Genomic DNA, 56,549 nt, shown 5'->3' on the forward strand with positions numbered 1-56,549 from the left:
CCGGTAGCAGTGTTCGGCCAGGTCAACGCCTGCTCCGTGCACCACCAGTACTCCTCCAGCGACTCACCCTTCCACGCGAAGACCGGGACACCGGCGGGGGCGTCCGGAGTGCCGGTCGGACCGACCGCGATGGCCGCGGCCGCGTGGTCCTGGGTCGAGTAGATGTTGCAGGAGGCCCAGCGGACCTCGGCGCCGAGGGCGACCAGGGTCTCGATCAGCACCGCCGTCTGCACGGTCATGTGCAGCGAACCGGTGATACGGGCACCGGCCAGCGGCTGCGCGGCGGCGTGCTCCCTGCGGATCGACATCAGACCGGGCATCTCGTGCTCGGCCAGCGTGATCTCCTTGCGGCCGAACGCCGCGAGGGAGAGGTCGGCGACCTTGAAGTCCTGTCGATTGGTGACCGTCGTCATAACGGGCTGCTCCTCAGATGGTTCGAGGGGGTGGATGGGCGGCTCTGCGGCCTAGGGCACACGAATGCCCGAGCGGCTCGCAGCGCAGTCCGTCGGAGGCCCTCTCTCCCTCGGCCGGTCCGTCGTACGGACCGATCGACCGCCATCAGCAGCGACGTCTGGCACTGCCGTCGAATCTACACCGAACGGCCCAGCCGCTCCCAGCCCACCGGGTCCGGAAGCGGCCTCGAAGGCGAGTACGGCGCGTTCAGTGGCTGGTTTCCGTCGGATCGGCCGGGGTGTCGGGGCCTTCGTCGGGAGCCGGGGCGGGTGTGGCCGCTGTGGGCGCTGTGGGCGCTGTGGTCACGGCGGTTGATCCGGCGGGGTCCGTGGTGGAGTCCTTGGCCGGGTTGGTGCCGGAGCGGGCCGCGGCCTCGTTGTAGATGTCCGGTTCCAGGTAGATGACCCGGGCGATCGGGACCGCCTCGCGGATGCGGGACTCTGCGGCGTTGATGGCGTTGGCGACCTCGGTGGCCGTGTCGTCGTGCTGGACCGCGATCTTGGCGGCGACCAGCAGCTCTTCCGGGCCGAGGTGGAGCGTACGCATGTGGATGATGCCGGTGACGGTGTCGCCGTCCACGACCGCGGCCTTGATCTTCTCGACCTGGTCGGTGCCGGCGGCCTCGCCGAGCAGCAGGGACTTGGTCTCGGCGGCCAGGACGATCGCGATCGCGATCAGCAGGATGCCGATGCAGAGGGTGCCGATGCCGTCCCACACGCCGTTACCGGTGCCGACGGCCAGGCCCACGCCACCGAGGGCGAGGACGAGACCGATGAGCGCGCCGAAGTCCTCCAGCAGCACCACGGGGAGTTCGGGGGCCTTCGCGCGGCGGATGAACTGGGTCCAGGACAGTGCGCCGCGGGTCTCGTTGGACTCCTTGATGGCCGTACGGAAGGAGAAGCCCTCGGCGATGATCGCGAAGATCAGGACGCCGACCGGCCAGTACCAGGCCTCGATCTCGTGCGGGTGCTTGATCTTCTCGTAGCCCTCGTACACCGCGAACATGCCACCCACCGAGAACAGCACGATGGAGACGAGGAAGGCGTAGATGTAGCGCTCGCGCCCGTACCCGAAGGGGTGCTGGGGGGTGGCTTCGCGCTTGGCCTTCTTGCCGCCGAGCAACAGCAGCCCCTGATTGCCCGAGTCGGCGAGCGAGTGGACGCTCTCCGCGAGCATCGACGACGAGCCACTGAACAGGAACGCCACGAATTTGGCCACTGCGATCGCGAGGTTGGCGCCGAGCGCCGCCACGATCGCCTTGGTTCCGCCTGACGCACTCATGGGTGCCTGGTGTCCCTTCGTTCGGTGCTGCGGCTCCGGCGGCCGCGCTACGGCCGGACATTGTTGCAGTCCGCGGTGCGGACGGTACGTCAGGCCACCACAGTGGCACGGAACAGCGTGCCCGTGCCCGACACTTCTGCCTTCTCCCCTGCCGGTACGAAGACCGATTCGCCGGGTACGAGGCCGAGGTCGCCGGTCCGGGGCGCGCCCGCCGTGCAGAGCAGGATCTGGGGCGTGGCCGCGGTCAGGTCGACGGGGTCGCCGCCCGCCGAGAGGTCGAAGCGCGAGAGCCGGAACTCGTCGACCGGGGTCTCGTACACCTCCTCGCCGGACGGGGACGCCTCGGGGCGCAGGATCCCGGGATCGGTCGCCTCGAAGCGGACGATGCGCAGGAGTTCGGGTACGTCGATGTGCTTGGGCGTCAGTCCGCAGCGCAGCACGTTGTCCGAGTTCGCCATGATTTCGACGCCGAGGCCGTCGAGGTAGGCGTGCGGGACTCCGGCGCCGAGGAACAGGGCTTCGCCGGGCTGGAGTTGTACGTAGTTCAGCAGCATGGCCGCGATGACGCCCGCGTCGCCAGGGAAGTGGTGGGCGATGCGCGCGTACGGGGCGTACGCGCCGCCGAGCCGTTCCGCCGCGGCGGCCGCGGCGGTCACCGTCTCCGTCATCTGTGCCGGGTCCGCGGTGAGGATCGCCGTGAGGACCTCGCGCAGGGCGGCCTCTTCGGGGTGGGCGCGCAGCAGATCGGCGTACGGCTTGAGGGAGTCGACGCCCAGCGCCTCCATCGCCTCGGCCGCCTCAATGGGCCGGCGGAAGCCGCACAGGCCGTCGAAGGGGGTGAGCGCGCAGATCAGTTCGGGCTTGTGGTTGGCGTCCTTGTACGTGCGGTGGGCGGCGTCGATCGGGACGGACCGGCGCTCCTCGTCCGCGTAGCCCTGCTGTGCCTGGGCCAGGTCGGGGTGGACCTGGAGGGAGAGCGGTGCGCCGGCTGCGAGCAGCTTGAGGAGGAACGGGAGCCGGGGGCCGAACTTCTCGACTGCGGGCCGGCCGAGCTCGCCCACGGGGTCGGCGGCGATCACCTCGGTGAGGGGCTGCTCGGCGGCGGGCTGCGGGGTGCCGGAAGCCGCGTCGGGTGCGGTGGCGGGGCCGGTGCGGGTTATCCGGGAGGGGGCTCCGGGGTGGGCGCCCATCCACATCTCGGCCTGGGGCTCGCCGGTGGGGGCGACACCCAGCAGGGCGGGGATGGCAGTGGTGGAGCCCCAGGCGTACGGGCGCACGGTGTTGGAGAGCCGGTCCATGGAGTGTGTCCTCGTGCTGTGGTGTTGGGTGCGCGGTGGTGTGTGGTGCGTGCGCGGTGGTGTGGTGTGTAGGTGGGGCTGTGGTGCGTGCGTGGGTGTTCAGGCGCGGGCTTCCGAGGCGAGTGCCAGGTAGACCGCGGCGAAGTCGGTGACCGCGAGGAGTTCGGCGAGGGCTTCGAGCCTGCTGCCCTCCTCCGGTTCGAGTTCGCTGATCGGCGTCTCGTGGCCCAGGGCGAGTTCGCGGGCCGCCGGCGCCGCGCTCAGACCACCCGTGGGCCGGTCCCTGAGCAGGACGACCCGGGCGCGCAGGGCCTCCGGCTCGTCGACCCGGTCGCGGAAGAACTCGTCCGGGTCCGCTCCGGCCGCGAAGGCCCCGGCCAGCAGCCCCCCGTGCGTGGGAAGCGCCTCGGGTAGTTCGGCCGCGAGGGCCGGGCGGCCCGAGAGCTCCGCCAGGACCGCGGCGAAGCGGCGTCCGACCGGGGCGGCGGCCTCGCCCTCGGTCCAGACGAGGGGAAGGCTGTCCGCGAGTTCGGCGGCCAGGGTCTTGGCCGGATTGCTGTACGTGGCAATGGCCGGTCCACAGCGTTCCGCCGTGCGGTCCAGGCGGTCGGCGACGCTCTGGAGCGTCTCCGGGGGCGCGGTGACCAGGCCGACGCGGTCGAGCAGCGCGAGCAGCGGGGTGAACAGTGCCCACAGGGTGCCGGGCCCGGCGGCCGACGTCTCGGCGTCGTACTCGCCGTGCGGGGCGGAGGCCATCGGCACGACGAGGCCGTGTACGCCGTCCACCGCCTCGCGCAGCGGGGACTGCCTGGGGGCGACGGCCACCACGCTGCAGCCTCGGCGGTACGCCTGTTCCGCGACGAGCGCCAGACCGGGCTCGGAGCCGTCCGCAGTGGCGATGAGCAGCAGGTCGAGGGAGCCGGCCCAGCCGGGCAGCGTCCAGCGCATCGCGCCCGCGGCGGGCGCGACGCCGGTCGGGTGGATGCGCGTGACGGGCGCGGAGGCCCCGGCGAGCGCCGCGATCAGGTCCGCGACGCCGGATGCGGCGGTGCCGGAGCCGGCGACCAGGACGGCGCGCGGGCGGCCCTCCGGGTTCAGCTCGGGGATCCCGGCCTCCGTCGCGTGCCGGGCGGCGGTACGGACCCTGGCCCCGGCCTCGGCGGCGCCGCGCAGCAGGCCGCGGCGGTCGGCTCGGGCCAGGGCTTCCGGGGCGTCGAGCAACGACTCGTCGAGCATGGGGACGGTCCTCCGATCACGTGCTGATCACCCGGGGTGTGGGCTTTTACGCGGGGCGGCGGGCCTCGTCGACGAGGAGGACGGGGATGCCGTCCCGTACCGGGTAGGCCAGTGCGCAGCCCTTGCCCGTGCAGACCAGTTCGGGGCTGTCGGCCGCCGACCGGTCTTCGAGGGGTGCGTGACAGGCCGGGCAGGCCAGGATCTCCAGGAGGCCGGCTTCGAGCGGCATGGGGTGGGTCCCTTCGGGCGGGCGCGAGTGCGTGTTCTTGTTCATGGATCGGGCGACGTCAGCCTACCGCTGGGGTGGCGGGGGCGCGGCCTGGCCGGGGGGCTTGTTGAGGGGATGCGGCGGTGGGGGTGTCGGTGCGGTGCGTGGGTGGGGGCGCCTGCGGGTGGGGCGCCTGCGGCGGGCCTTGTCCCCCTGCCCGCCCCTTCCCGTAACCGGGGCTCCGCCCCGGACCCCGCTCCTCAAACGCCGGAGAGGCTGGGATGGACTGGCCGGGGCGCGGAGCAGTGGGTCAGGGAGTCGCGGCGGATGCGGGGTGGGAGGGGCGGATCAGGGTCAGTGCCTCGTCGCGTACTGCCTTCATCGTCGCTTCGTCGCGGGCCTCGACGTTCAGGCGCAGCAGGGGCTCGGTGTTGGAGGCGCGGAGGTTGAACCACCAGTCCGGGGCCGTGACCGTGAGGCCGTCCAGGTCGTCGGTGGTCACGCCCTCGCGGTGCGCGAACGCTGCCCGGACGTCGGCCGTGCGGGCCGGCTGGTCGTCGACCGTGGAGTTGATCTCGCCGGAGCCGGCGTAGCGGTCGTACTGGGAGACCAGGGTGGAGAGAGGGGCCGGCCCGCCGCCCAGGGCGGCCAGGACGTGGAGGGCGGCGAGCATGCCCGTATCCGCGTTCCAGAAGTCGCGGAAGTAGTAGTGCGCCGAGTGCTCGCCGCCGAAGATCGCCCCGTGTGCGGCCATCTCCGCCTTGATGAAGGAGTGGCCGACCCTGGTGCGGACCGGGGTGCCGCCGTTCTCGCGTACGACCTCCGGGACCGAGTGCGAGGTGATCAGGTTGTGGATGACCGTGCCGCTGCCACCGTTGCGCGCCAGTTCGCGGGCGGCGACCAGGGCCGTGATCGCCGACGGGGAGACGCCCTCGCCCCGCTCGTCCACGACGAAGCAGCGGTCCGCGTCGCCGTCGAAGGCCAGGCCCAGATCGGCGCCCTCGGCGACCACCCTGGCCTGGAGGTCGACGATGTTCTTGGGGTCGAGCGGGTTGGCCTCGTGGTTCGGGAACGTGCCGTCCAGCTCGAAGTACATCGGGACGAGGTCGACGGGCAGGCCCGCGAAGACCGTGGGGACCGTGTGGCCGCCCATGCCGTTGCCCGCGTCCACGACCACCTTCAGCGGGCGGATCGCGGAGAGGTCCACCAGCGACAGGAGATACGCGGCGTAGTCGGTCAGCGTGTCCCGCTCGGTGATGGTGCCGGGGGTGGCGGTCAGCTGCGGGGCGCCGGTCGTGGACCACTCCTCGACCAAGGTGCGGATCTCGGCGAGGCCGGTGTCCTGGCCGACCGGTGCCGCGCCCGCACGGCACATCTTGATGCCGTTGTACTGAGCAGGGTTGTGCGAGGCGGTGAACATCGCGCCCGGCAGGTCCATCGCCCCCGACGCGTAGTACAGCTGGTCCGTCGAGCACAGGCCGATCATCGTGACGTCCGCGCCGCAGGCCGCCGCGCCCCTGGCGAAGGCTCCCGACAGGGCGGGGGAGGTGGGGCGCATGTCGTGGCCGATCACGATCGCGGCCGCGGCCGTCACCTCGACGAACGCCGCTCCGAACCGCTCGGCCAGGGCCTCGTCCCACTGGTCGGGCACGACTCCGCGAACGTCGTACGCCTTCACGAGCTGCGACAGGTCTGCAGTCACGGGACGGTCCTCCTGAGGGTTTCTTCGGACCGCCAAACTACCCGGCGGCCCGGTACCCCCTGCGCGCCGGGCGTACCGGCGCCCGCTCAGGACTCCGGCGAGCGCAGCACCCGGAGGTGGCCCCGGCGGGCGACCTCCGCCGGATCGGCGCTGCGGCGGCCGCCGCCGCCCCTGGGCCCGTCGCCGCGGTCCTGCGGACGCGCCGCTTCCCGTACGGCGTTGGCGAGCGCTTCGAGATCGTCACCGCTGGGGCGCACGGGCGCGGAGGGATCGGAGAGCCGGACGACCTCCCAGCCGCGTGGCGCGGTCAGCCGCTCACTGTGCTCGGCACAGAGGTCGTAACAGTGGGGCTCGGCGTAGGTGGCGAGCGGGCCGAGGACCGCAGTCGAGTCGGCATAGACGTACGTCAGTGTCGCGACGGCAGGGCGGCCGCACGCGGTGCGCGAACAGCGACGTACAGGGCTCACGATGTTGGACGCTACCGCACTCTTGAGCGGGCTGCGACGACTCTCCCTCGGCTCACCCCACCGTGTCGCCCTGTGACCGCGGGTACGGCCGGCTCCGGGGCAACTCTCCTGACCTGCGCGGCAGGAGAGGGAGACAGGTCATGAGGGTGGGGTTTCCGGTCATCGCTCGCCCCGGAAGCGTTCACGTGGCAGCCGCGGAACGGTCACGACCGGGGCCGGAAACGGGCTCCCTCGTGGCCGGAATGTTCAGGAGCGGACAGGCCGGTTTCGTCCCCGCGCAGCCGCCGTCCACTCGCCGCGCGGAGCGTTACGCTGCGTCGGTGATGGACAGTCCCGTACCGCCCCACCCGTCCGAGCCGCGCCCGCGGCGCCGAGACCGACACGGCCGAGGCATGCGCGGGCCCGTCGCCCCGCCCCAGGTGCCGCTCTCGGCCAGCCGGGCGGACAGCTTCCGTGATCTCGTGCAGGACTCCGTGGAGCGGCTGGAGCGGCGCTGGCCGCAGCTGGCCGAGGTCGACTTCGTGGTCCTCGATGTACCGAGCACCGGGGAGGACATCGTTCCGCTGGGCAACGCGTTGTCCGCCGAGAAGGGGCAGCCGGCGCAGATCGTCGTCTACCGGCGTCCCGTCGAGATCCGCACCAAGAACCGCGACGAGCGGGCTCTGCTGGTGCACGAGGTCGTGGTGGAGCAGGTCGCGGAGCTGCTCGGGCTCGCCCCGGAGTCGGTCGACCCGCGCTACGGGCAGGAGTAGCGGAACGGGCGGGAGTGGCGGAACGGGCGGGGGCTCGATTCCCGCCCGTCCCCGCCGCCCGTTCGCCTTCAGCCGCTTCAGTCGCTGCGGCCGCTCCAGTCGCTTCAGTCGTCCAGGACCGACAGGTCCTGTTCGGCCGCCGGTACCTCGACCGTTCCGCCGTCGTCCGACAGGGTCTGCACCGTGAACATCGGGATGCCGTCCTGCGGCAGCTCCAGCGTGCGGGCGGCGTGGACCGGGCCGCCCGACCGGGTCTGCACCGTCAGCGCGTACGTGCCCTTGAGGCCGGACGGGACCGGCGGGGTGACCGCGAGCGTCGTGCCCGCCGCGACCTTGTACGTCTTGCTGACCGCGGTGCCGCCCTTGCTGCCGGCGGACGCCGTGACCTTCACCGTGCCGGCCGCTCCCGGAGCGGTCAGCGAGAGCGTCGAGCCCTTCGACCGGTTGTCGGCCGCGGTCGCCTGTGCGCCCACCGGTCCCGTCGCCGGGATGTAGCCGACCTCCTGCTTGGCGCCCTTGCCCCGGACCACCCGCAGCGCGGCCACGACCGGGGTGGCCCTGTCCTTCTGGGAGGGGGTCAGCAGCAGGGATCCCGCCTCGCCCCGGGTGAGGTTCTTCAGGTCGACCCCGGCCGTCATCCGCGACTTGACGTGGAGTTCCTCGTTGCCGACCGGGGCGAACGGCCCCGTCTTGCCGAGCAGCTGCACCTTCAGGTCCGCGTCGTCCTCGCCGGGGGCGAAGGCCACCAGCCGGACCGAGGTCGCGTCCGCCGGGATGCCGGGCAGCACCAGGGTGCCCGCCGGGGCGGCGGAGGCGGTGAGCCAGTCGCTGCCGGTCTTGCTGTCCGCGGTCCGGACGACCGCGCCCACCCGCCCGGTACGGGTGGTGACGTGGACGGTCACATCGTCGGCCGCCTTACTGGTCAGCGTCGAGATCAGGACCCGGACGCCGGATCCGGCGGGGACCGTGATGCCCTCGCCGACATCGGACTTGAGCGTGCCGTCCGGACCGTACAGCTCGATGTCGGCCACCGCGGCGGTGTCGTCCGGGTTGGTGAGGTTGACGTAGTCCTCGCGGGTCTTCGCGGTGCTCGCGGCCGGGAACCAGAAGTCGGTGTCGGGTGCCGTGCAGCTGACACCGAGCACGCCTCGTCCGTCGCCGGCCTCGACGGTGGTGGTCTGCTGGGCGCTCCAGCCGGGCGCGAGCAGGCCGGTGGCGGTGCCGACCAGGGCGGGGGCGTCGGAGCCGGACACGTCGGCGGTGACCGGCTTGCCGGGCTCCTTGAGGGCCACGACGGGCTTGTCCGAATCAGCCGCCTTGTCCTTGCTCTTCTTCCCGGACTTGGACTTGTCCTTGTCGTCCTTCTTTTCGGTCGCGGGTGACTTCAGTTCGGCCGTACCGGCTTCGCCGCCACCGCCGTTCGCGGGCGGGGTGAAGGACGTGTACGCCGTCTCCGCGAGATCCGAGAGGCCGGGTGCCGGGCAGAGCAGGCTGGACCGTTCCACGGGCAGCCGGGAGGCCGCCCCGGCCGCCGTCGCGGTGTCGTCCCCGGGCACGTTGAGCGCGGCGAATCCGGTGACGGCGGCGAGGGCGACGGCCCCCGCGATGAGGGACAGGCTGGTGGACTTCACTCGGACTCGCCTCGCGATGCGTTACCGGTCGGCCACGGGTTCTGGCCCGGGGCGGGGTTCTCGTCGGGGTTCTGTTCGGGGTCGTGGCCGGGGTGGGCGGGGTCGTGGCCGGGGTGCTGGTTCTGCGGGTCGTACGCCTGCTGGTCGCCGTACTGGCCGCCGCCGTACTGGGCATTGGGGTCGTACTGCGCGTTCGGGTCGTACTGCCCGTTGGCGTCGTACTGGGCGGTGGCGTCGTACTGCGCGTTGCCGTACTGGTCGCCCGTGCCGTACTGGGCATTGGGGTCGTGCTGCGGGTTCGCCGCGTCGTAGGGGGCGTTGGTGTACTGGCCCTGGTCGTACGCGGTGTAGTCGCCCTGCTGCTGCGGATAGCCGTACTGGTCGTAGCCGGGGGCGGCGGGCTGCTGCCCGGCCCCGTACTGGCCCTCCTGGTACTGGCCCTCCTGGTACTGCGGGTAGTCGGCGCCCCGGTACTGCTGGGCGTCCCACTCCCCGTAGCCCTGCTGCGGCACCGCCGCGTACTGGCCCGTGTCGGCCTCGGCCTGATGCGGCACGAAGACCTCCTGGCCGTCTTCGGCCTGCGGTTCCGGTTCGGCGGTGGGGGGCTGGGAGGGGGCGTACCGGGCCTGCTCCCCCGTGTCCGCGTCCTCGTCGCCCTCGCCGCTGCCCTCCTCGGGCTCCTCGCCCTCCGCCTGGGCGGCGGCGCGCAGCCTGCGGGCCCGGCGGCCCTCACCCGCGACCGGCTCGGCGGGGACCGGCACGGTCTCGTCGGGCAGGTCGTCGTCGATCTCCCGGCGGCGGCCCGGAAGGGCCAGTACCAGCAGGACGACGCCGAACGCGGCCTGGGCCCAGATCCACGCGGAGTGCGTGATGGACGTCTCGTACGTGAGGTCCAGCGAACCGCCCCCGGTGGGGAGCTCGAAGCCCTGCGCCCAGCCGTCGACGGTCTTGCGGGTCAGCGGCCGCCCGTCCAGCGTGGCCTGCCAGCCGGGGTCGGCGGCGTCCGCGATCCGCAGCACCCGGCCCGCGCCGCCCGCCGGGATGTCGGTGTGCGCCTCGACCGGGCTGGAGCCGACCGGCAGCGGCTCGTCTCCCGCGGCGGACGGGACGATCATGATCCGGGCGACCTGGCGGTCGACGCGCCAGAGCGCGCTGCCGTCCAGCTGGCTGAGCCGGCTGAGGCCGGGCGTCGCGTCGAGCACCCGGCTCATCTGCTTCGGCGCGCCGTCCCGCACGAGGACGTAACGGATCGCGAAGCCGCTGAGCTGGCTGCCCTGGTCGGCGCCGGAGCCCGCGACCAGGTTGGCGACGACCTTGTCGAGGTGGCTGTTGCCGCCGCCGGCCTCGGCCAGTTCACCGTCACCGAGGCGGGCGCCCGAGCCCCGGACCAGGGTGTACGCGACCGAGGAGGGCGACGTTCCGCCGAGCACCAGGGTGCGCGGCTGGTCACGGGTGCCGCTCTCCTCCGCGACGAACGCGGGCACCTGCACCGGGTCGCGCCGCTCCAGCGGGCCGGCGGCGCCGCCGATCATCCAGCCGACGGCGGCCAGCACGGGGGCGATGCCCGCGGCGAGCGCGATCAGGACGGCGACGGGCTGGCGCCAGCCGAAGCTGAGCTCCGCGACGCGGATGCGCGCACCGTCCGCCCCGATCAGCGCGGCGGAGATGAGCGCGGCGCCGTAGACGAGGGTGGCCGGTCCCGCCCAGCCGGAGCCGTTGGCGAGTCCGGCGAAGGCGAGGCCGACCAGGGCCACAGCCCAGGAGGTCCGGACCGCGAACTGCCGCTCCCCGCGCAGCAGCGCGGCCAGTGCCGCGAGCACGATGCCGAGCAGCAGGACGCCGCCCGCCGCCTTGGGCCCGCCGGGGCTCATCCCGAGCAGGTCGAGGGCGGAGGCCGATCCCGTACCGGCCTCCAGGCCCGCTTCCTTCAGGAAGGACGAGGGGCTGGTCAGCAGGGAGAGCGACCAGGGAGCCAGGACGAGCAGCGGGGTGCCGACGGCGGCGAGGAAGCGGAGCCCGTAGGCGGTGATGTCGTTGCGGCGCAGCACCAGGACACCGAGGCCGAGAACCACGGCGAGCGGCCACACGATGGGGGTGAACGCCATCGTGAGGATGAGGAGCAGGGTGTACGCCCAGGTGGCGCGCCAGCTGCCTCGGCTGTCGCCGCTGCCGCGCATCCCGTGCGCCGAGACGGCCGCGCGGGCGATCAGGGGCAGCAGGACGAGCAGGACGGCGGTGCCGAGGCGGCCGGTCGCCAGGGCTCCGGTCGCGGCGGGCAGGAAGGCGTACGCGACGCTCGCCCAGGCCCGCAGCAGCCGTGAGGGGATCAGCGGACGGGAGACGAAGTACGCGGTGAGCCCGGCGAGCGGGACCGAGCAGACCAGCAGCAGGGTGAGCGCGAATCCGGTGGAGCCGAGGAACAGTGCGGACAGCGCGGAGATCATGCCCAGGTAGGGCGGTGCGGTCTGGGTGCCGCCGGTGCCGATGGTGTGCCAGCCGTCCGCGTACCGGCCCCACAGCTCGGAGACGTCGCCGGGTGCGGGCAGCAGGGCACCGCCGGCCAGTGCGCCGCCGCCGATCAGGCTGCGGCAGGCGACGAGGGAGACCAGGAGCAGGACGGCGAAGAGCACCGGTCCGGGCTTCCGGCCGACCCGCTTCAACTTGGCGAACTGGTCGATCTCCAGGAAGTCGGCGTCGTCGCCGCCCGGTCCGGACTCGACGGCACCGTGCCGCGAGCCGCCGGGCTCGGCCTCCGTGGAGCCGCCGAAGTTTCCGGCGACCTGTTCGACGGTGGCGCGAACGGTGGCGCCGGGGGCGGGGAAGAGGCCGCGCAGCTCGGCCGGGTCGATGACCCCCTTGCCGCGTTGGCGGCGGGCCGCGAGGATTCTGCCTGGCCGCAGCAGGGTGCCCAGGAGTCCGGCGACCTCGTCGAGCGCCTGTCCCGGCACCTTGCCGACGAGGTAGGCGAGCGTACGGAGCAGGGTGCCGAGTACGAGCCGGAGCAGCGCCCAGGGCAGCAGTTTGCCCCGGGCGTTGACGAGCATCGTGTAGACGGCGCCGGCCTTGTCGACGCGGTGCGGGCTGGCGACGGACCGCCCGGCGCAGTCGATGGGGCGCCGTTCGCGGGCGGACGCCTCGGCGTGCCGCAGGACGGCGTCGGGGGCGATCAGCACCCGGTGCCCGGCCATGTGGGCACGCCAGCACAGGTCGACGTCGTCGCGCATCAGGGGGAGCCTGCGGTCGAAGCCGCCGAGCTCCTCCCACACGTCACGGCGGATCAGCATGCCGGCGGTGGAGACGGACAGCACGGTACGGACCTGGTCGTGCTGGCCCTGGTCCTGCTCGCGCCGGTCGAGGCCGGTCCAGCGGCGCCCGCTGTTGGCGATGGAGACGCCGACTTCGAGGAGCTGCCTGCGGTCGTACCAGCCGCGGAGTTTGGGGCCGACGATCGCGGCGTGCTGGTCGTTGTCGACGACGCGGAGCATCTCGGCGAGTGCGTCGGGCTCGGGCGCGCAGTCGTCGTGGAGCAGCCAGAGCCACTGCACCGGTTCGCCGTGCGGCAGTTCGGGCAGGTCGTAGGCGTCGTCGCGCCAGGTCCTGGTGACCGGGTCCCAGCCGCTGGGGCGCTTCAGATACGGCAGGTCGTCCGGGGTGAGGACACCGGCGGTGCGGCTCGCCTCGTCGACTGCGGTGCCGAAGCTCGTACGTCGCGCGAGGTGCAGGACACGGTCGGCGCCGAGCGCCTCGGTGACCAGTCGCGCGGAGTCGTCGGCGCTGCCGGTGTCGGCGGCGACGACGCTCTGTACGGGGCGGTCCTGCCCGAGCAGCCCGGCGAGCACGTCGGGCAGCCAGCGTGCGCCGTCGTGGGAGACGAGCACGGCGGTGACGACATGCCGGGGGAACTCTGGGGCGGCGGCGGCCGCGTACGGCGCCGTCGAATGGCTGTGCACGGACATCGAGGTACGGGCCCTCCGGCCGGGTCCGGGGGAACGTACCCCCGGGGGCTGCATCGGTGTACACGCGCGCCCTGTCGGGTCGTTGGCGCGTCTCGGACGGGGCCCCACACTAACGGTACGGATAACCGGGGTGGCGCGGAGCGGTTGAACGAGGGCGGTGGGGGCGGCGGCCGGGGCGGTGCGCCGGGCATGGCAATGGCCCGCCGCCTGCGGGCAGGGTGCAGGCGGCGGGCCATGGGCGGCCGGGGCGGGTGGCGCGGCCGGGGAGCGGTCCACTCCCCGGAGTCCGGCTTCTCCGGCGCCGGCTCAGGGTCTTCGGGTCAGGCGCTCGGGCCAGGTGGTTCAGATCGCGGCCTTGGTCAGATCGCGGCCTTCTTCAGTCGTCGTCGCTCGCGCTCGGAAAGACCGCCCCAGATGCCGAATCGCTCGTCTTTGGAGAGTGCGTACTCAAGGCATTCGGACCGGACTTCACAGGCGAGGCAGACCTTCTTCGCCTCGCGGGTGGATCCGCCCTTCTCAGGAAAAAAGGACTCAGGGTCGGTCTGGGCGCACAGCGCGCGCTCCTGCCAGCCGAGTTCCTCGTCCGCGTCCTCGACCAGCAGTTGCTGGAACAGCTCGGTCATGTGCGCCCCTCGTCTGTCTCTTGCGTCCCCGTGATGCGGCCGTTATCGAATCGGCCGAACGACACGAGTGAAATTACAAGTGTGTAGCTTCGTGCCAGTCAAGCGCAGATCTGCTATTGGGCCCGGTATTCACTCTGCGGCACCAAGCCTATGCGGTAAGTGTTCAAATAACCAAAAACCTGACATATGCCATGGGCCTCCTCGCGCACCCATCCCCGATCCACCCGTCACAGACAGGAACTCCACAGAGGGTGGGCACGTTGCGATTCGATCACTGAAGCGATCAAGATCACAGTCGGGTCACGGGATCGCAACCACGTTTGCGAGTGCTTCTGTTGCGCCACATCTCCCCGATGAGCGCTGCACAAACCTTTCTCCGCTCGGAGCAACCGGATGAGGTGAAACATTAGCCTCAAATCGGGCATTGAGTTGACAGCCGGAGGTTCTCCGGCTGTCCTTGATGTCATGCCAGTGACCTCAGCGATGCACGTCACCCACGTCCGTGGGTTCCGTAGCGCTGTTCAGGCTCGCTGTTGCTGTTCCAGCTGTCTCAGCTGTTGAAGCCCTCGCGCTCCAGCCCGACACAGCTCATCCCGGACCCCCGGACCCTCACCTGCGGCCTGCACGGCCCGTAGGCCACCCGGTCCCGTCGGTCCTCGCGACACCCCTGCACCCAGACCGCACCCGCACTCGCGTGCACTCCTGCCGAGGAACCACCGCACCCATGAACAGCGACCTCCAGATCGCCGGCGACCTCCTCGAGGTCCAGCACCTCCTGCGTCCCGCCCGTGAGCACCCCGCCACGGTGGCGGAGTTCGCCGGGCTCGCCCGCTCCATCGCGGCCGACCGCTCCCGGTGGGCCCCGCTCGTCCGGTACGACGCCACCACCCGCTGGTACCACCGGCTGCTCAGCCTTCCCGGGTACGACGCCTGGCTGCTCAGCTGGGTCCCGGGCCAGGGCAGCGGGCTGCACGACCACGGCCTGTCCTCCGGCGTACTGACCGTGCTGGACGGCGAACTGACAGAACGTACGGACCGCGGGAAGCGGGCACTGGGCTCCGGCGCCCAGCGCGTCTTCGCGCCCGGCTACGTCCACGAGGTGGTCAACGACTCCCTCGAACCGGCCGTCAGCCTGCACATCTACTACCCGGGCCTGACCGACATGCCGATGCACTCCGCCCGGTGCGCCGCGGCCTCGGCCACCGCCACCGCCTGACAGCCCGCCGCTGCCGGCCCGTCGGTGGCCCACTGCCGGGCAGCGCTCCTCGCCTGACAAACTGTCCGCATGCGCATTGTGGTTCTGGCCGGCGGTATCGGTGGTGCTCGTTTTCTGCGTGGCCTCAAGGAGGCCGCGCCCGACGCGGACATCACGGTGATCGGCAACACCGGTGACGACATCCATCTGTTCGGACTCAAGGTCTGCCCCGACCTCGACACCGTGATGTACACCCTCGGCGGTGGCATCAACGAGGACCAGGGCTGGGGCCGTACCGACGAGACCTTCCACGTCAAGGAGGAACTCGCGGCCTACGGCGTGGGGCCCGAGTGGTTCGGGCTCGGCGACCGTGACTTCGCGACCCACATCGTCCGTACCCAGATGCTCGGCGCGGGCTATCCGCTGAGCGCCGTCACGGAGGCCCTCTGTGCGCGCTGGAAGCCGGGGGTCCGGCTGCTGCCGATGTCCGACGACCGGGTCGAGACGCATGTGGCGGTCGACTCCGACGGCGAGAGCCGGGCCATTCACTTCCAGGAGTACTGGGTGAAGCTGCGCGCCTCCGTCCCGGCGCAGGCGATCGTGCCCGTCGGTGCCGAGCAGGCCAAGCCGGCGCCCGGTGTCCTGGAGGCGATCGCCTCGGCCGACGTCATCCTCTTCCCGCCGTCGAACCCCGTCGTGTCCATCGGGACGATCCTCGCCGTGCCCGGTATCCGGGAGGCCATCGCCGAGGCCGGGGTGCCGGTCGTCGGCCTCTCCCCCATCGTCGGTGACGCGCCGGTGCGCGGGATGGCCGACAAGGTGCTCGCCGCGGTGGGCGTGGAGTCGACGGCCGCGGCGGTCGCGCAGCACTACGGCTCCGGGCTGCTCGACGGGTGGCTCGTCGACACCGTGGACGCGGGCGCGGTGGACGACGTGGAGTCCGCGGGCATCCGCTGCCGTTGCGTACCGCTGATGATGACCGATGTCGCCGCCACCGCCGAGATGGCCCGGCAGGCGCTGGTCCTCGCGGAAGAGGTACGGGCATGAGCACGGCCCCGGACGCCGCGCCCGCGTTCCGGGTGTGGGCGCTGCCCGGGATGCCCGAGGTGCGGGCCGGGGACGACCTCGCGAAGCTGATCGCCGCCACCGGGCCCGGTCTCGTCGACGGTGACGTACTGCTCGTCACCTCGAAGATCGTCTCCAAGGCGGAGGGCCGGATCGTCGAGGCCACCGACCGGGAGGCGGCGATCGACGCCGAGACGGTACGGGTGGTGGCCCGGCGCGGCACGCTGCGGATCGTGGAGAACCGGCAGGGCCTGGTCATGGCCGCGGCCGGGGTCGACGCCTCCAACACCCCCGCCGGAACGGTCCTGCTGCTGCCCGAGGACGCCGACGCCTCGGCGCGGGCGATCCGGGACGGGCTGCGGGACACGCTCGGCGTCGAGGTCGGCGTCGTCGTCACGGACACCTTCGGGCGCCCGTGGCGCAACGGGCTGACCGATGTCGCCATCGGGGCGGCCGGGGTGCGGGTGCTGGACGATCTGCGGGGCGGGAGCGACGCGCACGGCAATCCGCTGAGCGCGACCGTGGTCGCCACCGCCGACGAGCTGGCCTCCGCCGGTGACCTGGTCAAGGGCAAGGCGAACGGGCTGCCGGTGGCGGTGGTGCGCGGGCTCGGCCATGTCGTGGACCCGGCCGAGGACGGCGGTGCGCGGGCGATGGTGCGGGTCGCGGCCGATGACATGTTCCGGCTGGGCACGTCCGAGGCGGTACGGGAGGCGATGACCCAGCGGCGCACGGTGCGCGAGTTCACCGACGAGCCGGTGGACCCGGGTGCGGTGCGGCGGGCCGTGGCCGCGGCGGTGACGGCGCCCGCGCCGCACCACACGACGCCGTGGCGGTTCGTGCTGCTGGAGTCCCCCGAGTCGCGGACCCGGCTGCTGGACGCGATGCGGGACGCGTGGATCGCGGATCTGCGGCGTGACGGGAAGAGCGAGGAGTCGGTCGCCAAGCGGGTGCGGCGGGGCGATGTGCTGCGCCGGGCGCCGTATCTGGTGGTGCCGTGCCTGGTGATGGACGGCTCCCACACGTACGGGGACGAGCGGCGGGACATGGCCGAGCGCGAGATGTTCGTGGTCGCCGCCGGTGCCGGGATCCAGAACTTCCTGGTCGCGCTGGCGGGTGAGCAGCTGGGGTCGGCGTGGGTGTCCTCGACGATGTTCTGCCGCGATGTCGTACGGGAGGTGCTGTCGCTGCCGGCGTCGTGGGATCCGCTGGGCGCGGTGGCGGTGGGGCGGGCCGCGGGGGCGCCTCCGGCGCGGGGGGTTCGGGACGCGGAGGCGTTCGTCGCGGTGCGGTGAGGCTGTGGCCGCCCTTTTTTGGGGGGCGGTGTGTACGGGTGCGGTGCGGGGTGCGGCGGCGGGGGCTGGCTTCGGGGCTCTGCCCCGGACCCCGGGTCCTCAATCGCCGGACGGGCTTGAACTGGCCGGACGGGCCTGAACTGGCTGCGGGGCCTACAGGCGGGCGATGTCGCCTCTTGTCATTCTTGGGGCGTGGCGGGGCGGGGTGTTGCCGGAGAGCATGATCAGGCGGGTGGCCCGGTGGCGCTGGCCCTCGTAGGGGGACAGCAGGGTCAGCATCTCCTCGTCGTCGGCGTTCCGGTTGCCGGCCAGCGCGTGACCGACGATGCCGGGCAGGTGGAGGTCCCCCACCGTCACCGCGTCCGGGTCGCCGTTGGAGCGCTGCAGGGTCTCGGCGGCCGTCCAGGGCCCGATGCCCGGGATCACCTGGAGGCGGGCCATCGCCTCGGTCAGCTCCATGGCGGCGGCCTCCTCCATGCGGCGGGCCACCCGGACCGCGCGCAGGATCGTCGCCGAGCGCTTGCTGTCCACGCCCGCCCGGTGCCACTCCCAGGACGGGATCAGCGACCAGGTGCGGGCGTCCGGCATGACGTAGAGGCCGTACTCCTGCGGGCCCGGCGCGGGCTCCCCGTACTTGCGGACCAGGAGGCGCCACGCGCGGTACGCCTCGTCCGTGGTGACCTTCTGTTCCAGGACCGACGGGATCAGGGACTCCATGACCAGGCCGGTGCGCAGCAGCCGCAGGCCCGGCCGCCGGTGATGGGTCACCGCGAGCAGCCGGTGGCGCGGGGTGAAGGCCTCCGGTTCGTCGGACGCGCCCAGCAGCGTCGGCAGCTGGTCGAGGAGCCAGGCCGCGCCGGGCCCCCAGGCGGCCGCCTCGATCCGTCCTTCGCGGGCGACGACGTGGAGGGTGCCGGGGCCCGCGGGGGTGCGGCTGGCGCGGCGGACGGAGCCGTCGGCGGACATCCGGAAGGTGGGGTCGGCGGGGCCCCGGCGCAGCGGGCCGAGGACGAGCCGCAGGTCGAACCGGCCCGGCGGGGTCCAGTCGCGGGTCAGCGCCGCCGGTTCGGGCGTCGTCACCTGGCGCGGGACGGCCGCGTGGGGGGCGCTGCGGGGAGCGAATCGTCCTGCCACGGGTGAGGTCCTCGGTAGTCGGGGGTGCCTGTCGAGGGTACGGCTGATTCCGGCCAATCGGGGTGTGCTGGGAGAGCGGCTCGCCCCGGTCATTCGTCCGAGGAGAAGCGGACCGACGCGGCGGGCAGATGTGCCCCGCACCAGATCCGGACGCCGTCACGCAGTTCGTTGTCGGCGCCGACCTTGGCCCCGTCGCCGACGACCGCGCCGGCCAGCACCGTACGGCTGCCGATCCTGGCGCCCGCGCCGACCAGGGAGTCGGTGATCACCGCGCCGGGTTCGACGATCGCGCCCGCCAGCACGGCGGAGCCCTCGATCCTGGCGCCCGCGCCGATGACCGCGTCGGCGCCGATGACCGTGCCGCCGGTGAGTTTGGCGTCGGGAGCGACGGTTGCGGTCGGCAGCACGAGCCGGTCGCCGCACCGGCCGGGGACGGCCGGGGAGGGTGCGCGGCCGAGCACCAGGTCGGCGGAGCCGCGTATGAAGGCCTGCGGGGTACCCAGATCCAGCCAGTACGTGGAGTCGACCATGCCCTGGAGATGTGCGCCGGAAGCGAGCAGTCCGGGGAAGGTCTCGCGCTCCACGGAGACCGGGCGGCCGGCCGGGATGGTGTCGATGACCGACCGGCGGAAGATGTACGCGCCCGCGTTCACCTGGTCGGTGACGATCTCCTCGGGGGTCTGCGGCTTCTCCAGGAACGCGGTGACCCTGCCCGTGCCGTCGGTCGGTACGAGGCCGAAGGCGCGCGGGTCCTCGACCCGGGTGAGGTGGAGCGAGACGTCCGCCCCGGAGTCGGCGTGCGAGGTGACCAGTGCCCGGATGTCGAGGCCGGTGAGGATGTCGCCGTTGAAGATGAGGACCGGTTCGTCCGGCCCTGAGGTGAGCCGTGCGGCGACGTTGCGGATGGCGCCGCCGGTGCCGAGCGGTTCGCGTTCGGTGACGTACTCGATGTGGAGGCCGAGCTCGGAACCGTCGCCGAAGTGCGGCTCGAAGACCTCCGCCAGGTACGACGTCGCGAGGACGATGTGCTCGACCCCGGCGGCCCGTGCACGCGCCAGCTGGTGCGTGAGGAAGGGGACGCCCGCTGCCGGAACCATGGGTTTCGGGGTGTGCACCGTGAGCGGGCGCAGCCGGGTTCCCTTGCCACCGACCAGGAGAATCGCTTCTTTTGCCTCTGTCACAGCACTGTCTCTGCTTCCTGCTGGGGCCGGGCCGGGTGAGAAGCCGGTGTCCGATCCCCACCCGGGCCCAGCGGGGATCGGACACCGGCTTCTTCGGCTGGCCAGTGTATGCAGACCGGACGGGGTGTCCTCGGCCAGCAGCCCGCAGCAGGCCCCGGGCGCGGTCGGTGCCCTCGGCTCCTTCCGGGTCAGCGGCCCTGGAGCCGGGCCGAGCTGGTCCGGGTCGTGCCGAGCTTCTTGTAGAGACGCGCTCCGGGGCATTCGGTTGCGAAACCGTCCCGGTGACCTGAGATGACGTTGAGTGTGACCTTCTTTCCCTTCTTGTACTTGTTGCTTCCGCCCGAGACCAGCGTCACCTTGCCCTTCGGGTTGGCCTTGAAGAGGCCGAGCTTCCAGGCGGTGAGCTTGGCGACGGCGTTGACCGAAGCGGCGGGCGGGTTGGTGCCGCTGAAGCTCCCGAGCACCACGATGCCCATGGTGTTGGTGTTGAAGCCGAGGGTGTGCGCGCCCATGACGGCCTTCGTCACGCCGCCGGCCCGGCCCTCGTAGATGTTTCCGCACTTGTCGACGGCGAAGTTGTAGCCGATGTCCCGCCAGCCGTTGCTCTTGACGTGGTAGCGGTAGATGCCGCGCAGCACCGCGGGCGCCTGGGAGCAGCTGTAGTTGTTGCCGGTGGCGCTGTGGTGGACGAAGGCCGCCTTGACGGTCTTGGTGTAGGCGAAGGCCTTCTCGCGGATCTTCTCGTCGGCGCCCCAGCCCTTGCGGGTGATGATGCGCGGGCGGGGTCCGATGTACGGCTTGGCGCCCGGGGCGTAGCCGGCTGCCGCGTCGGTCGCGGACCTGCTCAGGGCGGGGAGTGCGGTGGCCCCCTGAACCGCGGCGCGGTCGGCCCCCGCGGCACCGGTGTCGGGGAGCTCCTGCGGGTCCTTGCCGGGGTCGACGAGTTCGAGGTGCAGCCCGGCGGGCAGCGGTACGGGGCCGGCGGAGGCGTCACGGGTGCCGGCCGTGTCCGGGGCCCCGGGGTCCACCCGGACCTCGACGCCGTCGGACGCGCCGACCCAGAGCGGGGCGGTGGCGCCTCGGACGGCGCTCGACGCGCGTTCGGCGGTGCCGGGGTCGGCGGAGTGCTCGGCGTTGTGCGTCTCCAGGTCCTGCCAGCCGGACCACCGGCCGGTGCCGGTGGAGCGGGTACGGACCTGGGCGGTGCCGTGGAGTTCGGTGTCCACGTCGTCCCAGACGACGCCGACCATGGAGAACGGGTGGACGTCGCGCTCGGTCAGCCCTTGCCCGCCGGCCACCGGCACGGGTTCACCGGGGGCCCGCGCGGAGGCGGTGGACAGGGGGGACAGGGCCAGCGACTGCGTCGAACCGGCCAGTGCGGCGGGTTCTGACGCCTCGGCGGGCACGGAGCCCGCGGTGGTCGAGTGGGCGGGGGTGTCGGAGGCGGCGCCGGCGGGCGCGGCGAGCGGCAGCGCGAGAGCTGCCGCGCAGGTGACACCGATGGAGGATGCAATGAAGGCACGCATACAGATGATCCTTCGCACAATTGGACAACTCCGGCGACCGGTGTTTCTTCCGGCAATTGACGGCCCGTCTGCCGAACCGGTGTACGGGTCACCCGCGGCGCCCCGCCCGGCCCGCCACCGCCACGTACCCTTGCGCGGATGAACGCCAGCGACCGCACCCCTGCCGACCTGCTGCGTTCCGCGCTTGCCGCGGACCCGGCCCGCCCCATGGTCACTTTCTACGACGACGCCACCGGAGAACGCGTGGAACTGTCGGTGGCCACCTTCGCCAATTGGGTGGCCAAGACCGCCAATCTGCTGCAGGGCGATCTCGCCGCCGAGCCCGGCGACCGGCTCGCCCTGCTGCTCCCCGCGCACTGGCAGTCCGCGGTCTGGCTGCTCGCCTGTTCCTCGGTCGGCGTCGTCGCGGAGGTGGGCGGCGACCCGGCCGCCGCCGATCTCGTCGTCACCGGACCGGACACCCTGGACACGGCGCGGGCCTGCCGCGGTGAGCGGATCGCGCTGGCGCTGCGCCCGATGGGCGGCAGGTTCCCGCAGCCGCCCGAGGGCTTCGCGGACTACGCGGTGGAGGTGCCCGGACAGGGCGACCGGTTCGCCCCGTTCGCCCCGGTGGACCCGGACGCGCCGGCGCTGACCGTGGGCGAGGTCGCGCTCAGTTCGGCGGAGCTGGTCGCGCGGGCTCGCGCGGACGGTGCGGGGCTGGGCCTGGGTGCCGGATCGCGGCTGCTCTCGGGGCGTACGTACGGCACCTGGGACGGCCTCAGCGCCGGGCTCTTCGCTCCGCTGGCGACCGGGGGCTCCGTGGTGCTGTGCCGGCATCTCGGGGAGCTGGGTGCGGACGGGCTGGCGCAGCGCGTCGAGAGCGAGCGGGTCACCCTGACGGTGTGACGGCGGCCGGTACGGCGGCGCTCCGCGCGGGAGACGGGGCGCCGCGGTACGACAAGCGGTCCGAGGGCCACCCGTCCGGCCCATCGTGGGCCGAGCCCTCCGGGCGATACGTCAACTCCGGTACATGATCTGCGGTACAGACCACTCAAGGCACAACCAAGCGTGAGGTTCAGCCGTCTACTTCTGCAACCGGCGGCCCATCGCGCCGCCGAACGTGAAGGATGGACGCAGACGTGACCGAAAGTGCCGGCACTCCGGCCGACCCCGACGACTCGGCTGCGGGCGAGGACCAGACGCCGGACGGATCGCCCGGCGCGGAGCGCGGCGGGAAGCCCGCGCCGGAGAACCCCTCGGACAACGTCTCCGGGAACACCTCGGGGGATGCCCCCGGGAACACTTCGGGGGACGCCTCCGACGGTTCCCCGGAGAACACCCCCGCGATCACCCCGGGCGGCGAGACCCGCAGCGGCTCGGGCAGCGGGGCCGGGGGCGGCTCGGGCGGCGGGAACGGCGCCGGGGCCCCGGACGGGTCGCCGCCCGAGGGGCCGGGGGCCGGCCCGACCCTCGACATCACCGTCAAGCGCAAGCGGCACTGGCTGCGGTGGACCGCGCTGGGGGCCTCGTTCGTCGTCCTCGTCGCGGCGGGCGCCGGCTGGTGGCTGTACAAGAAGCTCGACGGCAACATCAAGACGGACACCTCCGCGGCCGCCGAACTCAAGGCGTACGAGAAGGAGCGCCCCGCGTCCGTCGTCCATGACGCGGAGAACATCCTGCTCATCGGCTCCGACAGCCGGGCCGGGGACAACCGCAAGTACGGCCGCGACGACGGCGGCAGCCAGCGTTCGGACACCACGATCCTGCTGCACCTGGCCGCGAACCGGAAAAGCGCCACCGCGATGTCCATCCCTCGCGACCTGATGGCGAACATCCCGGCCTGCCACAAGCAGGACAAAACTGTCAGCAGACCGCAATTCGCCCAGTTCAACTGGGCTTTCGAGTTCGGTGGAACCGCCTGCACCATCCGGACCGTCGAAAAGATGACGGGCGTCCGCATCGATCACTACATGGTCGTCGACTTCAACGGCTTCAAGGACATGGTCGACGCCGTGAACGGCGTGGAGATCTGCCTCAAGGACCCGATCAACGACAGCGCGGCCCACCTCAAGCTCCCGGCGGGCCGCCAGAAGCTCAACGGCGAGCAGGCGCTGGGCTACGTACGGGTGCGCAAGTCGATCGGCAACGGCAGTGACACCGAACGGATGGACCGCCAGCAGCAGTTCCTGGGCGCGCTCGTCAACAAGGCGCAGAGCAACGGCGTACTGCTCAACCCGACCCGGCTCTACCCGGTCCTGGACGCGGCGACGAAGGCGCTGACCACGGACCCGGGGCTGGACACCCTGAAGGACCTGTACGAACTGGTACGCGGCATGCGCAACGTACCGACCGACAAGGTTCAGTTCCTGACCGTTCCTCGACAGCCGTACGCGGCCAACCGGAACCGGGACGAACTGGTACAGCCCGATGCGGACAGGCTCTTCAAGCAACTGCGCGACGACAAGCCGCTCACCGTGGTTCCCGCGGATCAGCTCAACGGCGACGACGGCGGGAACACCGGCCACGGGGAGGGTTCGGAACATTCACAGGATGAAGACAGCAAGAACCGGTCGGGCGAACCCGCGGACGGGGCATCGGGCGCCCGGAGCCCAAGCCCCACACCCACCTATTCGGGTAACAACGCCGCGACCGACCTGTGCAAGCAGTAAAGCAATCACCAAGCAGACATCAACGTTCGGCGTGCAATGGGAAGAATGCCCGGTTGTAAGGGCCGTGGAATATGTCACGCCCATCGCTCGGCGCCGAACCGGACGGATAGTGTGACGCGATCCGGTTGCTCCGGGCCCTCGGGCCGAGCACTTCCGGAGCGAAAGATTGAGCGCCTTATCGGGGGAGGCGCCTCGCGTGGCACCGACGGAGGACTCAAGCAACCGTGGATGCACAAGGCCGTGGGCGGGCGGAAGACATCGATCCCGCAGACCAATGGGTCCTCAACCCGGACACCGGCGACTACGAACTGCGACTGCACCAATCCGGAGGGGATTCGGGCGGCGCCCCGACCACTCCGGCACCTCGCGGCGCCCGGCGCAGAGACGCCGGCCGTGAGGGCGCCGGCCGTGACGACGCGGGCCGGCGACGGGACTCCCCGCGCGACGGCGGCGGACGCGGTGCCGGTCCGAGCCGCGAAGTGCCCAGGCAGGGCGGCCGTCGTTCGGCCCGCGGACAGGACAGCCGCGGCCAGGAGAGTTCGTCTCCGTCCTCGAACGAGAACGGCGCCGGCCGCCGCAAGCGCAAGGCTCCCAAGGCCCGCCGCAAGAAGGCGCTGCTCTGGACGGGCGGCGTGATGGCCTTCCTGCTCGTCGGTGTCTCGGTCGGCGGTTACGTGCTGTATCAGCATTTCAACGGCAACCTGAACACCGTGGACATCGGCGACGCCGGCAACAAGGACGTCGCCACGGCCAACGCGCCCCTCAACATATTGGTCATCGGTACGGACAAGCGGACCGGCAAGGGCAACGAGGGCTACGGCGACAAGGGCAGTACCGGCCATGCCGATACCAACATCCTGTTCCACGTCTCCAAGGACCGCACCAACGCCACGGCGCTGAGCATCCCCCGCGACCTCGTCACCAACATCCCGGAATGCAAGTCCAGGCAGCCGGACGGCTCGGACAAGGTCATCCCGGGCACCGAGAACATCCGGTTCAACGTCAGCCTCGGCCAGGAGGGACGCGACCCGGGCTGCACGATGGAGACCGTCAAGGAGCTCACCGGCCTCAAGGTCGACCACTTCATGATGGTCGACTTCAACGCGGTCAAGGAGCTGTCCACCGCGGTCGGCGGCGTGAAGGTCTGCCTCGCTAAGCCGGTCAAGGACGCCGACTCGCATCTGGACCTCTCGGCGGGCGAGCACACCATCCAGGGCGAGCAGGCGCTGGCGTTCGTGCGGACCCGGCACAGCTTCGCCAACGGCAGCGACCTGGACCGGATCAAGGTCCAGCAGCAGTTCATCGGCTCGATGATCCGGCAGATGAAGTCGGACGACACGCTGACCAGCCCGACGAAGCTGTTCAAGCTCGCGGACGCGGCGACGAAGGCCCTGACGGTCGACAAGGCCATCGGCTCGGTGCCGAAGCTGACCTCGCTGGCCAAGGAACTCACGAAGATCGACACGAAGAACATCTCGTTCGTCACGCTTCCGGTGATCGACAACCCGGCCGAGCCGAAGCCGATCACGGTCGTGGTGGACCCGGTGAAGGCTCCGCAGCTGTTCTCGATGATGCAGGCCGACACCTCACTGACCGAGGTGGCCGCGCAGAAGAAGGCGGCCAAGGGCAAGCAGGACGCGCTCCTCAAGGGCACCAAGGCCGCGGCCGGCGACGTACGCGTCGACGTCTACAACGGCGGCGGGATCCCCGGAGCCGCTCAGCAGACCGTGACCTGGCTGCAGAACGAGAAGGGCGTCCTCAAGTCCACGAACAAGGCCAACGCCCCGGCGAAGGCCGCCAAGACGACGCTCGCGTACGCCCCGAACCAGGCGGACCAGGCGCGGGCGCTCGCCGCGATGATGGGGCTCCCCGGATCGTCGCTCAAGAAGGGCACCACCGATGCCGAGGGGCTCCAGGCGATGGTGCTGACACTGGGGGCGGACTTCAAGGCCGCGGGCACCCCCATCACCGGCCCGGCCAAGATCGACATTCCGAAGGCCAGTGCCGACAAGGCAGAGTGCGCCAAGTGACACCGGGTCACTGCGCGATATCGCGAGTCTGAGCAGCAGGGGGGTCCCGGTGGGACGGAGCAGCACGCCAGGGGAGGGAACACGGCCACGGGTCCGGCATGCCGGGCAACTCGGCTGGGACGACGCTCTCTACGAGGACGGGAAGGGCGACGCCCCGAAGGCCGAGGGGGAAGGCGGCGGCAGCCGTCGCGCCGAGAAGGGCGGGGGCGGCAGCCGCCGCGCCGGCGGCCACGGCGGGCGCCGGGGGCGTTCCCGCCGCGCCGGCCGGACGAAGAAGCGGCGGGTGCTGCGCTGGATCGCCTTCTCCCTCGCCTTCGTCATACTCGGCACCGGCGCCGCCGGTTATCTCTGGTACGAGCACCTGAACGGCAACCTCCGCAAGGGGGCGCGCAGCGCGGGCAACAGCGCGGCGAAGAAGACCGCGCCGAACGCCGCGGGCCAGACCCCGCTGAACCTACTGCTGATCGGCTCCGACAGCCGCAACAGCAAGGAGAACCTCAAGCTCGGCGGGTCGAAGGAGAGCGTGGGCGGCACACCGCTGGCCGACGTGCAGATGCTGCTCCACGTCTCGGCCGACCGGAAGAACGCCTCGGTCGTCAGCATCCCGCGCGACACCCGCGTCGACATCCCCGCCTGCGAGAACCCCGACACCCACCAGAAGTACCCCGCCAGCAACGGCATCATCAACGAGACGCTGCGCGGCGGCCCCGGCTGCACCCTGGACACCTGGGAGAAGCTCACCGGGGTCTACATCGACCACTGGATGATGGTCGACTTCGCGGGTGTGGTGGACATGGCGGACGCCGTGGGCGGCGCCTGGGTCTGTGTGAAGCAGAACGTCAACGACGTGTCCAAGCCCGGTGTGCCCGGTGGCTCCCACCTGAGGCTGACGGCGGGCCGGCACAAGATCAAGGGCGAGGACGCGCTGAAGTGGCTGCGTACCCGGCACGCCTTCGAGAGCGACATCGGCCGGTCCAAGGCGCAGCACATGTACCTGAACTCGGTCCTGCGTGAGCTGAAGAGCCAGAACGCGTTCACGGACACCGGACGGCTGATGAACCTCGCCGAGACCGGGACGAAGTCGCTCCAGGTCTCCGAGGAGATCGGCACGGTGAAGAAGCTGTTCGACCTCGGCATGCAGCTGAAGAACGTGCCGCTGGACAAGATGAACATGCTGACGATGCCTCGGATCCAGGACCCCGAGGACCCCGAGGCCCACGTGCTGCCGAAGCCGGGCTCCGCGGACAAGCTCTGGGGGCTGATCCGGGACGACCAGTCGCTCGACCCGAAGGACCGCGCCAAGGCGAAGAAGAAGGCGGCGGCCGGACCGAAGGCCGGCGCTCCCGCCTCCCTCGGTGTGACCGTTGTCAACGGCACCTCCGGCGACGGGCAGGCGGCCACCGACGGCCGTGCCGGGGTCGTCCGGGACCTGCTGAAGGCCAAGGGCTTCACCGAGGCGGACGCCTCGCCCGATCCCGGCTCGGCGCGAACGACCGAGGTGACCTATCCGAAGAGCTCCGGCGCACAGGGCAGGTCGGACGCGCTGTCGGTCGCCAAGGCGCTCTCGATGCCGACGAGCGCCGTGAAGGAGACCCCGGACGGGGCCGGGCTGACGCTCACGGTCGGCTCGGACTGGCGGACGGGGTCCACGTTCCCGAAGGCCGCGGCGGACGACAGCGACCCGCTGGAGGACACCGAGTCGGTCAACGGTGCCAAGACGGACGAGTGCATGGACGTGTACTGGCCCTACCGCCAGATGTAGCGGTCCGTCCGCGAGTCCGCGGGTACGAACGTGGGGGGGGGGGGGCGGGGCGGGGGGGGGGGCCCCCCCCCCGCGGGGGGGGGCGGGGGGGGCCCCCCCGGGGGGGGGGGCCCCCGCCCCCCGGGGGTCGGGGGGGGGGGGGGGCCGGGGGGGGCGGCGGGGCGGGCGGGGGCGGGGGCCCGCCCCCCCCCCCCCGCGGGGGGGGGGGGGGGGGGCCGGGGGGGGGGGCGCGCGGGGGGGGGGGGGGGCGCCGGCCCCCCCCCCCCCCCCCCCCCCCACGTCTGTGCGGCCGTGCTCAGGCCACCGGGGTGCCCGGCTCGCTGACCGCCGGGCGGCGGCTGGCGATGACGCGCTTCGCCAGCGAGCGCGGGCTGGTCAGGAAGCCGTACCCCCACGACATGTGCATGGTGGCCAGCGCCACCGGGATCTGTGCCCGCGCCTTCAGCGGCAGTCCCTTGCCGGCCGGGACCGATCCGGCGGCGATGGCCGCGACGTACCCGGCCGGGACGAGCAGCGCCCACGGGGTGACCGCGGCGCCGACGACGATGCCCGCCGCGATGGCGACGACGGCGGTCGGCGGGGCCAGGTAGCGCAGGTTGATCGAGCCGGAGTGGTAGCGGGCGACGACGTGGCGCCAGCGGCCGTAGTCCTTGTACTGCTTGGCCAGCGCCCGGACGGAGGGGCGGGGGCGGTACTGCACCCGCAGCTCGGGCGAGAACCAGATCAGGCCGCCGGCCTCCCGGATGCGGAAGTTCAGTTCCCAGTCCTGGGCGCGGATGAACTCGATGTTGTACCCGTCGGCCTTCTCCAGGGCCTCCCGGCGGAAGACGCCCAGGAACACGGTCTCGGCCGGTCCGGCCTGGCCACCGGTGTGGAAGGCCGCGTTGCCGACGCCGATCTTCGAGGTCATGGCCGCGGCGACGGCGTCCTCCCAGGCGTTCTCGCCCTCGGCCTGCATGATGCCGCCGACGTTCTGCGCGCCCGTCTCGTCCAGGAGCCGGACGGCGGTCGCGATGTAGTTCGGCGAGAGCATCCCGTGCCCGTCGACGCGCACCACGACCGGGTGGCTGGAGGCCTTGATCGCGGCGTTGAGCGCGGCGGGGGTGCGGCCGGTCGGGTTCGGCACGGTGTGGACCCGGGGGTCCTCGGCGACCAGTTCGGCGGCGATCTCGTCGGTGCGGTCCGTGGACGGGCCGAGCGCGATCACCACCTCCATCTCACCGTCGTACTCCTGCTCCAGGATGTGCCGGACGGAGTTCCTGAGATGGCGCTCCTCATTGAGCACCGGCATGATCACGGAGACGGCGGGGTGCTGCGCGGCAGACATGTGGTCCTCGGGGGGTCCTCGGGGGCGCCGGGGGTCCGAACCCCACCAGGCGGCGATATTCGGCCGCCACGTTACCGCGAATGGGGGAACCCGGCGCGCGCCGCCGGGTCGCGGACCGGGATGCAGATCGTATGGGCCTACCGTGCGACAGGTCCCCCTTGCACCGCGGAGGTGTCCCCCCGTGCCCACGCCGCACCGCTCCCCCCGTCCGCCCCGGCCACGCGCCGCTCCCCCGCAGCGCAGGCGGCCAAGAAAGCAGGACGAGAGACCACGCTGGGGCATGCGGATGGCGACCGGCCTGTCCGTGCTGGTCCTCGGGGCCGGCGGCATCGGCCATGCCGTCGTGACGAACCTGGAGAACGGGATCGACCGGATCGACCCGTTCAAGGACATGAAGAACCGGCCCGCGGGCGGTCACGGCATGAACCTGCTGCTGGTCGGCACGGACGGCCGCGACCGGATCACCAAGGAGGAGAAGGCGAAGTACCGGCTGGGCGGTGCGCCCTGCCACTGCACCGACACGATCATGCTGGTGCACCTGTCGGCGGACAAGAAGCGCGCCAGCATCGTCAGCCTGCCGCGCGACAGCTACGCCGAGATCCCCGAGCACCGGGACCGGAACACCGGCGAGGAGCACGCGGCCCATCCGGTGAAGCTGAACGCCGCCTATGCCGAGGGCGGGCCCGGTCTGACCGTGCGGACGGTCGAGCACATGACCGGCGTCAAGGTCGACCACTACCTGGAGGTCGACTTCACCAGCTTCATGACGACGGTCGACACCCTGGGCGGGGTGCAGATCTGCACCACCCGGCCGATGAAGGACTCCTACACGGGTCTCGACCTCGCGGCCGGCACCCATGACCTGGACGGTGGCCAGGCCCTCCAGTACGTACGCTCCCGGCACATCGACGGCGCCGCAGACCTGGGCCGCATGCAGCGCCAGCAGAAGTTCATGGCCTCGCTGATCAAGCAGGCGACCAGCAGCGGGGTGCTGCTGAACCCGGTGAAATTCCGCGAGGTCGCCTCGACGATGCTGAAGTCGGTACGGGCCGACAAGGGCTTCGACACGCAGCAGATGCTCGACCTCGGCCAGGCGATGCGGGGCTTCTCCGCGGCCTCCTCCGAATTCACCTCGGTGCCGATGAGCGATGTCGCCTTCCCGGTCAAGGGCATCGGCTCGACCGTGAAGTGGGACCCCACGAAGTCGAAGCAGCTGTTCCAGGCGCTGCGCGAGGACAAACCGCTCACGGTGAAGCGGCCCGAGCAGGCCCCGGCGAAGAAGGTGGACGTGCCGCCGCAGCAGATCCGGGTCCAGGTCTACAACGGGACCCCGAAGGACGGCCTCGGCGGCACGGTCGACACCGCGCTGCACGGCACCGGCTTCGACACCACCAGGGCCCCGCTCAACGCGGAGCTGCGCGATCTCAAGCACACCCTGGTCACGTACGACCCGCGCTGGGACCGGTCCGCGAAGTCGCTGGCGGCGGCGCTGCCGGGGGCGGAGCTGAAGGCGGTGAAGGGCCAGGGCCCGACGATGAAGGTGACCGCGGGCGCGGACTACGCGAAGGTGGAGCGGGTCCGGGCCGAGGAGCCCGATCCGAGCAGGTTCGGGGCCGTCACGGGCGACGAGGTGACCTGCCCGTGAGCCCCCGTATGTAACAGCGGCCCGTGGTCCGTGGCTCTCGGTCCGCGAGCCCCGGGCCCCTCAGTCCTCGATGCCGTCGGCGGCGCGCTTCTCGCGCAGTTCCCGGATCGCGCGGCGCCGGGCCAGCCGGTGCGTACGGCGGATCTGCGCCTCCTGGTAGCGCCGGTTGTCACGCTCGGTCTCCGGGATCACCGGCGGTACGGCGCGGGGACGGCCGTCCGCGTCGACCGCCGCGAACACCAGGTAGGCGCTGCCGACCTGCTGCGCCGGGGTCGACTCGTTCCAGCGCTCGGCCATGACGCGGACGCCGACCTCCATCGAGGAGCGGCCGGTCCAGTTCACCTGGGCGCGGACGTGAACAAGGTCACCGACGCGGACCGGCTCCAGGAAGACCATCTCGTCCATCGAGGCCGTCACGGCGGGGCCGCCGGAATGCCGGCCCGCGACGGCGCCCGCCGCGTCGTCGACCAGCTTCATGATCACGCCACCGTGCACCGTGCCCAGCAGATTCGTGTCGTTGCCGGTCATGATGTGGCTGAGGGTGGTCCGGGAGGCCGCGGTCGGCTTGCCCGGAATGTCGCCCTCCGGGCGCGGGGCCTGATCTGTCATGCCCTCCACCTTATGCGGGGGCTTCGACGCCGTCGCAATGCATCAGCTTCGCAACAGCCGAGGTCCGATTTCCCTTACACCCTGTAATAGCAGTGGGCCCGGCCTGCACACTGGACGGCATGAACGATTGGCCCGAGGGCTGGAACGACGACAACCGCGGCGGCAACCGCTACGGGCAGGGAAGCGCGAGCGACCGGCCCGAGAGCGCCCGCGCGATGCCGCACGTCCAGCGCCCCGTCCCGCCCCAGCAGCCCGCTCCCTCGCAGCGGCGTTCCGCGCCGCCCAGACAGCGGCAGGTACCGCAGCAGCCCGGCGGCTACGACGACGGCCCGCAGTACGACAGCGGCTACAACACGGGCCAGGTCTACGGCGGTAGCAACGGCGGCGGGCGCGGGGGCCAGGGCGGCGGTCCCGGCGACGGCGGATACGTCCAGGGGCGCCCGGCGGCCGCGCCGGACTGGCGGCGCCGGATCAAGATCGGCGCGCTGGTCCTGGTGGTCCTGGTGCTCGGCGTCTCCATCGGTACGTACTTCTGGGCCGACTCCAAGCTGAAGCGCGACGTCGACCTCTCCAAGGTCATCGAGCGGCCGAAGGCGGGCGACGGCACGAACTACCTGATCGTCGGCTCGGACAGCCGCGAGGGCATGACCGCCGAGGACAAGAAGAAGCTCCACACCGGCTCCGCCGAGGGCAAGCGGACCGACTCGATGATGATCCTGCACGACGGCGGCGACGGCCCGACGCTGGTCTCGCTGCCGCGTGACTCGAACGTCGAGATCCCCTCGTTCGTCGGCTCCGACTCCGGCAAGAAGTACGAGGGCAAGGGCCGCACGACCAAGCTGAACGCCGCGTACGCCGAGGACGGACCCGAACTGCTCGTCCGTACCGTTGAGTTCAACACCGGTCTGCACATCGACCACTACGTCGAGATCGGCTTCGGCGGTTTCGCCCAGATCGTGGACGCGATCGGCGGGGTCGAGCTCGACATCCCGAAGGCGTTCAAGGACAAGAACTCGGGCGCGGACTTCAAGGCGGGCAAGCAGACGCTGAACGGCGAGCAGTCCCTCGCCTTCGTCCGCACCCGGTACGCCTTCGCGGCCAGCGACCTGGACCGTACGAAGAACCAGCAGAAGTTCCTCGCGGCGCTGGCGAACCAGACGGCTACGCCGTCGACGATCCTCAACCCGTTCAAGCTGTACCCGACGATGGGCGCCGGCCTGGACACGCTCGTCGTCGACAAGGACATGTCGCTCTGGGACCTGGGCCAGATGTTCTTCGCCATGAAGGGCGTCACTGGCGGCGACGGCAAGTCGATGAACATGCCGATCTCCGGCTCCACGGGCGGCAACCTGGTCTGGGACAAGGCCAAGGTCAAGCAGCTGGTCGAGCAGCTCAACAACGACGAGAAGGTCACCGTCTCCAGCGACTGAGCCGGACACACCGCGAACGGCCCCGCCCCACCGGGCGGGGCCGTTCGCCGTCCCGGCCGCCAGGGGCCTGCGCAGGGCAATGCAGTTGCCTTAGAGCTGCGGGGATCGTTGCCTCGTCTGTGCGGAGTGGGGCGCGGGCCAGCGGGTCAGGCAGCTCCGTACCATCCGTAGGTGATCAACCCGTTCTTCCGCACACCCAGACGCCGCTTCATCACCCTGGCCATGCTGGCTGCCGTTGTCGCCTTGGGGTGGTACGCCGTTCAGCCGGTCTATCCGCGATGCACGATCCACTCAGCGGTCGGCTCGGGGGCCCTCGTGTCCGCTGGCACCTCGGCGGAAGAGATGGAAGCCGTAGCCAGGCAGGCTTACGAGGACGCCTTGGCCGACGGCGCCTGCGGACCATCACACGCCCGATTCCGAGACTGGATTGGCTGACCTGAGCCCGCAGCCCCGACGCGCCGCGGCCCTTGGCGCCGTCGTGGGGGCCTCGGGCTGCCAGAGGCCCCCCACTGCCTTCGCCCGGGCCCGAGCCGAGGGACCGATCGGCATCCTCGGTCCCTCGTCACCTAATCCGTAGGCGGTGACGGGGCTCGGGTTTCCCTGAGTACCGGTCTTCCGGCTCGGCGGTTGCTCCTCGGCTTCGTGGTCTGGTTGAGGGCCCAGCGGCCGGGCTGGACCGTGTCTCGTCTGGCCCGGGTCCTCAGGACGGGCCGGCGGTTCGGCTTCTTGATCGCACGGGGGCACTCCCGGTTGCGCCGGTACACCGGGGCGCTCCACCTGGTCGAGTGGGCCGCGGCGCTGCCCGCCCTGCGCCGCCGTTCCGTGGACGCCTGGCTGGACGGCCTGATGGAGCCGGTCCGCACCCGCCCGGCGCTGGTCGCGCACTCCCTGGCCTGCGGGCCCGCTCTGCGCTTCGCCGTCGACCATCCGGACCGCGTCAGCGAACTCGTCCTGGTGTCACCCGCGTTCCTCCAGGCGCCCCCGCCCCGGCTCACCCGCTCGGCACTCGCCGTTGCGCTGCTGCGCCGGGTGTCCGCCGCCCGGCTGGCCCGGTTCCTCGGCGTCCCCGCCGGGCCGGCGGCCGAGAGCGCGGCGGCGGACCTGCGCCGCCGCGGGGTGGCGCGGCGGGTGGTGGCTGCCATGCGTACGGGGGCGGCCGCGCGCGACAGGTCGCGGGCCCTGCTGGACCGGGTGACCGTCCCGGTCCGGATCGTCGTGGGCTCGGCCGACCCGCTGACCGCCGCCACGGTCCACCCGGTGACCGAGCTCGCCGGGGCCGGGCACTACCCCCAGCTGACCCACCCTGCCGAAGTGGCCCGCCACCTCAGCGGCGCCGCTCCGGCCGGCGAACACCCCTGACGGACAAGGGGAAGGCGGCCGGTCCTCGGACGTCGCACCGGCGGGGAAGAGGGCTGCGGCGGCCGGTCCTCGACCGCCGCACCGGCCGGTAAGGGGGCCGCGGCGGCCCGCCGGCGCTACACCCTGCCCTGGGCCAGCAGCGCGAGGTGCGGGAGGACCAGGTCGCCGCCCTCCGATGCGAACTCCCCGCTCAGCACGTCGTACTCGCGCTTCGCCGCCGCCACGCCCTCCGGTCCCCGGCTGTTGACCAGCTGCCCGATCGCGGCGACCCCGGCGGCGGGGCCCGCCCACCACTCCTCCGGGTCGGTCCGGTGCTCCCAGGACAGCGATTCGCTGCGTACGTCCCTGAGCCCGGCCGCCGTGAGCAGCGCCGCCAGCCCGGGGGCGGTGCGCGGGAAGTTGTGTTCCTCGTCGACGGTGGCCAGCCATTCGGGCCGGACCAGTCCGGCCGCCTCGGCGGCCCGTCCGACCAGTTCCCGGCCGGCGCCCCCGGGCATCTGCCAGATGGTCACGGCGACCCTGCCGCCGGGGCGGGTGATCCGGCGCAGTTCGACGAGCGCGTCCAGCGGCCGGCCCACGTGGTTGAGCACGAAGTTGGCCACGGCCGCGTCGAACTCGCCGTCGGGGTAAGGGAGCTGGGGCAGCGTCCCGATGCGCACCTCCACCCCGGGCGCGGCCCGCCGGGTGGCCTCGGCCATGCCGCGTTCGGCGTCCACGGCCCGTACGACCGCGCCCCGGCCGACGGCGGCGACCGTCACGCTGCCGCTGCCGCACCCCACGTCGAGCAGCCGGGTCCCGGAGCCCACGGCGGCGGCGTCCAGCAGGGCGGGCACCGTATGGGCGCAGAGACGGGCGAAGGTCCGGGCGTAGCTCTCGGCCCGCCCCTCCCAGATCCGCCGCTCACTCACGTCGAACGCGGTCATGCGATACCTCCGGCCGGGCCTTGCGGCTCCGCTTCGTCCAGATCCTCGTGGAGCGCGCGCAGCACCCGCCCCGTGGGCCGCCCGTCGGGCGACAGTTCGGCCAGACACCAGCCGGGCAGCCGGGCCTCGGTCCCGGGCGGCAGATCGCCGTCCGCCGGCCCGCCCAGTCCGTGGAGCAGACCGAACGCGGTCTCCTTCGCGATCTCCCGGGCTATCTCGCCGAGTTCGGCCGGGGTCAGCCCGAGCCGCAGCGCCCGTTCGACGGCCGCGCCCGCAGGGCCGTCCTCCCGGCGGGCCTCGGCCCAGCCGGGCGCCGCCGCGCTCCAGGCGTCGATGTCCTGCCAGACCATGCGCAGGAACCGGAACCGGGCCAGCTGCGGAATGCCCTCCTCGGCCTCCGACTCCGCCCAGCCCACCGCGTCCCCGGCACCCAGCGCCTCGAACAGCCCGGTCAACTCGGCCAGTCCGGGCGGCTCGTAGATGTCCGTCATGGGTAGGGAAGGTACGCCACCGCCCTCGGAGCGGTTGAACCGCACCCGCCCCGGGACCGCACCTCCGGGCCGGACGGCGTCCGCCGCTGTCTGCCACACTGCCGAGGTGACCGTCGCACTCGCCAGGAATCGGAGAGGACCGGCGGTGCTCGCCGCCCTGATGCTGGCCGCGTTCACGTTCAACACGGCTGAGAACCTGCCGATCGGCCTCCTGGAACTCATCGCGGACGGCCTGCACGTGTCCCTGCCGTCCGTCGGATACCTGGTCACCGGTTACGGCGTGACGGTCGCCGTCGCGTCCCTGCCACTGGCGCACTTCACCCGGGCGATGCCCCGGCGCCACGTGCTCACGGCCCTGCTGGCCGCGCTCGTCGTGTCCAGCCTGGTCGCGGCCGCGGCCTCCTCCTACTGGCCGCTGCTCGCGGCCCGCCTGGTGACGGCGCTCGCCCAGGCCCTGTTCTGGGCGGTGATGGGACCGGTCGCGGTGGGCCTGTTCCGGCCGGGGCTGCGGGGGCGGGTGGTCGGGGCGCTGTCCGTGGCCGGTTCACTCGCCCTGGTGCTCGGGGTGCCCGCCGGGACGTGGCTGGGCCGGCAGAGCGGCTGGCAGGTGCCGGTCGCGGTGGTGGCGGCCCTGGGGTCCGTCTCCCTGGTGACGGTCGCCGTCCTGCTCCCGACCTCCCGCCCGGACGAGGGGCACGCGGCGTACGGGAGCCGCCCCGACGCGCGCCGCTTCGGCACGGTGCTGGCGGCCGGAGCCCTCTCCGCGACCGGCGCCTTCGCGGGTTACACGTACGTCGTGAAGTTCCTGGGCGACGTGAGCGGCTTCTCCGGGGGCTCGGTCAACCTCCTGCTCCTGGTGTTCGGCCTCGCCTGCCTGGCCGGAGTGGGCGTCACCGGGCTGCTGCTGGACCGCTTCCCGCAGACGGTGACGGCCGCCGCCGTCGCCATCCAGGCGGTGGGCATGCTCGGCCTGTACGCGACGGGCGGCGACCAGGTTGCGGCGGTGGTCTTCCTGACGCTGACGGGCGGCGCGCTCGGCCCGGTCTTCATGGCCACGCAGAACGAGATGCTGCGCTGCGCACCCGGCCGCACCGACATGGCCCTGGCGGCCAACTCCGGCGGCTACAACGCCGGTATCGCGGCGGGCGCCGCGCTCGGCGGGCTGGTCCTGGCGCACTCCGGCGTACGGGGCACCTTCCTCCTGGGCGGCCTGCTGACGGTCGCGGCCTGGGCGGTCCTGCTGGGCGGGCGACTGCTGCCCTCGGGCGCCGCCGTCAGGCCCGGCACCCGGGAAGGCGCGACGCGCGGCTGACAGCAGGCCCCGGGAAGCCCCTCAGCCGCGCGTGCTGCGGACGAGCCAGGAGCTGAGCATGGTCCGCGCGATGAGCTCCTTGTACGTCTCGTCCCCCGGCAGCGGCACGACGAGCCAGCGGCCGGGCGGGAAGCGCTTCCCCTTCACGTGGGCCGTCCCGCCGTACACGGAACGCAGGAACGCGGGCACGGAGTCGCGGGGGATGTCGTTGAACTCCACCCCGTCCACGGTGATCTTCGCGTCGTCCTCGGGAAACACCTGAACGGTGACGGCGGGCGTACCGCCCAGTTCCACGAACGCCTCGTGCGGCAGCGCCCCGTCCGCGTCGACCACGGCGAAGGCGCCCGCCGAGGAGCGCCGGGAGGTCTGGTCCGCCCCGATGTCGTCGGTGACCTCCGCCTCCAGGTTGTACGCGCGCGCGACCTCGCGCACAGCGGCGACGGCGGCCTCGGTTGTCGGCAGATGAGGGTGTCCCATGGCCACGATCATGCCGCAGTGGGGCCGTCGCCGGGCACCCGCCTCCCCTCACTCGCATGGGTGAAAGGTATCAACTGGGCTGGATTTGAAAGGGGTTGGGCGGCATATGCTCACAGCACATTCCATACCTCACCGCCGCCCGCTTCCGGCACCACCTGAATCGTGAGCCGGAGGCCGCGTGCCGCACATCCGCCCCTCCATCCGAACGGACCTGATGGTCAGCTCACCGCACGAGGCGATGCACCGCATCTTCCAGGAGTACCCGGGCCTGTTCTCCCGTGTGTCCGAAGTGCTGGGCATCGACATCCCACCGCCCACCTCGGCCACCGTCCTGCCCACCGACCTCACCGAGGCCCGGCCCGTCGAACGCCGTGTCGACACACTCCTGCGCATCGAAACGCGGGACGACGAGCCGTTCCTGCTCGCCATCGAGGCCCAGGGCAAGAAGGACCCGCGCAAGACGACAAGCTGGCCCTACTACGTCAGCTACCTGCACAACAGGTACGGCGGCCTGCCCGTCCTGCTTCTGATCGTCTGCCAGGACCACGCCACCGCCGAATGGGCCGCCCGCCCACTCACCATCGGCCTCCGTCAGTGGCCGACGCTTACTCTCAACCCCCTCGTCGCGGGGCCGCACAACATGCCGGTCATCACGAACGTGGCCGAAGCCCGCAAGGACCTCGCGCTCGCCACGCTCGCCGCCATCACGCACGCCGACAATCCGGACGTCGGTGCCATACTGAAAACGCTGTCCGCCGCGCTGCGGGAGGCGCCGGAGGACATCGCCGACCCCATCGTCGAACTCACCGCTCAAGGCCTGGGCAACCGCCCGGCCGCACAACAGTGGAGGAACCTGGTGGCCGTGGATACCTCTTTCTACACATCCTTCATGTCAGAAGAGATCCGGGACGAAGGCCGCGCCCAAGGTCTGGCGCAGGGCCAGGCCCAGGGCCAGACCTTGGGCCAGGCGCAGAGCCTCCTGCTGATCCTCGAAGTCCGCGGCATCGTCGTCACCGACGAGATGCGCGAGAAGATCACCGACTGCACCGAACCCGGGCGCCTGCGCGAGTGGCTCGAACGGGCCGCCACGGCCTCCTCCGCGGAAGACGTGTTCGGGCAGCCGACCGGGCGCTAGCGTGATCGGCGTGACAGTCGAGGGTGAGTCGGCGGACGGCGAGCCGCTGGTCGGCGGCATGGTGAACGTGGGCGCGGTCTTCCGTCGTGGTGCGGTGGTGGAGCGGCCGGCGCCGCGCACGGCGCGCGCCCTGCACGCCCACCTCGTCGCCCTCGATGAGCAGGGCTTCGACGCGGCGCCGACCCCGGTCGCCCTCACCGCGGACGGCCGCGAGCGGCTGACGTACCTCCACGGTGACGTGCCCCTGCCGCCGTTCCCGCGCTGGGCGATGACCGAGGCGGCGCTGAGGTCGGTGGGGAGCCTGCTGCGGCGCCTGCACGAGGCCGGCGGGCGCATCCCGGTCGACAGGAGCGCGGAGTGGCCCCGGGCGCTGTCCGATCCGGAGGGCGGCACGCTGCTGTGCCACAACGATGTGTGCCCGGAGAACGTCGTGTTCCGTGACGGCCGGGCCACCGCACTGATCGATTTCGACCTGGCGGCCCCCGGCCGGCCGCTGTGGGACGTCGCCATGACCGCCCGCTACTGGGTTCCGATGCTCGATCCCACGTCCGCGTCGGCCCTGTACCCCGCCGGGCTGGATGTCATGGCGCGCCTGCGCGTCCTGGCCGACAGCTACGGCCTCTCGCCGCAGGAACGCGCCGAACTGCCCCAGGTCATCGAACAGGCGACCGCGGCCTGCCGGGCCTTCGTCGCCGCCCGCGTGGCGGAAGGTGACCCCGGCTACCTCCGGGCGCTGTCCGATCGCGGCGGCTGGGAACGCTGGGACCGCGTCCAGGAATGGCTCACGGCCCACCGCGAGAGGTTCGCAGCCGCCCTGCTGCCCTGACTGGCCCCGGCCCGCACGGCGACGCGCCCCGCACCGGTCTGCTGACTCGGCTGCGAGGCGCGTGAGCGTGCCGCGTAACGCGTGGTGCGTGATGCGTGATGCGTGATGCGTGATGCGTGATGTCGTTACGGCAGGTTGCGTGCCATGACGATCCGCTGGACCTGGTTCGTGCCCTCGTAGATCTGGGTGATCTTGGCGTCGCGCATCATCCGCTCCACCGGGTAGTCCCGCGTGTAGCCGTAGCCGCCGAGCAGCTGGACCGCGTCCGTGGTGACCTCCATCGCGACGTCGGACGCGAAGCACTTGGCCGCGGCGCCGAAGAAGGTGAGGTCGGCGTCGAGGCGCTCGGACTTGGCGGCGGCCGAGTACGTGAGCTGGCGGGCCGCCTCCAGCTTCATGGCCATGTCCGCGAGCATGAACTGGATGCCCTGGAAGTCACCGATCGGCTTGCCGAACTGCTTGCGCTCCTGGACGTAGCCCTTGGCGTAGTCCAGCGCGCCCTGGGCGACGCCGAGGGCCTGGGCGGCGATCGTGATGCGGGTGTGGTCCAGGGTCTTCATCGCGGTGGCGAAGCCGGTGCCCTCCTCACCGATCATGCGGTCGGCGGGGATGCGGACGTTGTCGAAGTAGACCTCGCGGGTCGGGGAGCCCTTGATGCCGAGCTTCTTCTCCGGGGCACCGAAGGAGACGCCCTCGTCCGACTTCTCGACGACGAAGGCCGAGATGCCCTTGGAGCGCTTGGCCGGGTCGGTGACCGCCATGACCGTGTAGTACTCGGAGACGCCCGCGTTGGTGATCCAGCGCTTCACGCCGTTGAGGACCCAGAAGTCGCCGTCGCGGACGGCCTTGGTCTTCATGCCCGCCGCGTCGGAGCCCGCGTCGGGCTCGGAGAGGGCGTACGAGAACATGGCGTCGCCCTTGGCCAGCGGGCCCAGGTACTTCTTCTTCAGGTCCTCGGACCCGGAGAGGATCACCGGGAGCGAGCCGAGCTTGTTCACGGCCGGGATGAGGGAGGAGGAGACGCAGGCGCGGGCCACCTCCTCGATCACGATGACCGTGGCGAGCGCGTCGGCGCCGGCGCCGCCGTACTCCTCGGGTACGTGGACGGCGTGCAGGTCGGCGGCGGTGAGGGCGTCCAGCGCCTCCTGCGGGAAGCGGGCCTCCTCGTCGACCGCGGCCGCGTGCGGGGCGATCTTCGCCTCGGCGAGCGCACGCACCGTCTCACGGAGCATCTCGTGCTCCTCGGCCGGACGGTACAGGTCGAAATCGGTCGAACCCGCCAAGACTCTCACTCCCCAGGATGCAGCTAACTACCGTTAAGTAACCTAATTTTAGGCGCCCGCCCCCGCAATGGCATACGAGCTGGGGCCGTGAGCTTCGCGACAGCCGGAATGGAGCGATTCAGGGGCACGACTATGCTCGTTCACCGCACGTCTGCCCGCATCTCACAGGAGCACTACATGGCCCTCAGGATCACTGTGATCGGCACCGGCTACCTCGGCGCCACCCACGCCGCGGCCATGGCCGAACTGGGCTTCGAGGTGCTCGGGCTCGACGTCGTGCCCGAGAAGATCGAGATGCTCTCGGCCGGCCGGGTCCCGATGTACGAGCCGGGGCTGGAAGAGATCCTGAAGAAGCATGTCGCCGGCATCGAGGGCGCCAGCGGGCGGCTGCGCTTCACCACCTCGTGGGAAGAGGTGGCGGAATTCGGTGATGTGCACTTCGTCTGCGTGAACACCCCGCAGAAGCACGGCGAGTACGCCTGCGACATGAGCTACGTGGACAGCGCCTTCGAATCGCTCGCACCGCTTCTGACCAGGCCGGCCCTGGTCGTCGGCAAGTCCACGGTGCCGGTCGGCTCCGCCGCCCGGCTCGCCGCGCGGCTCACCGAGCTCGCGCCCGCGGGCGACGGCGCCGAGCTGGCGTGGAACCCGGAGTTCCTCCGCGAGGGCTTCGCCGTCAAGGACACCCTGCACCCGGACCGGATCGTCGTCGGCGTGGAGAGCGAGCGGGCCGAGAAGCTGCTGCGCGAGGTCTACGCCGGGCCGGTCTCGGAGGGGTCCCCGTTCGTGGTGACGGACTTCCCGACCGCCGAACTGGTGAAGACCTCGGCCAACTCCTTCCTGGCCACCAAGATCTCCTTCATCAACGCCATGGCGGAGGTCTGCGAGGCCGCCGACGGTGACGTCGTCAAGCTGGCCGAGGCGATCGGCCACGACGAGCGGATCGGGAAGAAGTTCCTGCGCGCGGGCATCGGCTTCGGTGGCGGCTGCCTGCCCAAGGACATCCGCGCCTTCATGGCGCGCGCCGGTGAGCTGGGCGCCGACCAGGCGCTGACGTTCCTGCGCGAGGTCGACTCCATCAACATGCGGCGCCGCGGCCACATGGTGGAGCTGGCCAGGGAGGCCGTCGGCGGCGACTCGTTCCTCGGCAAGCGGGTGGGCGTCCTGGGCGCCACCTTCAAGCCCGACTCGGACGACGTACGCGATTCGCCCGCACTGAACGTCGCCGGGCAGATCCACCTCCAGGGCGGCCAGGTCACCGTCTTCGACCCCAAGGGCATGGACAACGCCCGCCGCCTCTTCCCCACGCTCGGTTACGCGGACAGCGCCCTGGACGCGGTGCGCGGCGCGGATGTGGTGCTGCACCTGACGGAGTGGAGCGAGTTCCGCGAGCTGGACCCGGCGGCGCTGGGCGAGGCCGCGGGCCGCAAGCTCATCCTGGACGGGCGCAACGCGCTGGACCCGGTGGTGTGGCGCGAGGCCGGGTGGACGTTCCGGGCGATGGGACGCCCGAAGGCCTAGGGGCGGAGGCTGCTCCCCCGCCCGTCGCGCTTCAGCCGCGCTTCGCGCGGTACGTGCGCATCTTCGCGCGGGCGCCGCACACCGACATCGAGCACCAGCGGCGCCGCCCCGCCGGGCTGCGGTCGTAATAGGCCCAGCGGCAGTCCGCCGCCTCGCACACCTTGAGCCGGTCCCAGGTCCCGTCCGCCGATGCGGCGGCGATGGCCGTCGCGACCCGGGCGGTCAGTCCGGGCGGCTCCTCCACCGCGCGCAGCACCGCCGCGCCCTCCTCGTCCACGCGGACCCGCAGCGGCGCGTCGGCCAGCAGCCGGTCCAGCAGGGACACCGAGTCCTCCTCGGGCGGGCGGTGGCCCGCGTGGGCCAGGCAGACGGCACGCAGGGCCTCACGGAGCGCGCGGGCCGCCGGGACGTCCGGCTCGGCGAGGTCCAGAGCGGCGCGTCCGTCGGCCGTGTCGAGGGTGTCCGCGCCGGTCTCCACGTCCAGGGTGTTGACCAGGACTTCGATCAGCGCGAGTCCGCCGGGCGCGGAATCCCTCTCATTCATGGTTGCGACGTTACCTCCATTGGGGGAGCATGCAGTAACGGTTACTGGTTGAGCGTCTTAACCAGTAACTCCCTGTCCGCATCTGCCCGAGGAGGAAGCGTCATGGCTGTTGCCGTACTGGGTGCCGTCGTTCTGGACTGCCCCGATCCCGTCGCCCTGGCCGGTTTCTACGCCGGACTGCTCGGCGGAAAGATCGAGGAGCACGGGGACTGGGTGGAACTCACCGGAGGAACCGGCACTCCGCTCGCCTTCCAGGCCGCGCCCGGCTTCGTCCCGCCGAAGTGGCCGCGTCCGGAGGCTTCGCAGCAGTTCCATCTGGATCTGACCGTGCCGGATCTGGACGCGGCCGAGCGGGAGGTGCTGGCGCTGGGTGCGACGGTGCTCGAAGCGGATGACCGGGAGCGGACCTTCCGGGTGTACGCCGATCCCGCAGGTCACCCGTTCTGTCTCTGCGCCTGCTAGTGCCGCGGCAGCCAAGGTCCGCCCCGTCGCGACGCCCGGCACGCACTCTCGCCGCACCGGCCGAAAACCCAAGTACATCCAGTACAAGGGCTTCCGGCCGGCACGCCGAGAGCACGCACCTGACGCCGCTCCTTGACGGGCAAACCCTGACTGACGCGGCACTGGAGAGACGCGAGGCGCCGGGCGCCCCGGTCCCGGCTCAGGCCGTCGGGTCCGGGGCGTCCAGCTGTTCGATCGTGGCGTGGGACGGGCCCCGGCGGGCGGACAGCTCGCGCGAGACGTCCTCGGCCGCGCGCAGCACCCGCACCGCGTTCTGCCAGGTGAGCCTGGCCAGGTCGGCGGCGGACCAGCCTCGGCCGAGCAGCTCCGCGATCAGGTTCGGGTAGCCCGCGACGTCCTGAAGGCCCTGCGGGAGGAACGCGGTGCCGTCGTAGTCGCCGCCGATGCCGATGTGGTCGATCCCGGCGACCTCGCGCATGTGGTCGAGGTGGTCCGCGATCGTGGCCACGGTCGCCATCGGGCGGGGGTTCGCCGCCTCGAACACGGCGTGGACCTTCATGCCCCGCTCGGTGGTGTCCAGGTGGTGCAGGCCCTGGGCGCGCATGTTCTCGTCGGCGGACTTCGTCCAGGCGACGGCCTCCGGCAGGACGAACTTCGGCACGAAGGTCGCCATGGCGATGCCGCCGTTGGCCGGGAGCTGGGCGAGGACGTCGTCGGGGATGTTGCGCGGGTGGTCGCAGATCGCCCGCGCCGAGGAGTGCGAGAACATCACCGGCGCGGTGGACGTGCGCAGGGCGTCGCGCATCGTCGTGGCCGCCACGTGCGAGAGGTCGACCAGCATCCCGGTGCGGTTCATCTCCCGTACGACCTCGTGGCCGAACGGGGAGAGCCCGCCGACGCCCGGCTCGTCGGTCGCGGAGTCCGCCCAGGCGATGTTGTCGTTGTGGGTCAGCGTCATGTAGCGGACGCCGAGGGTGTGCAGGGCGCGCAGGGTGCCCAGCGAGTTGTTGATGGAGTGGCCGCCCTCGGCGCCCATCAGGGAGGCGATGCGGCCCTCGGCGCGGGCCGCCTCCATGTCGTCGGCGGTCAGCGCGCGGCGCAGGTCGCCGGGGTGGCGGGCCAGCAGCTCGGCGACCGCGTCGATCTGTTCCAGGGTGGCGCTGACGGCGTCCTCGCCCGCCATGTCCGACCGTACGTAGACGGACCAGAACTGGGCTCCGACGCCGCCCGCACGCAGCCTGGGGATGTCGGTGTGCAGATGGGCCGACTGGTCGGTGGCGATGTCGCGGGCGTCCAGGTCGTAGTTGACCTGTTCGCGCAGCGCCCACGGCAGGTCGTTGTGGCCGTCCACGACGGGGTGCTCCGCGAGGAGTTCCCGGGCCCGCTCCAGCTGGTCCATCACTGCCCTACTTTCCGAAGCCGAAGGAATCGGCGCCCTGCACCTTGGTACGCAGCCGCTTGCCCTTCTCGGTGGCCTGGTCGTTCAGGTCCGAGAGGAACTCCGTCATGCGGGTCCGCAGCTCCGCGTCCTGGGCCGCGAGGATGCGGACGGCCAGCAGGCCGGCGTTGCGCGCCCCCGCGATGGAGACGGTGGCGACCGGGATGCCGGCGGGCATCTGCACGATGGACATGAGGCTGTCCATGCCGTCCAGGTACTTCAGCGGCACCGGTACGCCGATGACCGGCAGCGGGGTGACCGAGGCGAGCATGCCGGGCAGGTGGGCCGCGCCGCCCGCACCCGCGATGACCGCCCGCAGGCCGCGGCCCGCCGCGTTCTCGCCGTACGCGATCATCTCGCGCGGCATGCGGTGGGCGGAGACGACGTCGACCTCGTAGGGGATCTCGAACTCGTCGAGTGCCTTGGCCGCCGCTTCCATGACGGGCCAGTCGGAGTCGGAGCCCATGACGATGCCGACGACCGGTGCGGCGGAGGCGGGGGAAGTCATTCGGTGATCGTTCCTCGCAGGTAGTCGGCCGCGTGACGGGCGCGCTCGCGCACGTCCGCCAGATCGTCGCCGTAGGTGTTGACGTGGCCGACCTTGCGGCCGGGCTTCACGTCCTTTCCGTACATGTGGATCTTGAGCTGCGGGTCGCGGGCCATGCAGTGCAGGTACGCCTGGTACATGTCCGGGTAATCGCCGCCCAGGACGTTGCTCATGACCGTCCAGGCCGCGCGCGGGCGCGGGTCTCCGAGCGGGAGGTCCAGGACGGCCCGTACGTGGTTGGCGAACTGCGAGGTGATCGCGCCGTCCTGCGTCCAGTGCCCGGAGTTGTGCGGGCGCATCGCCAGCTCGTTGACGAGGATGTGCCCGTCGCGGGTCTCGAAGAGTTCGACGGCGAGGTGCCCGACCACGCCCAGCTCGGCCGCGATCCGCAGCGCGAGCTGCTGGGCCTCGCCGGCGAGCCGCTCGTCCAGCTCGGGGGCCGGGGCGATCACCGTGTCGCAGACGCCGTCCACCTGGATGGACTCGACGACCGGGTAGGCGACGGCCTGGCCGTGCGGCGAGCGGACGATGTTGGCCGCCAGCTCCCGTACGAAGTCGACCTTCTCCTCCGCGAGGACCGGGACACCGGCCCGGAAGGGGTCGGCGGCGTCCGCCTCGGAGCGGACCACCCAGACGCCCTTGCCGTCGTAGCCGCCGCGCACGGTCTTGAGGATGACGGGGAAGCCTCCGACCTCGTGCGCGAAGGCCGCGGCGTCGGCCGGGTCCTCCACGATGCGGTGGCGGGGGCAGGGCGCGCCGATCTCGGTGAGCCTGGCGCGCATCACCCCCTTGTCCTGGGCGTGCACCAGCGCGTCGGGGCCGGGGCGCACGGGGATACCGTCCGCCTCCAGGGCCCGCAGGTGCTCGGTCGGCACGTGTTCGTGATCGAAGGTGATCACGTCACAGCCGCGCGCGAAGGCGCGCAGCGTGTCCAGGTCGCGATAGTCGCCCACGACGACTTCATTCACGACCTGCGCCGCCGAGTCCTGAGCGGTGTCGCTGAGGAGCTTGAACTTGATGCCGAGGGGGATGCCCGCCTCGTGGGTCATACGGGCGAGCTGACCGCCACCGACCATGCCGACTACCGGGAACGTCACTCCTCCAGGGTATCCGCCCGCCCAGGAGTCGCCGTACGGGCGTCACGGCCTCGCCACACCCGTACCGGTACTCCTGGGCGGGCGGTCGGCGGGCTGGTTAGCATGGCGGGGTTGACGGAACCTGAAGACGAACCGACAGACGGGCTGAGCAATCACCATGAGTGAACGGGGCGCACCAGGTCCTGTCTGGAGTTCCAGCGCGGGAGAAGGAGCGGAGTCCGGTGCCGTCGGATCCAAGGCGGAGGAGGGAGTGATGGCGGGTGGGGCCTCCCCTGCTCGAGCGAAGCCGAGAGCTCGGGGAACATCGCGACTGACGACAACGCCGGAGGCGGCGGTACCGGACTCCGCGACGCCGCGGGGGAACTCCAGACAGGGCCTGCGGGTCCGGCTGGATCTGCTGGGCCGGGAGATCGCCAAGTTCGGCGCGGTCGGCGCGGTCGGTCTGGTCGTCAATATCGCCGTATCCAACCTGCTGTGGCGCTACACGGACATCCCGACCGTGCGGGCAGGTCTGCTCGCCACGTTCGTCGCCATCCTGTGCAACTACGTCGGCTTCCGCTACTGGACCTACCGGGACCGCGACAAGAGCGGACGGACCCGCGAGCTGACGCTGTTCCTGCTGTTCAGCGCGGTGGGTGCGGTCATCGAGATGGGTGTGCTGTACGCGGCGACGTACGGGTTCGGCTGGGACACCCCGGTGCAGAGCAACGTCTTCAAGATCCTCGGGATCGGGATCGCGACGCTGTTCCGCTTCTGGTCGTACCGGAGCTGGGTGTTCAAGGCGCTGCCTGACAAAGAGCCCGTACTGAGCGAAGCGGGGGCGGCGGGGACGGCTGCGGTATCCGTGCCCGCCCCCGCCGTGCCCGCGGCCGCGCCCGTCGTGCCCGCGCCCGCCGTCCGGATCGAGGCGGACACGGCTCAGCGGTAGCCCCGGACGCGTCCGGGGCTGACGCTCTGTCCTCGATCGCCGGACGTGCTCGACCTCATCGCACCGGGCGTTCCGGTTCTCTTCTGTTCAGGGCGACCCGGCTGAGGAACAGGGCGAAGACCGGAGGCTGCTGCTGGAGCAGTTCGAGGCGGCCGCCGTCCGCCTCCGCCAGGTCGCGGGCGACCGCGAGGCCGATCCCCGTGGAGTTGCGGCCGCTGATGGTCCGCTCGAAGATCCGGGCACCCAGGTCCGCGGGGACACCGGAGCCCTCGTCCGTCACTTCGATGACCGCCTGGTTGCCGGTGACCCGGGTACGCAGGGCGACCGTGCCGCCACCGTGCATCAGCGAGTTCTCGATCAGCGCGGCCAGCACCTGCGCGACCGCTCCCGGGGTGCCGACGGCCCGCAGCCCCTGCTTGCCGGAGCGGACGATCGCGCGGCCCTCGCCCCGGTAGGCCGGGCGCCACTCCTCGATCTGCTGCTTGACCACCTCGTCGAGGTCGAAGACGACCGCCGAGCCGGTCCTCGGGTCGCGGGCGTTGGTCAGCAGCCGCTGGACCACGTCCGTGAGGCGCTCGACCTGGGTGAGGGCGATGTTCGCCTCCTCCTTGACCGTCTCCGGGTCGTCGGTGACCGAGATCTCCTCGATCCGCATGGAGAGCGCGGTCAGCGGCGTACGGAGCTGGTGCGAGGCGTCGGCGGCGAGCCGGCGCTCCGCGGTCAGCATCCGGGCGATCCGTTCGGCGGAGGAGTCGAGCACGTCGGCGACCCGGTCCAGCTCCGGCACCCCGTACCGCTTGTGGCGCGGGCGCGGGTCTCCCGAGCCGAGGCGCTCCGCGGTCTCGGCCAGGTCGGTGAGCGGCGAGGTGAGCTTGTTGGCCTGGCGCACGGCCAGCAGGACGGCGGAGACGATGGCGAGGAGCGCCACCGCGCCGATGATCATCAGGGTGCGGCCGACCTCGCGGGTGACGGCGGAGCGGGACTCCTCGATGGTGACCTTCTCGCCGTGCTCCCCCACCTCGGTGGCGCTGATCACACTGCCGCTCGGGCGCTCGCCCACCTCGATGGGTTCGCGACCGACCATCTTGACCAGGGCGTAGCGCTTGTCGTCGACCTGTTCGGCCAGCACCCCGGGGTTGATCCGCTCGGAGCCCAGGAGCCGGCTCTCGATGACGCTGATCACGCGCAGCGCCTCGGAGTCGACGCTCTCCTGGGCGCTGCTGCTGATGGTGCGGGCCTCGACGATGACGAGGGAGACGCCGAAGACGGCGATCACCACGAGCACCACGGCGAGGGTGGAGTTGATCAGTCTTCGGCGCATGAGTGTTTCTGTACGTCAGCTCTTCTCGAAGCGGAAGCCGACGCCCCGGACGGTGGCGATGTAGCGCGGATTGGCGGCGTCGTCCCCGAGCTTCTTGCGGAGCCAGGAGATGTGCATGTCGAGGGTCTTGGTCGAGGACCACCAGGTGGTGTCCCAGACCTCGCGCATCAGCTGGTCGCGGGTGACGACCCGGCCCGCGTCACGGACCAGGACCCGCAGCAGGTCGAACTCCTTGGCGGTGAGCTGGAGTTCCTCGTCGCCCATCCAGGCGCGGTGCGACTCGACGTCGATCCTGACGCCGTGGGTGGCGGGCTGCGGGGCGGGCTCGGTGGCGCCCCGGCGCAGCAGCGCCCGGACCCGGGCCAGGAGTTCGGCGAGGCGGAAGGGCTTGGTGACGTAGTCGTCGGCGCCGGCGTCGAGGCCGACGACCGTGTCGACCTCGTCGGCGCGGGCGGTCAGCACCAGCACCGGCACGGTGTGGCCCTCGGCACGGAGCCTGCGGGCGACTTCGAGGCCGTCCATCCCGGGCAGCCCCAGGTCGAGTACGACCAGGTCGATGCCGCCCTGGAGGCCGGCGTCGAGAGCGGTCGGACCGTCTTCGCGGACCTCGACCTCGTAACCCTCCCGACGCAGGGCGCGGGCCAATGGCTCCGAGATGGATGCGTCGTCCTCGGCGAGCAGTACACGGGTCATGGAGTGATGGTAGTCCGCGGAGCGGACAAGGAGTGAGGTGATCCAAAAGCCCTGCGGGTCTGCGCCCCGTTCAGGTCCAGACCTTCGAATGTGGGAGTGTGGTTGCACTCCTACCTGTGATCCATGTCTCAAGTCCTTTCATATCGGCTTCTGTCGTGTCGTATGGTGTCTCAACGCCTGTTGCACTACTCAAAGACCTTTGGGCAGCTATTAGCGCCCAGGGTCTCTTTTGTGTGCGGGGCTGGTACCCGCCAGCCCGGAAGTCCAGTGAATGACCTGTGGGCCGGGCCCGGAACGCCAACGAAGGCACCGGGCGTGGATCCCGACGTGGTGGGCGTACCCGCGTCGGTGCCGGCCTCCCCCCACCGGGCGCGTACCGCTTCACGAGGCGCCGCGTCCCGAGCAAGCAAGGATCGACCATGGCGTCCAGCCTGACGAAGGACCCTGCCAGCCCCCCTGGCGTAGAGAAGACCTTCCTCGGCCACCCCCGGGGCCTGGCCACGCTCTTCATGACCGAGATGTGGGAGCGCTACAGCTTCTACGGCATGAAGGCACTGCTCCCGCTGTACCTGATCGCGCCCGGCGGCATGCACATGAGTGCCACCACGGCGACGGCGATCTACTCCGTCTACATGGCGATGGTCTACCTGCTCGCCATGCCCGGCGGCTGGATGGCCGACCGCTTCTGGGGGCCGCGCAAGACGGTCGCCATCGGTGGCGGCGTGGTCATCCTGGGTCACATCACGCTCGCCGTACCCAACTCCGCGACCTTCTTCGCGGGACTCGTGCTCGTCGCGCTCGGCTCCGGTCTGCTGAAGGCCAACATCTCCACGATGGTCGGCCACCTCTACGACGGCCCGGAGGACCCGCGCCGTGACGGTGGCTTCACGCTCTTCTACATCGGGATCAACCTCGGCGCCTTCCTCGCCCCGCTGACCATCGGCACCGTCGGGGAGAACGTCAACTGGCACTTCGGCTTCGCGCTCGCCGCGATCGGCATGGCGCTGGGCCTCGCCCAGTTCATGCTCGGCACCCGCACCCTGAGCCCGGAGAGCGACGTCGTCTCCACTCCGGCGACGGAGCAGGAGAAGCGCTCGGTTCTGCGCAAGGGCCTGATCTGGCTGATCGTCGCGGTGGTCTTCTACGGCCTGCTCGGCATGACCGGCAACTTCGCCGACTGGGCACTGCTGCCGATCACCATCGCCGGGCTGATCATCCCGGTCGCTGTCCTGGTACGGATGAAGCGCGACAAGGAGCTGACGAACACCGAGCAGTCCAAGCTGTCGGGCTACATCTGGTTCTTCGTGGTCGCCGCCGTCTTCTGGATGATCTACGACCAGAACGGATCGACCCTGTCGATCTTCGGCGAGAACTCGACGACGAACAGCCTGTTCGGGTTCGACTTCCCCACGTCCTGGTACCAGTCGCTGAACCCGGTCTTCATCATGGCGATCGCCCCGGTGGTCGCCTCGGGCTGGCTGTGGCTGAACAGGCGGGGCAAGGAGCCGAGCACCGCCGTCAAGTTCGCGTCCAGCCTCGTGCTGATCGGCATCTCCTTCGTCGTCTTCATGATCCCGCTGATCGACACCGCCGCCAACGGCGGCCGGGTCAGCCCGATGTGGCTGGTGGCGATCTACTTCATCCAGACCGTCGCGGAGCTCTGCCTCTCGCCGGTCGGCCTGTCGGTCACCACGAAGATGGCTCCGGCGAAGTACAGCTCCCAGATGATGGGCGTCTGGTTCCTCGCCGTCACCGCGGGCGACTCGGTGACCGGTCTGCTCACCTCCCCGCAACTGGGTGTCGACCTGAACACCACCGGGGCCGTCGCCTTCGAGGCGGTCCTCGCGGTCATCGCCGGTGTCGGCATCTGGATGTACCGCAGGAAGGTCACGCAGCACATGGGCGACGCGAACTGACCTCGCCGCTCCACAGGGCAGGGGCCGCCGCGCCGATTCCACGGTGCGGCGGCCCCTGCCTATGTCGGCCTCAGCTCACCGGCCGGAGCGCAGCCTGCGCCACGGGGTGAACGTGAACACCGCGCCGCCCAGCAGGATCGCCGTACCGGCGACCAGGCCGAGTGCGCGCAGGGCGCCGTTGTCCTCGGCACCGGTGGCCGCGAGGCCGCCGCCGGAGGCCGTACCGCCGCCCGCCGCGGCGGCGGCTCCGCCGGAGCCCGTGGTGTCGCCGCCGCCGGAGGCACCGCCCTGCTGGGCGGTGGTGTCGAGTTCGAGCGACGCCTTGGTGGCGCCCTTGACCGTGCACGGAATGTTGATCTTCGAGGCGCCGAGCGTGACGTCGATCGTCAGGGTGCCCGGGGTGAGGGTCGACTTGCCGGAGGCACCCGGCTTGTAGGTACCGGACATGTCGGGCAGGTCGACCGGCTTGCCCGTCTTCAGGGGGGCGGGGTTGCCCGGCCCGGTGACCTTCACGGAGCCCTTGTCGGCGCCGCCGATGACGATCTGCATCGACGGCTTGAGCGCACCGGCCGGCAGGTCCGCGGGGCTGTTCATGACGCCCTTGGCGGTCTTGACCGTGAGCCCGTAGCCGCCACCGCTCTTCTTCGCGTTGATCGTCACCTTGCCCGCGATGTCGGGCGGCCCCGGCGACTTGCAGGTGAAGTTGACGGCGACCTCCTTGCCCGGGAAGTCGGTGGCCCCGCCGGTCCCGCCGGAACCCGAGGTGGCGCCGCCGGCGTCCGAGCCGCCGGTGTCGGTGCCGCCCGTGTCCGTACCACCGGCGTCCGTGCCGCCGTCGGTCGTGCCACCGGCGTCGGTGCCGCCGTCGGTGGTGCCACCGGTGTCCGTGCCGCCGTCGGTGGTGCCACCGGTGTCCGTGCCGCCGTCGGTGGTGCCACCGCCGCCGTCCGTGACCTTGATCGTCGCGCCCGGCTTCACCGTCTCCTTGGGGGTGCACTTGGTGTCGGTGGAGATCGGCTTGGAGACGTTGATGTTGTACGCGTCCGGCGTCAGCGTCAGGTCACCCGCCTTCTCCAGCTTCAGCGAGCCCTTCATGTCCGAAAGGATCATCGCGGAGTTCTTGGGGATCGCCGGATTCTGCCTCGGTCCCTCCATCTTCAGATCGCCGGTGGCGGCGCCGCCCAGCTTGATCGTGCCGGTCGGCTGGACCGTGTCCTTGTCCAGGTCGAGGACATCGGGGTTCTTGGAGGCGGCCGCGACCGTCTTCCACACCACCTCGACGGTGTCCCCGACCTTCGCCTCGGCGGGTGCGGTCAGCTGGACCTGTGTGGTGCCCTCCACCGGCGGCAGTCCGGAGATGGCCGGCGGGATGCACTCCGTCTTGTACGAGATGTCGGCGGCCTGGGCAGGGCTCGCGGCCAGCAGCATGCCCGCCCCGCCGATCATCATCGCGACTCCCGCCGCGACCGTCCTGCGTTGCGTACTCACGAATGTCCCTTCGTCGTCGGTCTGTGCTCTGACGGTGCGGAATCAGGGGTGAACCACGGCAGCGCGGCCGTGGTGGAGCCCGCGCCCGCCGAGGGCGCGGGGCCCTCGGACGGTGCGGGTGTCCGCCGCAGCCGCGGCAGCCGGGCCGTCACATCGGCCAACCGGTCCGGGCGCCGGCGCGGCCGGGCCGCCGCGTGCGCGGAGCGCGGACGTACCTTGTCGACGACCGCCATGCCGATGCGGAACACGGCGGCGGGGACGACGAGGCAGAGCAGGATCCAGAAGAGCGTCACGCCCCAGGGCCGGCCGACCCCCCACGGCTGTTCGGCCAGCACCTTGGTGCCGTACTTCAGCGAGACCTGGTAGTCGCCGTGGGCACCGGCGGTCAGCTCGACGGGCAGTTCGATCCGCGCCTTGCGGCCGGGCTCGACGGTGCCGCGCCACTGCCGCTCCTCCCACTGCGGGGCGTAGACGCCGTGCGCGGTGCCGACCTGGAAGACCGGGTCCTTGACCGCGGCGGAGCCCAGATTGCCGACGGTGAGGACGAGGCGGCGGGACGGCGGGGCACCGAACCAGGTGAGGATCCCGCTGTCGCCCTCCAGCCGGGTGGTGGCGAGGACGGCGAGCTTCCCGTTCCCGTCCTCCTTGGGCAGTGCGGCGACGGGGTGTCCGGCGACGACGAACACCGCGTCGGCCACGGACTGGTCCCCGGTGACGGTGGCGACGTGCACCACGCAGGGGCACGGCACGGGCGGCTCCGCGACCGGCAGCTTCTTGCTGAACGCGCCCTTGGAGTCGGTGGTGACGGCCCGGCCGTCGGCGTTGGCGCAGGAGTTGGTGCCGCCGATCACTCCGCGCGCGGGGCTGGACTGCCCGCAGACCAGCATCATCAGCAGGGTGTCCGCCCGCCAGCCGGTGCCCTTGACGGTGATCTCACCGCCCTTGCCCGCCTGCTTCCCGGAGAGCGTGACCGCCGGTTTCGGGTCGGCCGCGCTGCGGCCGGCGGCGTGGGCGCCGGCCGCGGTCAGCAGCAGGGCGGGCAGTATCGCGGCCAGCAGTGCGGCGAGCAGGGCCGCGGGCAGCGGGGCCGCCCGCCCGCGGCCGTCGCTGCGCAGTGCCGCCGGTCCGGTCCTTCCAGTCACGATTGCGCTCCCGCCTTCACCAAGTGCCTCTCGTCGGAGTGCTGTTGCAGGTCAGGGGACGAGGCGGCCCCGTCGTCGGGCCCGTCGCGCCGTGCCGCCCGCCGCCGGTAGGCGTACGCGGCCGCTGCGGCCCCGGCCAGGAGCAGCAGCGCGCCCCCGGTGACCGGCACCCACGGGACGAAGAGCGCCGGGGCCGTCGCCTCGTCGTGCGCGCCGCCCGCCGCGCTCACGCGCAGCCGGACGGTGGCTGAGTCGAGAGCGGGGGTGTCCCGCCACGGTTCGGTGAGCCGGGCCCGCTGGCCGGGCAGCAGCTCGACGGGCAGCGTGCGGGCGTCGCGCCGCAGCAGCGTGCCGAACACCCCGTCGGCGCTGACGGCGAGCCGGGGCGCGAGGACCGCGTTGCCCCGGTTGACCAGCGTGTAGTGGATGGTGCCGCCGGACACCGAGACGTCCTCGACCGTGAGCGCGGCCAGCGTCGGCCCGCCGACCCGCAGCTGGACCCGGACGCCCACCGAGCGGCCGCCGCTCTCGGCGACGATCGCGCCCGGGTGGTCGCCGGGCAGCGCGTCGCCGGGCACCGTGACGGACACGGGCACCTCGGCGCGGGTCCGGCCGGGCACGGTCACCTTGTCGGTGGCCGTCCGCAGCCAGGCCCCGGTACCGGTGGAGCCGTGTGCGCCGCGTACCGCGAAGCCGCCCTTCGCGGTGTTGTACGCGTCGGCGCCGCGCAGCCGTACGGTCAGCGGCTCCGGGCCCGGGTTGGTGACCGAGAGGCGGTCCTGGAGGACGCTGCCGGGCAGGCCCTCCAGGTAGAAGTACGGCCTGCCGCCGTCCCGGCCGGCGCCGTTGGCCGCGGGCTGCGCCGTCCACGCCGGGGCGGCCGGGTGCTCGGTCGCACCGGCCGCACCGGTCGTGGCGGCGGTCCACCACAGGGCGGCGAGCAGCGGTACGGCCAGCGAGCGTGCCAGGCGTCGCCGCGCGGACGGGACTTTCGCGAAGCGGGTGAGGTGACCGGTCAACGGCGGCATGGGCGGCTCCCTGGTGCGTGACGGCGGCTGCGGTTCGCGGGGAGTCAGCCCGTGGCCCGCTGCCCGCGCCTGGTCAGCCAGAGCACTCCGGCGGCGCCGGTCAGCAGCACCGTCCCGCCGAGCGTGCCGAGCGCGACCGCCGAGTCGAGCGGTCCGGTCTTCGGCAGGGAGCTGCCGCCGTCCGGCGTGCTCTGCCCGCCGCCGCCCCCGCCGCCGCCCCCGCTTCCGCCCGCGGCCTTGACGTCGAGGGTGAGCGAGGGACCCGGGTTGTTGGACGGGGTGCAGGTCGTCGTCGTACCGAGGGCCTTGATGGTGAGCACTCCGGCGGTGAAGTCGACCTTGCCGCTCTTCTTCGGGGTGTAGGTGCCCGACAGGTCACTTATCTTGATGGGGCTGTTGGCCGGGATCGCGGCGGAGTTGGCCGCTCCGGCCACCTGGACCTGGCCCGGGTCGGCGCCGCCCACCTTGATCACCGCGCTGGGGTTCATCGCGCCCTTGCCCAGTTCGACCGGGCTGGAGGAGACGCCCTTCTGGAAGGACATGGTGAGCTTGTAGCCGCCGTCGCTCTTGACGCTCTTGATGTCGATGGGCGACACGGCGGCCTTGTCCCCGATCGGGGTCTTGCACTTGTAGTTGACGTCGACGACCGTCGCGTGGGCGGCGGGCGCGGCCATCAGCACCACCGCCCCCGCCAGCCCGGACGCCAGCGCGAGAGCTGTTCGCTTCTGGTACGACACCTCGAATTCCCCTCATGCCGGGAGTCGCCGTGCGCCGCTTCCGCGCGGCCAAATAGCTGACGACACATCAGATTTGGCGCTCAAGGTACGCCCGGGGCCTTGTGGAGGGAAGACAAAGAGCGCGCCGATCCGGCGCGCTCTTCGAGGTGCGTGGGGCCCAGGGGGTGCAGCCCCTGGGCGGACGGGGAGGCCCGCGTCGGCTATGCGGGGGCGGCCAGCTCCGCCCAGACGGTCTTGCCGGGTGCGCCCGGCACCCGTGCGACTCCCCAGTCCAGGCAGAGCCGCTGCACGATGAACATGCCGTGCCCGCCGGGCCGGCCGGCCCGGTGCGGGGTGCGCGGGGCGGGCTGTCCCGCGCCGCCGTCGACAACCTCGACGCGCAGCGCCTTGGGCGTGCAGCCGATACGCAGCTCGTCGGGGCCCTCCGCGTGCAGGCACGCGTTGGTGACCAGCTCGGAGACGACCAGCAGGACGTCCTCCGCGGCCGCCCGGCGGTCGGCGGTCGAGGCGGGCAGCCAGCCCCATTCCTGGAGCGCCGTACGGGCGAAATCGCGGGCCGTCGGCACGATGCCGCTGACCTGCCGCAGGGACAGCGTGCGCCACTGCCGCTCGCCCGGACCGGCCGCGCCTTCGGAGGAAGCGCCGACGCCCTTGTCCGCACGGGAGCCCGTGTCGGCACGCGCACCCTTGCCGGCGCCCTCCGGCTCGCGGCCGAGGTCGCCCGGCGGATGCTGCCGGGTGGTGCTCATCAGCGCTTCACCTCACCGATTCACCATGTCGCCATCGAACAGATACAGATACGAATACACATACGAACTCAGACAGGGACGCCGATACGGCCACCGGACGGACACGGAACGTGCGGTTCGCCGAGATGACTCACCGGGGTGTCTCCTGCCCGGCGGAATCGTGACAACACCCACTTCGGCTACGCGGATCGCGTGACACGAGCAACACGCGGGGCGTACGGGGTGTCGAAACGCACCGCGGTCAGTCTTCCAGGGCCTCTTCGAGGGAGCCGTGAACGGTGAAAACCGCCTCGGCCCCGGTGATCTCGAATACGCGCGCCACCACTGGCAGCATTCCGGCCAAATGGACCCCTCCCCCGGCCGCCTCCGCCTTCAGGCGGGCACCGAGCAGCACGTTCAGCCCGGTGGAATCACAGAAATCGAGTCGCGAACAGTCCACCACCAGGCGCGCGCGCCCTTGCTGGACCGCGCTCTCCAGAGGCTCGCGCAGCAGGTCGGCCGTGTGGTGATCGAGCTCACCCACCGGTGTGACAACCTCACTGCGGCCCACGGTGCGGGCATCGACCTGAAGCCGACCCCGGTTCGCACTGCCGACCGTCCCGCGGTCCATGCCCGTCCCTCTTCACCGATCGTCACTGTCCGCATCAATGTGCATGCAGATGCGTTGCAGCTGTC

The 56,549-nt window shown here is 71.7% G+C and carries 50 protein-coding genes; 19 read left to right on the forward strand and 31 right to left on the reverse strand.

What is annotated here, in order from left to right; genetic code table 11:
* The 7 genes from ACGFU6_RS35645 to ACGFU6_RS35675 all read right to left on the reverse strand — a co-directional run.
* On the reverse strand, positions 1–413 hold a 413-nt coding region (locus ACGFU6_RS35645), incomplete at its 3' end, for an adenosylhomocysteinase (RefSeq protein WP_393616710.1).
* Positions 414–660: 247 nt separating this feature from the next.
* Positions 661–1,734, reverse strand: a complete 1,074-nt coding sequence (locus ACGFU6_RS35650) for a cation diffusion facilitator family transporter (protein WP_393616711.1) — start codon at positions 1,732–1,734, stop codon at positions 661–663.
* An 89-nt stretch (positions 1,735–1,823) separates the two neighbouring features.
* Entirely contained in the window at positions 1,824–3,032 is a 1,209-nt protein-coding gene (manA, locus tag ACGFU6_RS35655) for a mannose-6-phosphate isomerase, class I (RefSeq protein WP_393616712.1), read from the reverse strand.
* A 99-nt stretch (positions 3,033–3,131) separates the two neighbouring features.
* Positions 3,132–4,268 carry an SIS domain-containing protein gene (locus tag ACGFU6_RS35660; RefSeq protein ID WP_393616713.1) on the reverse strand — a complete coding sequence of 379 codons (1,137 nt, stop codon included), beginning with the start codon at positions 4,266–4,268 and terminating at the stop codon, positions 3,132–3,134.
* 46 nt (positions 4,269–4,314) lie between these two features.
* Positions 4,315–4,497 carry a Trm112 family protein gene (locus tag ACGFU6_RS35665; RefSeq protein ID WP_393616714.1) on the reverse strand — a complete coding sequence of 61 codons (183 nt, stop codon included), beginning with the start codon at positions 4,495–4,497 and terminating at the stop codon, positions 4,315–4,317.
* Between the two features lie 289 nt (positions 4,498–4,786).
* On the reverse strand, positions 4,787–6,178 hold the full coding sequence (locus ACGFU6_RS35670) for a phosphomannomutase/phosphoglucomutase (protein WP_393616715.1): 1,392 nt from the start codon (positions 6,176–6,178) through the stop codon (positions 4,787–4,789).
* An 86-nt stretch (positions 6,179–6,264) separates the two neighbouring features.
* Positions 6,265–6,645: a DUF3499 domain-containing protein gene (locus ACGFU6_RS35675; protein ID WP_185092327.1), complete on the reverse strand. Its 381-nt coding sequence runs from the start codon at positions 6,643–6,645 to the stop codon at positions 6,265–6,267.
* 323 nt (positions 6,646–6,968) lie between these two features.
* On the opposite strand from ACGFU6_RS35675, the gene ACGFU6_RS35680 reads away from it, so the two are divergent.
* The gene (locus tag ACGFU6_RS35680; RefSeq protein ID WP_393616716.1) at positions 6,969–7,397 is read left to right on the forward strand and encodes a metallopeptidase family protein; all 429 of its coding nucleotides are present in this window, start codon (positions 6,969–6,971) and stop codon (positions 7,395–7,397) included.
* A gap of 104 nt (positions 7,398–7,501) precedes the next feature.
* Here the strand turns inward: ACGFU6_RS35680 and ACGFU6_RS35685 are convergent, their stop codons facing one another.
* The 3 genes from ACGFU6_RS35685 to ACGFU6_RS35695 all read right to left on the reverse strand — a co-directional run bounded on the left by ACGFU6_RS35685 (position 7,502) and on the right by ACGFU6_RS35695 (position 13,607).
* A complete protein-coding gene (locus ACGFU6_RS35685) occupies positions 7,502–9,028 on the reverse strand; it encodes a DUF5719 family protein (RefSeq protein ID WP_393616717.1) in 1,527 nt (508 codons plus the stop codon).
* On the reverse strand, positions 9,025–12,984 hold the full coding sequence (locus ACGFU6_RS35690) for a glycosyltransferase (RefSeq protein ID WP_393616718.1): 3,960 nt from the start codon (positions 12,982–12,984) through the stop codon (positions 9,025–9,027). Before ACGFU6_RS35690 ends, ACGFU6_RS35685 begins: the two co-directional genes overlap by 4 nt.
* A gap of 359 nt (positions 12,985–13,343) precedes the next feature.
* Positions 13,344–13,607: a WhiB family transcriptional regulator gene (locus ACGFU6_RS35695; RefSeq protein ID WP_024494319.1), complete on the reverse strand. Its 264-nt coding sequence runs from the start codon at positions 13,605–13,607 to the stop codon at positions 13,344–13,346.
* 724 nt (positions 13,608–14,331) lie between these two features.
* On the opposite strand from ACGFU6_RS35695, the gene ACGFU6_RS35700 reads away from it, so the two are divergent.
* The 3 genes from ACGFU6_RS35700 (at position 14,332) to ACGFU6_RS35710 (ending at position 17,162) form a co-directional block, all read left to right on the forward strand.
* Positions 14,332–14,823, forward strand: coding sequence for a cysteine dioxygenase (locus ACGFU6_RS35700; RefSeq protein WP_393616719.1), 492 nt, complete (start codon positions 14,332–14,334; stop codon positions 14,821–14,823).
* Positions 14,824–14,892: 69 nt separating this feature from the next.
* Complete coding sequence (gene cofD / locus ACGFU6_RS35705; protein ID WP_393616720.1) at positions 14,893–15,849, forward strand: 2-phospho-L-lactate transferase; 957 nt, start codon at positions 14,893–14,895, stop codon at positions 15,847–15,849.
* Entirely contained in the window at positions 15,846–17,162 is a 1,317-nt protein-coding gene (locus tag ACGFU6_RS35710; RefSeq protein ID WP_393616721.1) for a coenzyme F420-0:L-glutamate ligase, read from the forward strand. Before cofD ends, ACGFU6_RS35710 begins: the two co-directional genes overlap by 4 nt.
* Before the next feature lie 153 nt (positions 17,163–17,315).
* Here ACGFU6_RS35710 and ACGFU6_RS35715 read toward each other — a convergent pair whose 3' ends face one another.
* From ACGFU6_RS35715 to ACGFU6_RS35725, 3 genes are all read right to left on the reverse strand, one after another.
* Positions 17,316–18,296: a DNA-3-methyladenine glycosylase family protein gene (locus tag ACGFU6_RS35715; RefSeq protein ID WP_393616722.1), complete on the reverse strand. Its 981-nt coding sequence runs from the start codon at positions 18,294–18,296 to the stop codon at positions 17,316–17,318.
* Between the two features lie 89 nt (positions 18,297–18,385).
* Positions 18,386–19,477 carry an NDP-sugar synthase gene (locus ACGFU6_RS35720; protein WP_123525664.1) on the reverse strand — a complete coding sequence of 364 codons (1,092 nt, stop codon included), beginning with the start codon at positions 19,475–19,477 and terminating at the stop codon, positions 18,386–18,388.
* A 188-nt stretch (positions 19,478–19,665) separates the two neighbouring features.
* Positions 19,666–21,003, reverse strand: a complete 1,338-nt coding sequence (locus ACGFU6_RS35725; protein WP_393616723.1) for an N-acetylmuramoyl-L-alanine amidase — start codon at positions 21,001–21,003, stop codon at positions 19,666–19,668.
* 138 nt (positions 21,004–21,141) lie between these two features.
* Between ACGFU6_RS35725 and ACGFU6_RS35730 the strand changes: the two genes are divergently transcribed.
* The 4 genes from ACGFU6_RS35730 (at position 21,142) to ACGFU6_RS35745 (ending at position 27,446) form a co-directional block, all read left to right on the forward strand.
* Positions 21,142–21,891: a TIGR03089 family protein gene (locus ACGFU6_RS35730; RefSeq protein ID WP_393616724.1), complete on the forward strand. Its 750-nt coding sequence runs from the start codon at positions 21,142–21,144 to the stop codon at positions 21,889–21,891.
* 233 nt (positions 21,892–22,124) lie between these two features.
* Positions 22,125–23,654, forward strand: coding sequence for an LCP family protein (locus ACGFU6_RS35735; RefSeq protein ID WP_393616725.1), 1,530 nt, complete (start codon positions 22,125–22,127; stop codon positions 23,652–23,654).
* A gap of 224 nt (positions 23,655–23,878) precedes the next feature.
* The gene (locus ACGFU6_RS35740) at positions 23,879–25,684 is read left to right on the forward strand and encodes an LCP family protein (protein ID WP_393616726.1); all 1,806 of its coding nucleotides are present in this window, start codon (positions 23,879–23,881) and stop codon (positions 25,682–25,684) included.
* Between the two features lie 49 nt (positions 25,685–25,733).
* Positions 25,734–27,446 carry an LCP family protein gene (locus ACGFU6_RS35745; RefSeq protein ID WP_393616727.1) on the forward strand — a complete coding sequence of 571 codons (1,713 nt, stop codon included), beginning with the start codon at positions 25,734–25,736 and terminating at the stop codon, positions 27,444–27,446.
* 295 nt (positions 27,447–27,741) lie between these two features.
* Here ACGFU6_RS35745 and ACGFU6_RS35750 read toward each other — a convergent pair whose 3' ends face one another.
* Positions 27,742–28,773, reverse strand: coding sequence for a glycosyltransferase family 2 protein (locus tag ACGFU6_RS35750; RefSeq protein WP_393616728.1), 1,032 nt, complete (start codon positions 28,771–28,773; stop codon positions 27,742–27,744).
* A 280-nt stretch (positions 28,774–29,053) separates the two neighbouring features.
* Between ACGFU6_RS35750 and ACGFU6_RS35755 the strand changes: the two genes are divergently transcribed.
* Complete coding sequence (locus ACGFU6_RS35755) at positions 29,054–30,418, forward strand: LCP family protein (RefSeq protein ID WP_393616729.1); 1,365 nt, start codon at positions 29,054–29,056, stop codon at positions 30,416–30,418.
* A 60-nt stretch (positions 30,419–30,478) separates the two neighbouring features.
* Here ACGFU6_RS35755 and ACGFU6_RS35760 read toward each other — a convergent pair whose 3' ends face one another.
* Complete coding sequence (locus ACGFU6_RS35760; protein ID WP_123525656.1) at positions 30,479–31,027, reverse strand: acyl-CoA thioesterase; 549 nt, start codon at positions 31,025–31,027, stop codon at positions 30,479–30,481.
* 119 nt (positions 31,028–31,146) lie between these two features.
* Here ACGFU6_RS35760 and ACGFU6_RS35765 point away from each other — a divergent pair, with 119 nt between their 5' ends.
* The 3 genes from ACGFU6_RS35765 to ACGFU6_RS35775 all read left to right on the forward strand — a co-directional run bounded on the left by ACGFU6_RS35765 (position 31,147) and on the right by ACGFU6_RS35775 (position 33,816).
* A complete protein-coding gene (locus ACGFU6_RS35765) occupies positions 31,147–32,457 on the forward strand; it encodes an LCP family protein (RefSeq protein WP_393616730.1) in 1,311 nt (436 codons plus the stop codon).
* 171 nt (positions 32,458–32,628) lie between these two features.
* Entirely contained in the window at positions 32,629–32,892 is a 264-nt protein-coding gene (locus tag ACGFU6_RS35770; RefSeq protein ID WP_393616731.1) for a hypothetical protein, read from the forward strand.
* 243 nt (positions 32,893–33,135) lie between these two features.
* A complete protein-coding gene (locus ACGFU6_RS35775) occupies positions 33,136–33,816 on the forward strand; it encodes an alpha/beta fold hydrolase (RefSeq protein WP_393616732.1) in 681 nt (226 codons plus the stop codon).
* Positions 33,817–33,932: 116 nt separating this feature from the next.
* Here the strand turns inward: ACGFU6_RS35775 and ACGFU6_RS35780 are convergent, their stop codons facing one another.
* Both ACGFU6_RS35780 and ACGFU6_RS35785 read right to left on the reverse strand, forming a co-directional pair.
* Positions 33,933–34,739 carry a class I SAM-dependent methyltransferase gene (locus ACGFU6_RS35780; RefSeq protein ID WP_393616733.1) on the reverse strand — a complete coding sequence of 269 codons (807 nt, stop codon included), beginning with the start codon at positions 34,737–34,739 and terminating at the stop codon, positions 33,933–33,935.
* Positions 34,736–35,230, reverse strand: a complete 495-nt coding sequence (locus tag ACGFU6_RS35785; RefSeq protein ID WP_393616734.1) for a hypothetical protein — start codon at positions 35,228–35,230, stop codon at positions 34,736–34,738. Before ACGFU6_RS35785 ends, ACGFU6_RS35780 begins: the two co-directional genes overlap by 4 nt.
* 160 nt (positions 35,231–35,390) lie before the next feature.
* Here ACGFU6_RS35785 and ACGFU6_RS35790 point away from each other — a divergent pair, with 160 nt between their 5' ends.
* A complete protein-coding gene (locus ACGFU6_RS35790) occupies positions 35,391–36,542 on the forward strand; it encodes an MFS transporter (RefSeq protein ID WP_393616759.1) in 1,152 nt (383 codons plus the stop codon).
* A gap of 21 nt (positions 36,543–36,563) precedes the next feature.
* Here the strand turns inward: ACGFU6_RS35790 and ACGFU6_RS35795 are convergent, their stop codons facing one another.
* Positions 36,564–37,019, reverse strand: coding sequence for a hypothetical protein (locus tag ACGFU6_RS35795; RefSeq protein ID WP_393616735.1), 456 nt, complete (start codon positions 37,017–37,019; stop codon positions 36,564–36,566).
* 214 nt (positions 37,020–37,233) lie between these two features.
* Between ACGFU6_RS35795 and ACGFU6_RS35800 the strand changes: the two genes are divergently transcribed.
* Together ACGFU6_RS35800 and ACGFU6_RS35805 are read left to right on the forward strand one after the other, a co-directional pair.
* Entirely contained in the window at positions 37,234–38,154 is a 921-nt protein-coding gene (locus ACGFU6_RS35800) for a hypothetical protein (RefSeq protein ID WP_393616760.1), read from the forward strand.
* A gap of 58 nt (positions 38,155–38,212) precedes the next feature.
* A complete protein-coding gene (locus ACGFU6_RS35805) occupies positions 38,213–38,980 on the forward strand; it encodes a phosphotransferase (RefSeq protein ID WP_393616761.1) in 768 nt (255 codons plus the stop codon).
* A 125-nt stretch (positions 38,981–39,105) separates the two neighbouring features.
* Here the strand turns inward: ACGFU6_RS35805 and ACGFU6_RS35810 are convergent, their stop codons facing one another.
* Positions 39,106–40,263 (reverse strand): acyl-CoA dehydrogenase, encoded by a 1,158-nt coding sequence (locus ACGFU6_RS35810; protein ID WP_393616736.1) that lies wholly within the window; start codon positions 40,261–40,263, stop codon positions 39,106–39,108.
* Positions 40,264–40,440: 177 nt separating this feature from the next.
* On the opposite strand from ACGFU6_RS35810, the gene ACGFU6_RS35815 reads away from it, so the two are divergent.
* Positions 40,441–41,784 carry a UDP-glucose dehydrogenase family protein gene (locus ACGFU6_RS35815; RefSeq protein WP_393616737.1) on the forward strand — a complete coding sequence of 448 codons (1,344 nt, stop codon included), beginning with the start codon at positions 40,441–40,443 and terminating at the stop codon, positions 41,782–41,784.
* 31 nt (positions 41,785–41,815) lie between these two features.
* On the opposite strand, the gene ACGFU6_RS35820 is transcribed toward ACGFU6_RS35815, so the two are convergent.
* Positions 41,816–42,328 (reverse strand): CGNR zinc finger domain-containing protein, encoded by a 513-nt coding sequence (locus ACGFU6_RS35820; protein WP_393616738.1) that lies wholly within the window; start codon positions 42,326–42,328, stop codon positions 41,816–41,818.
* 102 nt (positions 42,329–42,430) lie between these two features.
* Between ACGFU6_RS35820 and ACGFU6_RS35825 the strand changes: the two genes are divergently transcribed.
* Complete coding sequence (locus ACGFU6_RS35825) at positions 42,431–42,790, forward strand: VOC family protein (protein ID WP_393616739.1); 360 nt, start codon at positions 42,431–42,433, stop codon at positions 42,788–42,790.
* A 199-nt stretch (positions 42,791–42,989) separates the two neighbouring features.
* On the opposite strand, the gene ACGFU6_RS35830 is transcribed toward ACGFU6_RS35825, so the two are convergent.
* The 3 genes from ACGFU6_RS35830 to ACGFU6_RS35840 are packed head-to-tail and all read right to left on the reverse strand — an operon-like array spanning position 42,990 to position 45,872.
* Complete coding sequence (locus tag ACGFU6_RS35830; protein ID WP_393616740.1) at positions 42,990–44,189, reverse strand: dipeptidase; 1,200 nt, start codon at positions 44,187–44,189, stop codon at positions 42,990–42,992.
* 7 nt (positions 44,190–44,196) lie between these two features.
* The gene (gene purE, locus ACGFU6_RS35835; RefSeq protein ID WP_393616741.1) at positions 44,197–44,736 is read right to left on the reverse strand and encodes a 5-(carboxyamino)imidazole ribonucleotide mutase; all 540 of its coding nucleotides are present in this window, start codon (positions 44,734–44,736) and stop codon (positions 44,197–44,199) included.
* Complete coding sequence (locus tag ACGFU6_RS35840; RefSeq protein ID WP_393616742.1) at positions 44,733–45,872, reverse strand: 5-(carboxyamino)imidazole ribonucleotide synthase; 1,140 nt, start codon at positions 45,870–45,872, stop codon at positions 44,733–44,735. The genes purE and ACGFU6_RS35840 overlap by 4 nt, the downstream gene beginning before the upstream one ends.
* Before the next feature lie 253 nt (positions 45,873–46,125).
* On the opposite strand from ACGFU6_RS35840, the gene ACGFU6_RS35845 reads away from it, so the two are divergent.
* Positions 46,126–46,800, forward strand: a complete 675-nt coding sequence (locus ACGFU6_RS35845; RefSeq protein ID WP_393616743.1) for a GtrA family protein — start codon at positions 46,126–46,128, stop codon at positions 46,798–46,800.
* A 55-nt stretch (positions 46,801–46,855) separates the two neighbouring features.
* Here the strand turns inward: ACGFU6_RS35845 and ACGFU6_RS35850 are convergent, their stop codons facing one another.
* Positions 46,856–48,121 (reverse strand): ATP-binding protein, encoded by a 1,266-nt coding sequence (locus ACGFU6_RS35850; protein WP_393616744.1) that lies wholly within the window; start codon positions 48,119–48,121, stop codon positions 46,856–46,858.
* Between the two features lie 15 nt (positions 48,122–48,136).
* Complete coding sequence (locus ACGFU6_RS35855) at positions 48,137–48,814, reverse strand: response regulator transcription factor (protein ID WP_018524728.1); 678 nt, start codon at positions 48,812–48,814, stop codon at positions 48,137–48,139.
* 419 nt (positions 48,815–49,233) lie between these two features.
* Between ACGFU6_RS35855 and ACGFU6_RS35860 the strand changes: the two genes are divergently transcribed.
* Complete coding sequence (locus ACGFU6_RS35860; RefSeq protein WP_393616745.1) at positions 49,234–50,730, forward strand: peptide MFS transporter; 1,497 nt, start codon at positions 49,234–49,236, stop codon at positions 50,728–50,730.
* A 75-nt stretch (positions 50,731–50,805) separates the two neighbouring features.
* Here the strand turns inward: ACGFU6_RS35860 and ACGFU6_RS35865 are convergent, their stop codons facing one another.
* The 6 genes from ACGFU6_RS35865 to ACGFU6_RS35890 all read right to left on the reverse strand — a co-directional run bounded on the left by ACGFU6_RS35865 (position 50,806) and on the right by ACGFU6_RS35890 (position 56,484).
* The gene (locus ACGFU6_RS35865; RefSeq protein WP_393616762.1) at positions 50,806–52,176 is read right to left on the reverse strand and encodes a hypothetical protein; all 1,371 of its coding nucleotides are present in this window, start codon (positions 52,174–52,176) and stop codon (positions 50,806–50,808) included.
* A gap of 38 nt (positions 52,177–52,214) precedes the next feature.
* Complete coding sequence (locus ACGFU6_RS35870; protein WP_393616746.1) at positions 52,215–53,360, reverse strand: hypothetical protein; 1,146 nt, start codon at positions 53,358–53,360, stop codon at positions 52,215–52,217.
* Positions 53,357–54,388 (reverse strand): hypothetical protein, encoded by a 1,032-nt coding sequence (locus tag ACGFU6_RS35875; protein ID WP_393616747.1) that lies wholly within the window; start codon positions 54,386–54,388, stop codon positions 53,357–53,359. The genes ACGFU6_RS35870 and ACGFU6_RS35875 overlap by 4 nt, the downstream gene beginning before the upstream one ends.
* A 44-nt stretch (positions 54,389–54,432) precedes the next feature.
* Complete coding sequence (locus tag ACGFU6_RS35880; RefSeq protein ID WP_393616748.1) at positions 54,433–55,125, reverse strand: peptidase; 693 nt, start codon at positions 55,123–55,125, stop codon at positions 54,433–54,435.
* Between the two features lie 200 nt (positions 55,126–55,325).
* Positions 55,326–55,874, reverse strand: a complete 549-nt coding sequence (locus ACGFU6_RS35885; protein ID WP_393616749.1) for an ATP-binding protein — start codon at positions 55,872–55,874, stop codon at positions 55,326–55,328.
* A gap of 241 nt (positions 55,875–56,115) precedes the next feature.
* The gene (locus ACGFU6_RS35890; protein ID WP_393616750.1) at positions 56,116–56,484 is read right to left on the reverse strand and encodes an STAS domain-containing protein; all 369 of its coding nucleotides are present in this window, start codon (positions 56,482–56,484) and stop codon (positions 56,116–56,118) included.
* Positions 56,485–56,549 lie beyond the last annotated feature (65 nt).

The sequence above is a fragment of the Streptomyces sp. NPDC048462 genome (genome assembly GCF_043200175.1).
GTDB lineage: Bacteria > Actinomycetota > Actinomycetes > Streptomycetales > Streptomycetaceae > Streptomyces.

Coding starts and splice junctions, on each gene's coding strand:
- ACGFU6_RS35650 (WP_393616711.1), bottom strand. CDS start 1,734: ATGAGTGCGTCAGGCGGAACCAAGGCGATCGTGGCGGCGCTCGGCGCC.
- manA (WP_393616712.1), bottom strand. CDS start 3,032: ATGGACCGGCTCTCCAACACCGTGCGCCCGTACGCCTGGGGCTCCACC.
- ACGFU6_RS35660 (WP_393616713.1), bottom strand. CDS start 4,268: ATGCTCGACGAGTCGTTGCTCGACGCCCCGGAAGCCCTGGCCCGAGCC.
- ACGFU6_RS35665 (WP_393616714.1), bottom strand. CDS start 4,497: ATGCCGCTCGAAGCCGGCCTCCTGGAGATCCTGGCCTGCCCGGCCTGT.
- ACGFU6_RS35680 (WP_393616716.1), top strand. CDS start 6,969: ATGGACAGTCCCGTACCGCCCCACCCGTCCGAGCCGCGCCCGCGGCGC.
- ACGFU6_RS35690 (WP_393616718.1), bottom strand. CDS start 12,984: ATGTCCGTGCACAGCCATTCGACGGCGCCGTACGCGGCCGCCGCCGCC.
- ACGFU6_RS35695 (WP_024494319.1), bottom strand. CDS start 13,607: ATGACCGAGCTGTTCCAGCAACTGCTGGTCGAGGACGCGGACGAGGAA.
- ACGFU6_RS35700 (WP_393616719.1), top strand. CDS start 14,332: ATGAACAGCGACCTCCAGATCGCCGGCGACCTCCTCGAGGTCCAGCAC.
- cofD (WP_393616720.1), top strand. CDS start 14,893: ATGCGCATTGTGGTTCTGGCCGGCGGTATCGGTGGTGCTCGTTTTCTG.
- ACGFU6_RS35710 (WP_393616721.1), top strand. CDS start 15,846: ATGAGCACGGCCCCGGACGCCGCGCCCGCGTTCCGGGTGTGGGCGCTG.
- ACGFU6_RS35725 (WP_393616723.1), bottom strand. CDS start 21,003: ATGCGTGCCTTCATTGCATCCTCCATCGGTGTCACCTGCGCGGCAGCT.
- ACGFU6_RS35730 (WP_393616724.1), top strand. CDS start 21,142: ATGAACGCCAGCGACCGCACCCCTGCCGACCTGCTGCGTTCCGCGCTT.
- ACGFU6_RS35750 (WP_393616728.1), bottom strand. CDS start 28,773: ATGTCTGCCGCGCAGCACCCCGCCGTCTCCGTGATCATGCCGGTGCTC.
- ACGFU6_RS35755 (WP_393616729.1), top strand. CDS start 29,054: ATGCGGATGGCGACCGGCCTGTCCGTGCTGGTCCTCGGGGCCGGCGGC.
- ACGFU6_RS35760 (WP_123525656.1), bottom strand. CDS start 31,027: ATGACAGATCAGGCCCCGCGCCCGGAGGGCGACATTCCGGGCAAGCCG.
- ACGFU6_RS35765 (WP_393616730.1), top strand. CDS start 31,147: ATGAACGATTGGCCCGAGGGCTGGAACGACGACAACCGCGGCGGCAAC.
- ACGFU6_RS35780 (WP_393616733.1), bottom strand. CDS start 34,739: ATGACCGCGTTCGACGTGAGTGAGCGGCGGATCTGGGAGGGGCGGGCC.
- ACGFU6_RS35785 (WP_393616734.1), bottom strand. CDS start 35,230: ATGACGGACATCTACGAGCCGCCCGGACTGGCCGAGTTGACCGGGCTG.
- ACGFU6_RS35790 (WP_393616759.1), top strand. CDS start 35,391: ATGCTGGCCGCGTTCACGTTCAACACGGCTGAGAACCTGCCGATCGGC.
- ACGFU6_RS35795 (WP_393616735.1), bottom strand. CDS start 37,019: ATGGGACACCCTCATCTGCCGACAACCGAGGCCGCCGTCGCCGCTGTG.
- ACGFU6_RS35800 (WP_393616760.1), top strand. CDS start 37,234: ATGGTCAGCTCACCGCACGAGGCGATGCACCGCATCTTCCAGGAGTAC.
- ACGFU6_RS35805 (WP_393616761.1), top strand. CDS start 38,213: ATGGTGAACGTGGGCGCGGTCTTCCGTCGTGGTGCGGTGGTGGAGCGG.
- ACGFU6_RS35815 (WP_393616737.1), top strand. CDS start 40,441: ATGGCCCTCAGGATCACTGTGATCGGCACCGGCTACCTCGGCGCCACC.
- ACGFU6_RS35820 (WP_393616738.1), bottom strand. CDS start 42,328: ATGAATGAGAGGGATTCCGCGCCCGGCGGACTCGCGCTGATCGAAGTC.
- ACGFU6_RS35825 (WP_393616739.1), top strand. CDS start 42,431: ATGGCTGTTGCCGTACTGGGTGCCGTCGTTCTGGACTGCCCCGATCCC.
- ACGFU6_RS35830 (WP_393616740.1), bottom strand. CDS start 44,189: ATGGACCAGCTGGAGCGGGCCCGGGAACTCCTCGCGGAGCACCCCGTC.
- purE (WP_393616741.1), bottom strand. CDS start 44,736: ATGACTTCCCCCGCCTCCGCCGCACCGGTCGTCGGCATCGTCATGGGC.
- ACGFU6_RS35845 (WP_393616743.1), top strand. CDS start 46,126: ATGGCGGGTGGGGCCTCCCCTGCTCGAGCGAAGCCGAGAGCTCGGGGA.
- ACGFU6_RS35850 (WP_393616744.1), bottom strand. CDS start 48,121: ATGCGCCGAAGACTGATCAACTCCACCCTCGCCGTGGTGCTCGTGGTG.
- ACGFU6_RS35855 (WP_018524728.1), bottom strand. CDS start 48,814: ATGACCCGTGTACTGCTCGCCGAGGACGACGCATCCATCTCGGAGCCA.
- ACGFU6_RS35860 (WP_393616745.1), top strand. CDS start 49,234: ATGGCGTCCAGCCTGACGAAGGACCCTGCCAGCCCCCCTGGCGTAGAG.
- ACGFU6_RS35865 (WP_393616762.1), bottom strand. CDS start 52,176: ATGATCGGCGGGGCGGGCATGCTGCTGGCCGCGAGCCCTGCCCAGGCC.
- ACGFU6_RS35875 (WP_393616747.1), bottom strand. CDS start 54,388: ATGCCGCCGTTGACCGGTCACCTCACCCGCTTCGCGAAAGTCCCGTCC.
- ACGFU6_RS35885 (WP_393616749.1), bottom strand. CDS start 55,874: ATGAGCACCACCCGGCAGCATCCGCCGGGCGACCTCGGCCGCGAGCCG.
- ACGFU6_RS35890 (WP_393616750.1), bottom strand. CDS start 56,484: ATGGACCGCGGGACGGTCGGCAGTGCGAACCGGGGTCGGCTTCAGGTC.